The following is a 53866-nucleotide window of genomic DNA, read 5'->3' as shown; positions in this document are numbered from 1 at the left end:
ACGGCATGCCCATGCTGATGGACCACGGCTTCGACGCCACCACCAGCGCCCTGGGCGTGGGCCTGATCGGCCTGGTGGCCATTCCCAGCACCGTGGTGCTGGGCCGCCTGGCCGACCGGCTGCCGCGGCGCCGGCTGCTGGCGGCCATCTATGGCGTGCGCGGGCTGGGCTTTTTCGCGCTGCTGCTGGCGGGCAGCACGGTGCAGCTATACGGCACCTCGGCCGTGGGCGGCATCGTCTGGGCGGGCAGCATCGCACTGTCCTCGGCCATCCTGGCGGACGTGTTCGGCGTGCGCCTGGTGGGCGTGCTCTATGGCTGGTCCTACCTGGGGCACCAGGTGGGCGCGACGGCCAGCTCCTGGCTGGGGGGCTGGGGCTACGAGCGCCTGGGCACGCACTGGCTGGCCTTCGGCCTGGCCGGCGCCCTGCTGCTGGCTGCCGCGGGCGTGGTGCTGGCGCTGCCGGCCACTGGCGCCGAGGCGCGGCCCGCGCGCCAGCCCCTACCCGCCCGCTAGGCGCTGCCGGCGGCGGCGCCGCGCACGCGCGCGGGCGGAAAGTCGATGCAGAAGCGGCTGCCTTCGCCCAGGGTGCTGGCCACCTGCAGCTCGGCGCCGTGGCGCTGGGCCACGTGGCGAACGATGGCCAACCCCAGGCCCGTGCCGCCGCTGCCGCGCGAGCGGCCGGCGTCCACGCGGTAGAAGCGCTCGGTGATGCGCGGCAGGTGCTCGGGCGCGATGCCCGGGCCGCTGTCGCTGACGAAAAAGCGCAGCCCGCCATCGGCCAGCGGCTGCCAGCCGGCCTCGATGCGGCCGCCGGGCGGCGTGTAGCGCACGGCGTTGTGCAGCAGGTTGGCCAGGGCGCTGTGCAGCTCGGCGGCGCTGCCGGCAATCGCCGCTCCCGTGCCCGCGCCGTCCGGCGCGGCAATGGCAAGCACATGCCCCTGCCCCGGCGGGCACAGCAGGGCCGACAGCTGCTGCGCCTCGCCCTGGCAGCCCTGCAGCAGCGCGCCCGCGTCCACCCAGTCGCCCAGGCCGGGCGGCGGGCTGCCCTCCAGGCGCGACAGGGTGAGCAGGTCCTGCACCAGGCGCTGCATGCGCGCGCCCTGCTCGGCCATCAGGGCGAGGTAGCGCGCGCGCTCGGCCTCGGCCAGCGGCAGGTTCTGCAGCGTCTCGACGAAGCCCACCAGCACGGTCAGCGGCGTGCGGATTTCGTGCGAGACGTTGGCGACGAAGTCGCGCCGCATGGCCTCGGCCTGCTCCAGCTGCGTGATGTCGCGCGACAGCAGCAGGCGCCGGCCCTCGCCATAGGCATGCAGGTGCACGGACAGGCGCACCGGCCGCGCGGCCGTGCCCGCGCGGCCCGCCAGCAGCACGCCGGCGCCGGGCTCGCTGGCGGCCAGGCAGACGGCGAATTCGGGCTCGCGCACCAGGTTGGCGATGGGCTGCAGCCGGTCGCGCCCGGCGTCGATGCCGAAATGCTCCTGCGCGGTCTGGTTGCACCACTCGATGCGGTCCTGCGCGTCGAGCAGCGTCACCCCGTTGGGCGAGGCCTGCAGCGCCGCCAGGATGGCCGCCAGCCGCGCATCGGCCGCGCGCTCGCGCTGGCGGCCCCGGCGCAGCAGGCGCCGCGTGCGGTCGGCCGCCTCACCCCAGGGGCCCGCCAGGCGCGGCTGCTGGCCCTCGCCCGCGCGCAGCCAGGCCAGCAGGCGGGCCCCCTGCCAGCCGTCCCAGGCCAGCCACAGCCAGGGCGCGGCGCACAGCCCGGCCACGGCGCCCCAGGGGCCGGCCAGCCAGGCACCCGCCAGGCCGCCGGCGAGCTGGCTCAGGGCGAAAAGCGACAGGCGGGGCAGCATGGTGGAGGTGGAAAACGGGGTTTGCTATTCAAATGAGAGCGCCATGTCGACTCAAGTCTTGGTTTTCAAGAATGAATCATCTTCAAACCATTGCATGAACTGGACATCATGCTATGAATTTTCATTTTCCCCGACGGCAGCCGTCAGCCGGTACCCCGCGCCGCGCACGGTCTCGATCAGGCGGCCGGCCTCGCCCAGCGACTCGCGCAGGCGCTTGATGTGCACGTCCACCGTGCGCTCCTCGATATAGACGTGGTCGCCCCAGACCTTGTCGAGCAGCCGGGCGCGGCTGTGCACCCGCTCGGGGTGGCCCATCAGGTAGCGCAGCAGCCGGTACTCGGTCGGCCCGAGCTTCAGCTCGCGCCCCTGCCAGCTCACGCGGTGCGTGGCGCCGTGCAGCTCCAGCGCCCCGGCGGCCAGGCGCTCGCCGGCCTGCTCGGGGGCGCGCCGGCGCAGCACGGCGCGGATGCGCGCCAGCAGCTCCTGGGTGGAAAAGGGCTTGGTGATGTAGTCGTCGGCGCCGGCGTCCAGCCCCGCGACCTTGTCGGGCTCGTCGCCGCGCGCCGTGAGCAGCAGGATGGGCACGCCGCGCGTGCGCGCGTCGGCGCGCCAGCGGCGTGCCAGCTGCAGGCCGCTTTCGCCGGGCAGCATCCAGTCGAGCAGCACCACGTCGGGCAGGCGGGCATCGAGCTCGCGCTGGGCGGCGGCGCCGTCCTCAACCCAGACGGGCTCGAAGCCGTTGTGGCGCAGGTTGACGGCAATCAGTTCGGCGATCGGCGGCTCGTCCTCGACGATCAGCACGCGGGGCATGGGGCTCATGGGGCGGGGGCAGGTGAAGCGGCCGCGGCGCGGCTCAGGACAGGGCGGACTCGATCTCGTGCAGCGTCTGGTGGCGCACGTCGCGCCCCTCGACCAGGTAGATGATGAGTTCGGCCACGTTCTTGGAGTGGTCGCCGATGCGCTCGATGGCCTTGGCGAGAAACAGCAGGTCCAGGCTGGGCGAGATGGTGCGCGGGTCTTCCATCATGTAGGTGACGAGCTTGCGCACGAAGCCGTCGAACTCGCGGTCGATCAGGTCGTCCTCCTTCAGGATGGCGAGCGCGGCGCGCGTGTCCAGGCGCGCAAACGCGTCCAGCGCCTTCCTCAGCAGGCCCGAGGCCAGGTCGGCGGCCATGCGCAGGTCGCCCGTGGGCAGCTGGCGCGCGGCGCCGCTGTCGATGATGGAGCGGCTCATGCGCGCCATGCGCGTGGCCTCGTCGCCCATGCGCTCCAGGTTGGCCGTGGCCTTGGAAAACGCCAGCAGCAGCCGCAGGTCGCGCGCCGTGGGCTGGCGCCGCGCGATGGTGGTGGACAGGGCGTGGTCGATCTCCACCTCGAGGGTGTTGACGCGCTGCTCCAGCTCCTCGACCTGGGCGGCCGCCTCGGCGCTGAACTGCGCCAGCGCCGCGATCGCCAGGCGGATCTGCGACTCCACCAGGCCACCCAGCTCCATGACGCGCGCCGAGATGGCATTGAGTTCGCTGTCGAACTGCGTGGACAGGTGCTTGTCGCTCATCCGAACCTCCCGGTGATGTAGTCCTCGGTCTCGCGCCGCGCGGGCTTGATGAACATCTGCTCGGTGGCGCCGAACTCCACCAGCTCGCCCAGGTACATATAGGCCGTCCAGTCGCTGCAGCGCGCGGCCTGCTGCATGTTATGGGTGACGATGACCACCGTGTAGTCCTGCTTGAGCTCGGCGATCAGCTCCTCGATCTTGGCCGTGGAGATCGGGTCCAGCGCCGAGCAGGGCTCGTCCAGCAGCAGCACCTCGGGCAGCACGGCGATGCCCCGGGCGATGCACAGGCGCTGCTGCTGCCCGCCCGAGAGGCTGGCGCCGCTTTGCCTGAGCTTGTCCTTGACCTCGTCCCACAGGGCGGCCTTCCGGAGCGCCCACTCCACCCGGTCGTCCATGTCGGCGGCCGACAGGCGCTCGAACAGCTTCACGCCGAAGGCGATGTTGTCGTGGATGGACATCGGGAACGGCGTGGGCTTTTGGAACACCATGCCCACGCGCGCGCGCAGCAGCGCCACGTCCTCGCCGCTGTGCAGCACGTCCTGGCCGTCCAGCAGAATCCGGCCCTGGGCGCGCTGGTCGGGGTAGAGCTCGAACATGCGGTTGAAGGTGCGCAGCAGCGTGGACTTGCCGCAGCCCGAGGGGCCGATGAAGGCCGTGACCTGGTTGCGCGGAATGTCCAGGTCGATGCCCTTGAGGGCGTGGAAGCGCCCGTAGTGAAAGTGCAGGTCGCGCACCGCGATCTTCGGGGGCGCGGCCGGGACCTGTGGCTGTGGATGCGGCATGGCGGTCAGGCTGTGGATGAAGGGGTGGAACAGGAAAAGGCGCGGGCCGGCTACTACTTCTGCCGCGCCAGCACGCGCGCCAGGATATTGAGCGCCAGCACGGCCAGGGTGATCAGGAGCACCGCCGCCCAGGCCAGGCGCTGCCAGTTCTCATAAGGGCTCATGGCGAACTTGAAGATGGTCACCGGCAGGCTGGCCATGGGCCGCGACAGGTCGGCGTTCCAGAACTGGTTGTTGAGCGCGGTGAACAGGAGCGGCGCCGTCTCGCCGGCGATGCGGGCCACCGCCAGCAGCACGCCGGTGACCACACCCGCGCGCGCCGCGCGCAGCGCCACCATCAGGGTGACCTTCCACTGGGGCGTGCCCAGCGCATAGGCCGCCTCGCGCAGGCTGGCTGGCACCAGCAGCAGCATGTTTTCCGTCGTGCGGATGACGATGGGGATGACGATCAGCGCCAGCGCCAGCAGGCCGGCCCAGGCCGAGAAGCTCCTGAAACGCGCCACCACCACCGCATATACGAACAGGCCGATGACGATGCTGGGCGCCGACAGCAGGATGTCGCTGACGAAGCGCGTGCAGGCCGCCAGCCAGCCGCCGCGGTATTCGGCCAGGTAGATGCCGGCGAGCACCCCCACAGGCGTGCCTACGCAGGTGGCCAGCAGCACCATGACGAGCGAGCCGAAGAGCGCGTTGGCCAAGCCCCCCTCCTCGCCCGGCGGCGGCGTCATCTCGGTGAACACCGACAGGGTCAGGCCCGCCAGGCCCAGGCGCAGCACCTCCCACAGGATCCACAGCAGCCAGAACACGCCAAAGGCCATGGCCAGCAGCGACAGCGCGAGCGCGATGCGGTTGACGCGCCGCCGCGCCGCCCAGCGCTGGCGCCGCGCGCGCTCCAGGGCCACGGGGGTGGAAAAAAGCGGGGCCGTCATGCGCGCGTCCCCTCGTCCCGGCGCAGCCGCGCCAGCAACAGGCGCGACAGCGACAGCACCACGAAGGTGATGAAGAACAGCACCAGGCCCAGGTAGATGAGCGAGGCCTGGTGCAGGCCCTCGCCGGCCTCGGCAAACTCGTTGGCCAGGGCCGAGGTGATGCTGTTGGCGGCCTCGAACACCGAGGGCGACTGCAGCTGGTTCATGTTGCCGATGACGAAGGTGACCGCCATGGTCTCGCCCAGGGCGCGGCCCAGGCCGAGCATGACGCCGCCCAGCACGCCCGCGCGGGTGTGCGGCAGCACCACCTGCCAGACCACCTCCCAGGTGGTCGCGCCCAGGCCGTAGGCCGACTCCTTGAGCAGCGCCGGCGTGACCTCGAAGACGTCGCGCATGACCGAGGCGATGAAGGGTATGACCATGATGGCCAGCAGCAGCCCCGCCGGCAGGATGCCGATGCCCACGGGCGGGCCCGAGACCAGCGCGCCCAGCCAGGGCAGGCCCGCCAGCAGCGCCTGCAGGGGCTGCTGCACCCAGGTGGCCAAGAGCGGGCCGAAGACCATCAGCCCCCACATGCCATAGACGATGGAGGGCACGGCCGCCAGCAGCTCGATGGCCATGCCCAGCGGCCGGCGCAGCCAGGCGGGCGAGAGTTCGGTGAGGAACAGCGCAATGCCGAAACTCACCGGCACCGCCACCAGCAGGGCGATGGCCGACGTGGCCAGCGTGCCGTAGATCATGGCCAGGCCGCCGTAGCGGTCCTGCACCGGGTCCCAGGCACTGGTGGTCAGGAAGGCCAGGCCGTGCGCCTGGATGGACGGCCAGGCGCCCAGGACCAGCGAGGCCAGGATGCCCGCCAGCAGCGCCAGCGTGAGCAGCGCCGCGCCGCGCGCGGCGGCGGCGAACAGCCGGTCCGGCCAGGCCGGGCGCCGCCGCAGGCCGGGCGGCGGGGCCGCCGTGCGCGGCGGCGCGTCCGTGCGCAGCGCGGGGGTCGGCAGGGGCAGCGGGGTGGACACGTCGTGGACCTCGTCGGGGTGCGGGGGCAGCGCGAGCTTAGCGAAGTGCCAGCGGCTGGCCCGCCGTGTCGCGGATGCCGGACCAGGACTTGCGGATCACGTCCTTGACGCCCGCCGGCATGGGCACGTAGTCCAGGCTGGCCGCGGTCGCATCGCCCGACTGGTAGGCCCACTCGAAGAACCGCAGCGCCGTGGCTGCCTGCACCGGCCGGTCCTGCGCGCTTTGCATCAGGATGAAGGTGGCCGAGGTGATGGGCCAGGCGTCCTTGCCGCCCTGGTGGGTCAGGATCTGGTGGAAGCTGCGCTCCCAGTCGGCGCCGGCGGCCGCGGCCTTGAAGCTCTCGTCGCTGGGCGAGACGAAGTTGCCGCTGGCGTTTTGCAGCTGCACGTGGGCCAGGCGGTTCTGCTTGACGTAGGCGTACTCGACATAGCCGATGGAGTTGGGCAGGCGCGCGACGAAGGCCGCCACCCCCTCGTTGCCCTTGCCGCCCGCACCCAGCGGCCAGTTCACCGCCGTGCCCTCGCCCACCTGCGCCTTCCACTGGGCGTTGACCTTGCTCAGATAGTTGGTGAAGCCGAAGGTGGTGCCCGAGCCGTCGGCGCGGCGCACCGGGGCGATGGCCGCGTCCGGCAGGGCCAGGCCCGGGTTGAGGGCGCGGATGGCCTCGTCGTTCCAGCGGGTGATCCGGCCCAGGTAGATGTCGCCCAGCACCTGGCCGCTGAGCCTGAGCTGGCCCGGCTGCACGCCCTGGACGTTGACCACCGGCACGATGCCGCCGATCACCGTGGGGAACTGCACCAGGCCCTTTTTCTTCAGCTCCTCGTCGCTCAAGGGGGCGTCGGAGGCGCCGAAGTCCACCGTCCTGGCCTCGATCTGGCGCAGGCCCGCGCCCGAACCCACCGACTGGTAATTGATCTTCACGCCCGTGGCCTTGTGGTAATCGGCGGCCCAGCGGGCGTACAGCGGCGCCGGAAAGCTGGCGCCGGCGCCGGTGGCCTCCTGCTGGGCCTGCGCCGCCGGCAGCACCGAAAACGCCAGCACGCTTGGCAGCAGCACCCGAATCACGAACCTGTTCATGGAAAACCCTTGTGGTTGAGAAATGCGATGGCGCCAATGTAGGCAGTGGGTGTGACAGTTGCGTGACACATTGCCGGCCGCGCATCCTGGCGGCTGCTATGCTGCTGCGCTGCACCCGACACCCCGCAGTCCCTTTTCCCCCTTCATGCAAGAACCCGCCCTGCTCGCAGCCGTGGACCTGGGCTCCAACAGTTTCCGGCTCGAGATCGGCCGCCTCGAAGGCGGACGGATCCGCCGCGTCGAATACCTGCGCGAAACCGTGCGCCAGGGCGGGGATCTCGACGCCGACCACAACCTGACGCCCGCGGCCATCGAGCGCGGGCTGTGCTGCCTGCGCCGCTTTGCCCGCCGGCTGGCCGAGGTGGCGCCCGTGCGCGTGCGCGCCGTGGCCACGCAGACGCTGCGCGAGGCGGGCAACCGCGAGGAGTTCCTGCGCCGCGCCAGCGCCGTGCTGGGCGGCGTGCCGGTCGAGGCCATCGCCGGCGCCGAAGAGGCGCGCCTGACCTATCTGGGCGTGGCCCAGTTCCTGCCCGCGTCGCGCGAGCGGCGCCTGGTGGTGGACATCGGCGGGCGCTCGACCGAGCTGGTCGTGGGCCGGCGCATGCAACCGCTGGCGCTGGGCTCTTACGCCATGGGCAGCGTCTCCTGGAGCCTGAGCCATTTCCCCGACGGCGCGCTCACGCAGGCGCGCTTCGATGCCGTGCGCGCCGCGGCCGGCGCGCTGCTCGGGCCTGCCCTGACGCGCTACCGACGCACTGCCTGGGACAGCGCCCATGGCGCCTCGGGCACCCTGGGGGCGGTCGCCGCGGCGCTGGCCGCGGCCGGCGGCCCGCGGGGCGTGATCGCGCGCGCGGGCCTGCTGCGCCTCAGGGAGCAGCTGCTGCACGCCGGCCACGTGGACCGGCTGGAGCTGCCCAGCGTGCGCGCCGACCAGCGTGCCATCCTGGGCGGCGGCCTGGCCATCACCCTGACGCTGTTCGAGCTGCTGGACATCGAACGCCTACAGATCGCGCAGGGCGCGCTGCGCCAGGGGCTGCTGCACCAGCTGGCGCACACCCCCCACGGCGCAGCCCCGGCTGCGCCATCCGCATCGTCCGCTCCATGAGCAAGAGCCCCTGCCGGGCTCCGTCCGGCCCGCCACCTTCCAGCGCGCATACCGCTTCCATGCCTGCACTCTCCGACGCCCTGGCCTGCCTGCCCCGGGAAAACCACGCCACCATCCTGCAGCGCACCCTGCGCGAGCAGCAGACGCTGCTCGACAGCGCGGGCGTGGGCATCGTCTTCATCCGCCACCGGCGCGTGGTGCGCTGCAACCCGCGCTACGCCGAGATCTTCCGGCTGGCCTCGCCCGACGACGCCGTGGGCCGCAGCAGCGAGGCGCTGCACCCCAGCCGCGATGCCTTCCGCGAGCTCGGCCGCGCCGCCTTTCCGGTCATGGCGCGGGGCGAGACCTACCGTACCGAGCGCCAGATGCGCCGCGCCGACGGACAGCTGTTCTGGGCACACCTGACCGGGCGGCTGATCAACCCTGCCGACCCCTCCGAGGGCTCCATCTGGATCGTCGACGACATCGACGAGCAGCGCCGCGCCCAGGCCGAGCTGAGCGCGGCGGTCCGCGAGAAGCAGGCGCTGTTCGACAACGCCATGGTGGGCATCGTGGTGCTGCGCGAGCGCCACCTGGTGCGTTGCAACCGCCACTTCGAGCAGATCCTGGGCTACGGCCCGGGCGAGCTGCGGGGCATGTCGGCGCGCCAGTGGTACCCGAGCGAGGAGGCCTGGCGCGAGGCCGGCGAGGAGTGCTACCGGCGCATCAACCGCGGTGAGGACTACGAGGGCCAGCTCACCTTTCGCGCCAAGGACGGCCGGCTGGTGACCTGCGAGGTGCGCAGCCGGGCGCTCGACCCGCAGGACCCGGCGCAGGGCACGCTGTGGATCGCCATGGACGTGAGCGAGCGCCAGCGCATCCAGGCACAGCTGGCGCAGATGCACGGTGCGCTGGAGCAGCAGGTGCGCGAGCGCACGCGCGAGCTGCGCGAGACGGTGGAGCGCCTGCACCGCGAGATCGACGAGCGCCAGCGCGACCAGCAGCGCATCTACTGGATGGCGCACTACGACGCGCTCACCGGCCTGCCCAACCGCCTGATGCTGGCCGAGCGCGGCGCCGAGGCGGTGCGCCGCGCGCGGGAGGACGGCACGCCCCTGGCGGTGATGTTCCTCGACCTGGACAACTTCAAGCACGTCAACGACTCGCTCGGCCACCGCGTGGGCGACGCCCTGCTGGCCGAGATGGGCCGGCGCCTGCGCAGCGCCGTGCGCGAGCGCGACACCGTCGCGCGCCTGAGCGGCGACGAATTCGTGCTGGTGCTGCCCGGCGCCAACGCCCAGGGCGCGGCGCGCGTGGCCGCCAAGATGCAGGAGGCCGCGCGCCAGCCGGTGCAGGTGGAGCATCACGAGCTGAGCATGTCGCCCTCCATGGGCATCGCGCTGTACCCGGAGCACGGCACCGATTTCGAGACGCTGATCCAGGCGGCCGACATCGCCATGTACCGCGCCAAGGCCGAGGGGCGCAACGGCTACCGCTTTTTCTCGCCGCGCATGCAGGCCCAGTCGGCCCAGGCCCTGCAGCTGACCAACGCGCTGCGCCGCGCGCTCGAGCGCGGGCAGTTCTCGCTGCACTACCAGCCCCAGATCTCGCTGGCGACGGGCGCGGTCTGCGGCGTGGAGGCCCTGCTGCGCTGGCACCACCCGGAGCTGGGCCCCATCAGCCCGGGCGAGTTCATCCCGGTGGCCGAGGACAGCGGGCAGATCATCGCCATCGGCGAGTGGGTGCTGGACACGGCGCTCGCCCAGCTCAAGCGCTGGCAGGCGCAGGGGCTGCCCGAGCTGACCATGTCGGTCAACCTGTCGGCGGCGCAGTTCCGCCACCCGCAGCTGCCCGAGCTGATCGAGCAGCTCCTGGCGCAGCACGGGCTGCCCGGCGACCGGCTGGAGCTGGAGCTGACGGAGAACGTAGCCGTGGACGATCCGCAGACCGCCGCGCAGATCATGGGCAAGCTCAACGCCCAGGGCGTGCGGCTGGCCATCGACGACTTCGGCACGGGTTATTCATCGCTCAGCCAGCTCAAGCGCTTTCGCATCTACCGGCTCAAGATCGACCAGTCCTTCGTGCGCGACCTGCGCCACGACGGCAATGACCGGGCCATCGTCAGCGCCATCATCCGCATGGCCCAGACGCTGGGCATGCGCACCACGGCCGAGGGCGTGGAGACGGCCGAGCAGCTGGCGCTGCTGCGCGAGAACGGCTGCGACGAGGCGCAGGGCTACCACATCAGCCGGCCGGTGCCGGCCGAGGAGTTCGAGCGCTTCCTGCTGGCGCAGCCGCAACCGTAGCGCCGAGCGGGCGGACGCCGGACCGTGGCGCACGGCACTATCGTTTGAATAGCTGAAGCCCCTTGCCTGGCAAGGGTTTCAGCCGGAAAACATCAAGATTGCGGCGCTGCCTCCTGGCGCGCGAAAAAGGCCTGCACCAGCCGCACCCAGTAGGTCGAGCCGATGGGCAGCAGCGCGTCGTTGAAGTCGTAGTGGGGGTTGTGCAGCTCGCACGGCCCCATGCCTTCGTACTGCGCCTCGCGGTGCCCGCCCTCGCCGTTGCCCAGGAACAGGTAGCAGCCCGGCACCCGCTCCAGGTAGAAGGAGAAGTCCTCCGCCCCGCCATGCTGCGGCATGTTGCCATCGACCCGCTCGGCACCAAACGTCTCGCGCGCCACCTGCAGGGCGAAGTCGGTGGGCCCGTCCCAGTTGACCAGGGGCGGGTAGGCACGGTGGAAATGCAGCTCGCCCGTGCCGCCGTGCACCTGCGGCAGCAGCTCGGCCATGCGGCGCATGCGGCTCTCGATGTCGTCGAGCACGGCGGTGCTGTAGGTGCGCACGGTGCCGCGGATCACGGCCTCGCCGGGCAGTACGTTGTAGGCGTCGCCGGCATGGATCTGCGTCACGCTCAGCACCGCCACGTCGATCGGGTTCCGGTGGCGCGAGATCAGCGTCTGCAGCTGGCCGACCATCTGCGCGGCGATGACGATGGTGTCCACCGCCTTGTGCGGCTGGGCGGCGTGGCCGCCGGTGCCGCGAATGGTGATGTCGAAGCGGTTGCTCGACGCCATGGCCGGGCCCTTGCGAAAGCCGAAGTGGCCTTCGGGCAGGCCGGGCATGTTGTGCAGGCCGTAGATCTCGTCGCAGGGAAAGCGTTCGAGCAGGCCGTCCTCGATCATCGCTCGGGCACCGGCGTTGCCGCCCTCCTCCGCCGGCTGGAAGATGAAGTGCGCGCGGCCGGCAAAGTCGCGGTGCGCCGCCAGGTGCCGGGCCGCGCCCAGCAGGATGGCGGTGTGCCCATCATGCCCGCAGCCGTGCATGCGCCCGGGGTGGCGCGAGGCGTGGGCGAAGCGGTTGTGCTCGGGCATGGGCAGGGCGTCCATGTCGGCGCGCAGGGCGATGGTGGGCAGGGGCCCGCTGCCCGCACGCGTGCCGCGCAGCACGCCGACCACGCCCGTGCGGCCCAGGCCGCGGTGCACCTCGATGCCCCAGGCCTCAAGCCGCTCGGCGACCAGGTCGGCGGTGCGGTGCTCCTCGAAGGCCAGTTCCGGGTGGGCGTGGATGTCGCGGCGCAGCGCGGTGAATTGCTCGTGCGCGGCGGCGATGTCGGCGATCAGGGTCATGGCGTCGGGGTCGGAGTTTTCAGCGGGGCGTCTGGCTGCGCACGTAGGCGGCAATCTCGGCGGAGACATCGGCCAGCGTGTGCTGCAGGGCGTCGAAGTTGGCGCTGCGCTCGCGCGTGTCCTCGTGCATGTACAGGCCGCGGTGCAGCTCGACCTGCAGGCTGTGGCGGCGCTCGGCCGGCCGGCCCAGGCGGGCGATCAGCGCCACGCCCTTGAAGGGGTCGTTGAGGGCCACGCTCAGGCCACGCCGGCGAAAGGCATCGGCCACCAGCGCGGTGAACTCGGGCGCGGCGGTGCTGCCGTCGCGGTCGCCCAGCACCACGTCGGCCAGGGGGTGGTCGCTCCGGATCTGCAGGCCCTCGTACGAGTCGGCGGGCATGGAGTGCAGGTTCAGGTGCCAGACGGCGCCAAAGTCGCGGTGCGCGGCCTCGATCTGTTCGCGCAGCGCCGCGTGGTAAGGCCCGTGGTAGCGCTCGATGCGCGCGCGCACCTCGGCCACGCCGAGCTTGCGGGCGTAGATCGCGTCCTTGCCGTTCTTGCCGGCGTCGCGCCAGATCAGGCCGATGCCCAGGCGCGTCTTCTCGCTGGGCGTGAGCGCCCCGGGCCAGGCGCCGTCGAGCATGTCGGCGTCCATATCCTCGATCTCGCGGTTGGGGTCGATGTAGGAGCGTGGGAAGTTGGCCGCCAGCAGCGTGGCGCCAACCGATGGCAGGGCTTGCCAGAGCACGTGCACGTCGGTGTCCTCGCCGCGGCGCAGGCGCTCGAAAGGCAGCGCGTAGCCGAAGTCGTCGGGGTAGAGCGTGCCGCTGTGCGGCGAGTCGCACACCAGCGGGATGGCGTCGGCTTCGGGCCGCAGCAGCACATAGGGCTCGAAGGGCGTGGGAACGGCGGGCAGGACGGGAGCGGGCATGGCGTTCATGGGCTGGCGTTGGGGTCGTTCAGGTGGCAGGCGCTCAGGTGGCCGTCCGCCAGCGGGCGCAGCTCGGGCCGCTCGGCCTGGCAGCGCGCAGTGGCGTGCGGGCAGCGCGGGTGAAAGGCGCAGCCCGCGGGCGGGCGCAGGGGCGAAGGCAGCTCGCCCTGGATGGGCCGGTAGTCGCGCCGCACGGCGTCGAGCTGCGGCAGCTCGGCCAGGAGGGCCTGGGTGTAGGGGTGGGCGGGCCGGCTGAAGATGACCTCGGTGGGTGCGACCTCGACCACGCGGCCCAGATACATGATGACCACCCGGTCCGACACATGCCCCACCACGCCCAGGTTGTGGCTGATGAACAGATAGGTCAGCGCCAGCCGCTCGCGCAATTCGAGAAACAGGTTCAGCACCTGCGCCTGGATGGACACGTCCAGCGCCGCCACCGCCTCGTCGCAGACGATGAGCCGGGGCTTGAGGGCCAGGGCGCGCGCGATGCCGATGCGCTGGCGCTGCCCGCCCGAGAACTGGTGCGGGTAGCGCTGGGCGTACTGCGGGTCCAGCCCCACCTGGCGCATCAGGCCGGCCACGTAGTCGGCCTTGCCCGAGGCCGGCACCAGGCCGTGCACCACCGGCGCCTCGCCCACGATGTCCAGCACGCGCATGCGCGGATTCAGCGACGCCATGGGGTTCTGGAAGATCATCTGCACGCCAAGGCCATAGGCCCGGCGCTCGGCAGCGGCCAGGGCGGCCACGGGCCGCCCCTCGTACAGCACCTCGCCGGCCGACGGCGGGTTGATGCCAGCGATGACGCGCCCGAGGGTGGACTTGCCGCAACCGGACTCGCCCACCACGCCGATGACCTCGCCGGCGCGGACCTGCAGGTCCACGTCGGACACGGCGTGGACCACGCTGGGCTGGTTGCGCGCGCCCAGCAGGTTGGTCAGCCGGCCAGCCAGGTCCACGGGCTGAGTGAAGCGCTTGGAGATGCCGCGCAGCTCCAGCAGGGGCGGTCCGGCGCGCTCTGGCGCGCGGGGCGCGGCAGTGGCGGCGGTATCGGCAGGGGCGACGGGAGCCGGCAGGATGGCGGTGTCGGGCATAGGGTTCAGGCCTCCTGCGCCAGGGGGTGCCAGCAGCGCACGCTGCGCCCGGGGCCGACCTCGGTCGCCACGGGCGCGGCGCTGCAGGCTTCGCTGGCGCGGCTGCAGCGTGGGCGGAAGGCGCAGCCGGGCGGCAGCTGCAGCAGCGATGGCGTCATGCCGGGGATCTGGCGCAGCAGCTGGCCGTGCGTGGCGCGCGTCGGAATGGAGTCGATCAGCCCGCGCGTGTAGGGGTGGGCCGGGCGGCGCACCACGTCGGCCGTGGCACCGGTCTCTACGATGCGCCCGGCATACATGACGGCGATACGGTCGGCCAGGCCCGAGACCACGGCCAGGTCGTGCGTGATCCAGACCATGGCGGTGCCGGTCTCGTGGCAGAGCTTTTGCACCTCGTGCAGGATCTGCGCCTGGATGGTCACGTCCAGCGCCGTCGTGGGCTCGTCGGCAATGATCAGCTGCGGGCGGTTGAGCAGCGCAATGGCGATCGCCACCCGCTGGCGCATGCCACCCGAGAGCTGATGCGGGTAGGCGATCAGCCGCTCGGCCGGCGACGGGATGCCGACCCGGGCCAGGGCCTGCAGCGCCCGCTCGCGCGCGGCCGCGGCGCTGGTGCGCTCGTGCGCCTGGATGGCCTCGACCATCTGCGTGTCGATGCGCAGCACCGGGTTCAGGGTCATCATGGGGTCCTGGAAGATCATGGCGATCTCCCGGCCGCGCAGCCGCTGCAGCTCGCGCTCGGGCAGACCGATGAGCTCCTGCCCGCGCCAGCGCAGGCTGCCGGCGACGATGCGCCCGGGCTCGTCGATCAGGCCGATCACGGAGAACCCCGTGATGCTCTTGCCCGAGCCCGACTCGCCCACCAGGCCGAGGATCTCGCCGGCGCGCACCTGCAGGTCCACGCCGTCCACGGCCCGCACGACGCCGCCGTGGGTGAAGAAATGCGTCTTCAGGCCCTCGACCCGCAGCACCGCGTCGTCCTGCGCGGGCGCGGGCTGTGGCGCGAAGATGTGTTCCGGTTTGCCCATGTCGGTGTCAGCGCGCGTTGTGCGGGTTCAGGATGTCGCGCAGGTGGTCGCCCGCCAGGTTGATGCCGACGATGGTCAGCGCCAGCGCGATGCCGGGAAAGAACGAGATCCAGTAGTGCCCCGAGAGCATGAACTCGAAGCCGTTGGCGATCAGCATGCCCAGCGACGGCTCGGTCACCGGCACACCCACGCCCAGGAAGGACAGGGTCGATTCGAGCGCGATGGCGTGCGCCAGGTCGATGGTGGCGATCACGATGAGCGGCGGCAGGCAGTTGGGCAGCAGGTGCCGCCACAGGATGCGCCAGGAGCCCAGCTCCAGGCACTGCGCGGCCTCGACGTATTCCTTGCCGCGCTCGACCAGTGCCGCGCCCCGCGCGGCGCGCGCGAAATACGCCCACTGCACGATGACCAGGGCGATGATGACCTTGTCCACCCCCTTGCCCAGGATGGCCAGCAGGATCAGCGCCACCAGGATGGCCGGGAACGACAGCTGGATGTCGACGATGCGCATCAGCAGCGCGTCGAGCCAGCCACCGAAGTAGGCCGCGGCCAGACCCACCAGGCTGCCGATGGCCAGCGCCGCCAGCACCGACACGCCGCCCACCACCAGGCTGGTGCGCAGGCCGTAGAAGATGGCCGAGAGCAGGTCGCGCGCCTGCGCGTCCGTGCCCAGCCAGTAGGTCATGGTGCCGTCGGCATTCCTGCTTCCCGGCGGCAGCTTGGAGTCGAAGATGTCGAGCGCGCCGATGTCGTAGGGGTTCTGCGGGGCGATCCAGGGCGCGAGCACCGCCACGCCGATGGCCAGCAGCACCAGCAGCAGGCCCAGCACGGCCAGGCGGTTGGCCAGGAACTCGCGGCGCAGGCGCTGCCAGGGCGTCTCCGCCGGCGGCAGGGGCGGCGCGGCGTCGGCCGCCTGCACGGGAGCAATGGAAGGGTTCATGCCTTGGCGGTCTGCAGGCGCACGCGCGGGTCGAGCACCGAGTAGAGGATGTCGGTGACGAGGTTGAGCATCACCAGGAAGAACACGATCAGGATCAGGTAGGCCACGACCACGGGCCGGTCCAGCGTGACGATGGAGTCGAGCAGCAGCTTGCCCATGCCGGGCCAGGCGAAGATGGTTTCGGTGACCACGGCAAAGGCCATGACCTGGCCGAACTCCAGCCCGAACACGGTGACGATGGGGATCAGGATGTTCTTCAGCAGGTGCACGCGCAGGATGCGGCTCCAGGCCAGGCCCTTGGCGCGGGCGAACTTGATGTAGTCCATGGGCAGCGCCTCGCGCGTGGCGGCGCGCGTGACGCGGATGATGAGCGCGCCCTTGGCCAGGGCGATGGTGCAGGCGGGCAGCAGGATGCGCCGCCAGCCCTCCCAGGTCAGCAGGCTGGTGTCGACCGCACCCAGTGCCACCGGCGTGCCGCGCCCGCTTGCCGGCAGCCAGCCCAGGTACACGGCAAACACCATGATCAGCATCAGCCCGACCCAGAAGTTGGGCAGGGAAAAGCCCAGCACCGAGCCGGTCATGATGCCGCGTGCGCTCACGCTCTGGGGCTTGAGGCCGGCCCAGATGCCCAGCGGCACGCCGACCAGGGCGGCCAGCAGCATGGAGACGAGGGCCAGCTCCAGCGTGGCCGGCATGCGCTCGAGGATCAGGCCCATGGCCGACTGGCCGGTCAGAAAGCTCTTGCCAAAATCCAGCCGCACGGCGTGCGACATGAAGATGGCGTACTGCTCCAGCAGCGGCTTGTCCAGGCCGAAGCTGGCGCGGATGGCGTCGCGCTCCAGGTCGGTTGCCTCGGGGCTGGCCATCATGGAGACGGGGTCGCCGACCACATACAGCCCGACGAAGACCAGGCCGGACATCACGGCCATGACCAGCAGGGCCTGCAGCAGGCGGCGGATGATGAAAGCAGGCATGTCGTGGACCAAGCAGCCGCCCGCGGCGCGGGCCACGGGCGGTATCAGCGAAGAAGGGGCGGCTTACTTCGCGGGCGTGGCGTACTGGACCATGGTCTGCTGGTCGGCGCGGCCCTTGAAGGCAACGTCCTTTTTCATGGCCCAGACCGAGTGCTCGAAGTGGATGGGCAGCATGGCGAAGTCGGCCATGGCGATCTCGCTGGCCCGGGCAAGCGTTGCGGCGCGGGCGGCGTCGTCCATCTGGGTGGACGACTCGGCCACCAGCTTGTCCATCTCGGAGTTGGAGTAGCGGCTGCGGTTGGTCGTGCCCTGGCCCTTTTCCTTGTTGGGCGTGACGAGGAGCGAGTTGAGGGTGTTGGACATCTCGCCCGTGGCCGTGCCCCAGCCCGCCAGGTAGGCGCTGTAGGCGTAGGCATCGCGGTTCTTGAAGAACACGGCCGGCGCATTGGAGTCGATGGTGGTCTTGACGCCCACGCGCGTCCACATCGAGGCGAGCGTCTGCGCCACCTTGCTGTCATTGATGTAGCGGCCGTTGGGCGCGCCCAGCACCAGCGTGAAGCCGTCCGGGTAGCCGGCCTCCTTGAGCAGGGCCTTGGCCTTCTCCGGGTTGGCCTTGGGCGCGGCCGACAGCTGCTTGCTGGCGCCGAACATCGGATACGGCAGGAGCTGGCCGGCCGGCGTGCCCACGCCGCCCATGATGCGCGCCACCAGCGCGTCGCGGTCCACGGCCAGCGACAGCGCCTCGCGCACCTTGCGGTCCAGCAGCGGGTTCTTGCCGTTCGTGCCCTGGATGCCGGGCGTGGTCTCGCCGTTCTGGTCCAGCGCCACGTAGATGACGCGGTTGGAGGCCTTGGTCTCCACCGCCAGCTTGGGGTCCTTGCGCAGGCGCTCCAGGTCGTCGGTGGGCGGGTCCTCGATCAGGTCCACGTCGCCGGCGAGCAGCGCCGCCACGCGGGTGGCAGCGTTGCTGATAGGCCGGTAGGTGACCTTGTCCCAGGCCGGGGCCGTGCCCCAGTAGTGCGGGTTGCGCTCGAAGACGATCTCGCTGCCGCGCTTCCAGGAGACGAACTTGTACGGCCCCGCACCCACCAGACCGTCACCGGCGTTCAGCTCGGTCGTGGTCTTGCCCTCGGGCGCAGCGCCCGCGGCAGCCTTGGCCGACATGATGGGCAGGCCCACCATGTTGATGGCCAGCAGCGGGTACAGCTCGGAGGTGGTGATGCGCACCGTGCGCGGGTCCACGGCCTCCACCTTCTCGATCTTCTGCATGTACACCTTGAAGGACGACGGGCTGTTGGGCACCTTGGGCACCCGGTCCAGGGTGAACACCACGTCATTGGCGGTGACGGGCGAGCCGTCGGAGAACTTGGCATTGGGCCGCAGCTTGAAGGTCCAGACCTTGCCGTCGGCGCTCCAGGACTCGGCCAGGCAGGGCTTGATGACCAGGTCGGCGTCAGAGCAAACCAGGCCCTCGAACAGTGTCTGCGACAGCTGGATGTTGGGCGTGAGCGCGTGGTACTGCGGGTCCATCGAGGTGGGCTCGGTCTTGAGCGCCACCACCAGATCGCGGGCCGATGCGCTCGTGGTGGCGCATGCGGCGACCAGTGCCGCCGTGGTGAACAAGGCATTGCGCAGCGCCGGGCGGCCGCAGGTCTTGGGGGGCATGCAACATTCTCCAGATCGGGACTTGAAGGATGGAAGCTGCTGCGCAGGTGCCACTGCGCTCTTCCGTGAGAGGGTCGATCGAGCATATCGCCCCCTCCCGGGCCCAGAACCGGGGACTAACCCGCTGTGCGCAGCGCCGGAAAACCGGGCGGCAACGCGGGCGCAAAACAAAAAGGCGCTGCAACTTTCATAGCTGCAGCGCCTTTGTTCATCTGGGGTGGCTGATGGGGCTCGAACCCACGACAACAGGAATCACAATCCTGGACTCTACCAACTGAGCTACAGCCACCGTAGCCACGCATTATATCCTTGAAAAACCGCCTCTCGGGGATCGCGCGGGTTTTTGTTCTTCACCGCTTCATTGCTGCGCCCCGGCGGCCGGGTCCGCGGGCGCGGGTCGCTCGACCTTGATCTGCACCTTCAGGCGCTCCTTGAGCAGCTCGTAGTAGGCCAGCGCCTCGGCTGCCGACCAGGCCTGGGTGTACTGTTGCCGCTCCAGGCGCTGGCGGCTGGCGTCCAGGTCCTCGCGCGGCACGACGCGGTTGATCTTCAGCACTGCGTAGCCGGCGCTGCCCAGGTCCACGCCGCTCCAGGCGGGCGGCGTGTCCATGGCCGCGTGCAGCGCCGCGTCCACGATGGCGCGCGGCTGGCCCTGTGCCTGCTCACGCGAAACGATCAGGGGCTGGCCCAGGCCCGAGGCCGTGCCCGGCTCGGCCTTCCAGGCGGCCAGGCGCTTCTGGCCCTCCTGGCGCGCCAGCTCGGCCGATTGGTCGGCCAGGTAGAGGGTGCGGGCCCGGTCCTGCGCCTGCTCCAGCGGCAGCGTCATGGCCGGCTGGTAGGTGGTGATGCGCCCGGCGGCCAGCGCGCTGGGGCCGATCTCCACGGCCTCGGTGTTGCGCTTGCTCTGCAGCGACTCGGGCTGGAACAGCGCCTCCAGGAAACGCGCGCTGGCCAGAGCGCCCTGCGCACCCGGCAGGGGCTGGCGCGCCACCCCGGAGGCCGTGTGGACTTTGAGCTTGAACTTGTCGGCCACGGCCTGCAGCCCGTCGGACTGCTCATAGACCGCATTGGCGAAGGAGTCGGCCATTTCGGCGAACTTGCGCTGCGCCTGCTGCTGCTTCAGGTCGGCCTCCAGCGTGGCGCGCAGCTCCTCGAAGCTGGGCTGGCGCGGGGCCTTGATGTCGGTGAGCTCGATGATGTGGAAGCCGAAATCGGACTCCACCACGTCGCTGACTTCGCCCTTCTTCAGCGCGAACGTCGCGTCCTCGAAAGGCTTGACCATGGCGCCGCGGCCGAAGAAGCCCAGGTCGCCGCCCTGCGGGGCCGAGCCCGGGTCCTGCGAATGCTTCCTGGCCAGCTCGGCAAAGCTGCCCGGCGCCTGGCGCGCCTGCGCCAGCAGCTCCTGGGCGCGTGCCCGGGCCCGTTCGCGCTCGGCCGCCGGCGCGTCCTGGGCCACGGGGATCAGGATGTGGCTGGCGCGGCGCTCCTCGGAGCCGGCCAGGCGCGAGAGGTTCTCCTTGTAATAGGTGCGCAGGTCGTCCTCGCTCAGCGTGATGCCGACGCGCACGGCGTCGAGGTCCAGCACGACGTATTCGACCGTCGCCTGCTCGGGCTGGCGAAACAGCTCGGGGTGGGCCTGGTAATAAGCCTGCACGTCGGCGCCCGTCACCTTGACTTGGCCGGCGAAGTCCGCGCTCTTGAACAGCGCCACCTGGATCTCGCGGCGCTGCAGCAGCGCATCGAACGCCAGCGCCGCCTCGGCGGGGCTGGCCAGGGACGAGTCGGTGACGCCGCCCAGCACTTGGCCGATGGCCAGGTCGTTGCGCACGCGCGCCTCGAACCCTTCGGGCGTCAGGCCCTGCGCGCCTACCAGGGCGCGGTAGGCCTCGGTGTCCAGCGTGCCGTCGGCGCGCTTGAGCGCGGCGATCTGCGGGATACCCTGCAGCTCGCGCGCCAAGCGCGCGTCGCTGGTCATCAGGTGCATTTTCTGCGCCGCCGTCTGGAGCACGCGGTCGCGCACCAGCCGCTCGAGCGTCGCATAGCGCGCCTGCGGCGAGTCCAGCAGCCTGGCATCGATGCCGGGCGACTGCGCGCGAATGCGGTCGCTCTCCATGCGGTGCGCGTTGTCCCACTCGTCCTGGGTGATGTCCTTGCCATCGATGGTGGCCACGACCGGGCTGCCGCCGGAGAAATAGTTGCGGTCGATGCCCACGAGCACGAACGACGGAATGATCAGCAAGAACAGCAAGAGCATCACGATCTTGGAGTGCTTGCGGATGGATTCGAACATGGTCTTTCAGTCTTTCAGCAGCGGCGGCGACAAAAGAAAAGGCGAACTTGCGTTCGCCCTGGGGGAAATGGCGGTTTCAGACGCGCCCGGCCCATGGCCGCGCGGCTGGGATTCTAATGTTTCGCCCCGGCGCAATGGCCGTGCGACGCGGCTAAAGCCGTCCGCTCTCGACGGCGCACACCTCCAGGGCCAGGCGCTGCAGCAGCTCTGCCGTGCGCCGCACCAGGGGCGGGGCCTTCTTCGTGGCCGACTGCACCAGGCACAGGGTGCTGATGATCTGGGGCGAGTGGATGGGCACCTCGGCCAGGCTGGCGTCCAGCCCCTGGCCGCGCAGGGCGCTGTCGGTCAGCGCCGCGTAGCCGTAGCCGCCGCGCACCAGGTCCAGGATGGCCGGCACGCTGGAGACCTCCCAGACCACGTCGAGCTGCACCTGCGACAGCGTGGCCTGGGCCTCCATGAGTTTGCGAAAGATCTGCCCGCGCTGGGGCATGAGCAGCGGGAAGCGCCCCAGGTCGGCAAAGCGCACGCCGTCCATGCCGGCCAGCGCCGCGGCCGGCCCGATCAGGCACAGGCGCTCCTGCAGCACCGGGCGGATCTCGATGTCGGGGTCGGGCTCGGGGGTGTAGACCAGGCCCAGATCCATGCGCCCCGAACTGAGCCACTCGGAGATGTGCATGGAGAAACCCTCCACCATGGCCAGCCGCGCCCGGGGCATCTCGCGGTGAAAACCATCGACCAGGGGCTGGGTCAGGCGCCGCGCCAGGCTCGGCGGCAGGCCGACGGTCACCCGGCCCAGGGGCTCGCTGCGCTGGCCGTGCAGGGCCTGGCGGGCCTGGTCCACGCTCTGCACGATGGCGTGACCATGAGCCAGTAGCTGCCGGCCGGCCTCGGTCAGCGCCACGCCGCGGCCGGTGCGCGTAAACAAGGTCTCGCGCAGATCCACCTCCAGCGCGCGCACCTGCCGGCTGAGCACGGGCTGGGCCACGTCTAGCAGCAGGGCCGCCTTGCTGAAGCTGCCGGCCTCGGCCACATGGATGAAAGCCTGAAGGTGCTGGAAATTCATGGCCCGGCGCTCCTGTTCATGAGTTTTCAAAATAACGCTGTGCGCAGCTATGCAATTCAAGCATAGCTGCTAGCCCACCCAACCCCTGGCCCGGACGGCCGGTCTTTCCCACAATGCGGCCTCCCACCGGCACTGCGTGCCCTTGCAACCGTGGAGTGTCCATGCCGCAAACCGCCATTTCCTGCATGCTGCTTCGGGGCGGCACGTCCAAGGGCCCGTTCTTTCGGGCCGAGGACCTGCCCCGCGACGCCGCCACGCGCGACTGCGTTCTGCTGGCCGCCCTGGGCTCGCCCCATGCGCGTCAGATCGACGGCGTGGGCGGTGCGCACCCGCTGACCAGCAAGGTCGGCATCGTGGACCGCTCTGACCGACCGGGCGTGGACCTGGAGTTTCTCTTTGCCCAGCTGCAGCCCGAAAAATCCACGGTGGACACCACGCCCAACTGCGGCAACATGCTGGCCGCCGTCGTGCCCTTTGCGCTGGAGTCGGGCCTGGTGCGCGCGCAGGGCGAGACCAGCACCTTCCGGGTGCTCACGCTCAACACCGGCATGGCTGCCGACATCACCGTGCAGACGCCGGGCGGGCACGTGGAGTACGAGGGCACGGCCCGCATCGACGGCGTGCCGGGCACCGGCGCACCGGTGGACATCGCCTTTCTCGACACAGCCGGCTCGGTCTGCGCCTCGCTCCTGCCCACGGGGCGCGCCAGGGACACCGTCACCGTGCAGGCCGAAGGCCTGGCCAGTTTCAGCCTGGACGTGACCTGCATCGACAACGGTATGCCGCTGGTCCTCTTCAGGGCCAGCGACATGGGCGTGAGCGGGCTGGAGAGCGCGGCCGAGCTGAATGCCAACGCATCGCTCAAGCGCCGCATCGAAGCCCTGCGCCTGCAGGCGGCGCAGCTGATGGGACTGGGCGATGTCTCGGCCAAGAATTACCCCAAGATGACGCTGATCGCCCCGCCCCAGCACGGCGGCGCCATCACCACGCGCAGCTTCATCCCCCACGTGTGCCACGACGCCATCGGCGTGCTGGCGGCCGTCACCGTGGGCACCGCCCTGCGCCTGCCCGGCACGGTGTGCGAGGGCGTGGCCCGTCTGCCTGCGGATGCGGACAGCAGCAGCGCCAGCTGCACCCTGTCGGTCGAGCACCCGACGGGCGAATTCAGCGTCACTCTGCAGACCGACCCGGCCGACCCGGGCGTGGTCACCCGGGCCGCCCTGCTGCGCACGGCCCGGCTGCTGATGCGCGGCGAGGTGCTGGTGCCGGCCTCCGTCTGGGGCGGCGCCTGATTTTTCCGAAAGCGAGGACAAGGACACCCATGATCATCGACATCCACGGCCACTACACCACCGCCCCCGCCGCCCTGGGCGCCTGGCGCGACCGCCAGATCGCCGCACTGCAGGACGCGGGCCCGGCCCCCAGCGCCTCGGAGCTGCACATCAGCGACGACGACATCCGCGAGACCATTGAAAGCAACCAGCTCAGGCTGATGCGCGAGCGCGGCTCGGACCTGACCATCTTCAGCCCGCGTGCCTCCTTCATGGCGCACCACATCGGCGACTTCCAGACCTCCAGCGCCTGGGCAGCGATCTGCAACGAGCTGTGCTGGCGCGTCAGCCAGCTGTATCCCGACCATTTCATCCCGGCCGCCATGCTGCCGCAGTCCCCGGGCGTGGACCCCGCGACCTGCATTCCTGAGCTGGTCAAGTGCGTCGAGCAGTACGGCAACGTCGCCATCAACCTCAACCCCGACCCCTCGGGCGGGCACTGGACGTCGCCGCCGCTGACCGACCGCAGCTGGTACCCCATCTACGAAAAGATGGTGGAGTACGACATCCCGGCCATGGTGCACGTCTCCACCAGCTGCAACGCGTGCTTCCACACCACCGGGGCGCACTACCTGAACGCCGACACCACGGCCGTGATGCAGCTGATCCAGGGAGACCTATTCAAGGACTTTCCCACGCTCAAGCTCATCATTCCCCACGGCGGCGGCGCCGCGCCCTACCACTGGGGGCGCTTCCGCGGCCTGGCCCAGGAGATGAAGAAGCCGCTGCTGGACGAGCACCTGCTCAACAACATTTATTTCGACACCTGCGTCTACCACCAGCCGGGCATCGACCTGCTCACGCGCGTCATCCCGGTCAAGAACGTGCTGTTTGCCAGCGAGATGATCGGCGCGGTGCGCGGCATCGATCCGACCACCGGCCACTACTACGACGACACGCGCCGCTACATCGACTCGACTCCCTACCTGACCGACGAGGAGCGCCAGCAGATCTACGAGGGCAATGCCCGCCGCGTCTTCACGCGCCTGGACGCCGCCCTGAAGGCCCGGGGCCGCTGAGCCCCACGACAGCCAGAAGAAAGGACTGGGGATGTACGAACTCGGAGTCGTCTATCGCAACATCGAGCGCGCCGAGCGCGCCGCCGCCGACGGCCTGGCCGCGCTCGGCTCGGCCACGGTGCACGAGGCCATGGGCCGCGTGGGCCTGCTCAAGCCCTACATGCGGCCCATCTACCCGGGCCGGCAGGTCTCAGGCACGGCCGTCACGGTGCTGCTGCAGCCGGGCGACAACTGGATGATGCACGTGGTGGCCGAGCAGATCCGGCCCGGCGACGTGGTGGTGGCCGCAGTGACCAGCGAGTGCACGGATGGCTATTTCGGCGACCTGCTGGCCACCAGCTTTCAGGCGCGCGGCGCGCGTGCCCTCGTCATCGACGCCGGGGTGCGCGACGTGCGCACGCTGCAGGAGATGGACTTTCCGGTCTGGAGCCGCGCCGTGTCCTCGCGCGGCACCATCAAGGCCACGCTGGGCTCGGTCAACATCCCGGTGGTCTGCGCCGGCATGTGGGTCAGCCCGGGTGACGTGATCGTCGCCGACGACGACGGCGTGGTCTGCGTGCCGCGCGCGCGGGCCGTGGCCACGTTTGAGGCGGCGCAAAAGCGCGAGAGCTTCGAGGGCGAGAAGCGTGCCCGACTTGCCTCGGGCGTGCTGGGCCTGGACATGTACCAGATGCGCGAGCCGCTGGCCCGGGCCGGCCTGCGCTACATCGACTGAAGACGCGCCATGGCCATCCCGTCATCCGCACACGAGTGGCACATCGGCCTGGTCGGCTACGGCGAGGTGGGCCGCATCCTGGCCGAGGACCTGCGCGCCCAGGGCCTGGCCGTCTCGGCCCACGACGTCAAGCTGGCGGACGCGACCCTGGCCACGCCCCTGCACTCCCATGCCGCAGAGCACGGCGTGCAGTTGCTCGCAAGCCATGCCGCCCTCGCTGCCGCCTCGGACCTGGTCATCAGCGCCGTCACCGCCAGCCAGACCCTGGCCGTGGCCCAGGCCTGCGCGCCGCACATGCGCGCCCAGGCCTTCTACCTGGACTTCAACTCCGCCTCGCCCGGTGCCAAGCAGGCTGCGGCCCTGCTCATCGACGCAGCGGGTGCGCGCTATGTCGAGGGCGCCGTCATGACCAGCGTGCCGCCCTACCGCAGCCGGGTGCCGCTGCTGCTGGGCGGCGCCTTCGCCGCCGCGCTGGCCCAGCCCCTCGGCGCGCTGGGGTTTGCTCCGCGGGTGGCCAGCGAGCGCCTGGGCGTGGCCTCGGCCACCAAGATGTGCCGCAGCGTCATGATCAAGGGCCTGGAGGCCATGGTCATCGAGAGCTTCACCGCCGCGCGCCACTACGGCGTCGAGGACGCCGTAATCGCCTCGCTGCAGGAGACCTTTCCCGGCATCGACTGGGAGCGCCAGGGCAGCTACTTCTTCCAGCGCGTGATCGAGCACGGCCGCCGGCGCAGCGAGGAGATGCAGGAGTCGGCCAACACCGTGCGCGAGGCCGGCCTGCCGGCGTTCTCCGCCCAGGGCACGGCCGAGCGCCAGGCCTGGATGGCCGACCTGGCGGACGGCGGCACGTTCGGCGCGCGCGACGCGGCCGGCTTTGCCCGCAGCAACGACTGGCGCAGCGAGGCCGACCGGCTGCTGCAATCCCTCAACGCACGAGATCGAGCATGACCCCCTTCGAGAAAACCCCCGGCTGGCTGGACTGGCACCCGCGGCCCAGCAAGCCGCGCTTCCGCGTGCCCGAGGGTGCCGTAGACGCGCACTGCCACGTCTTCGGCCCGGGCGCCGAGTTCCCCTTCGCTCCCGAGCGCAAGTACACGCCCTGCGACGCGGGCAAGGAGCAGCTGTTCGCCCTGCGCGACCGCCTGGGCTTTGCCCGCAACGTCATCGTGCAGGCCACCTGCCACGGCGCCGACAACCGCGCCCTGGTCGATGCCTGCCAGGCCAGCGGCGGGCGGGCGCGCGGCGTTGCCACCGTGCGGCGCAGCATCACCGACGAGGAGCTGCAGCAGCTGCACGCCGCCGGCGTGCGCGGCGTGCGCTTCAACTTCGTCAAGCGCCTGGTGGACTTCACGCCCAAGGACGAGCTGATGGAGATCGCCGCGCGCGTGGCCACCCTGGGCTGGCACGTGGTGATCTATTTCGAGGCCGCCGACCTACCCGAGCTGTGGGACTTCTTCACCGCCCTGCCCACGACCGTGGTGGTGGACCACATGGGCCGTCCTGACGTCAGCCAGCCGGTCGATGGCCCCGAGTTCTCGCTGTTCCTGCAATTCATGCGCCAGCATCCCAACGTGTGGAGCAAGGTGTCCTGCCCGGAGCGCCTGAGCTTGTCGGGCCCGCCCGCGCTGCATGGCGAACAGCATGCCTACCGCGACGTGGTGCCGTTCGCGCGCCGCGTGATCGACGAGTTCCCCGACCGCGTGCTCTGGGGCACGGACTGGCCCCACCCCAACCTCAAGGGCCACATGCCCGACGACGGCCTGCTGGTGGACTTCATCCCCCACATCGCGCCCACGCCCGAGCTGCAGCACCGGCTGCTGGTGGCCAACCCCATGCGCCTGTACTGGCCCGAAGAGGCCTGAGCGCCCGAGCGCGGCGGCCCCCGCCCCGCGCCCCTCAGGAGACCCGCAAGGAAAGAGAGAGAGAACCATGGCACTGGACAAACCCTATCTGGACATCCCCGGCACGACCATCTTCGATGCCGATCAAAGCCGCAAGGGCTACTGGCTCAACCAGTTCTGCATGAGCCTGATGCAAGCCGAGAACCGCGCCCGCTTCAAGCAGGACGAGCGCGCCTACCTCGACGAATGGCCCATGACCGAGGAGCAGAAGCAGGCCGTGCTGGCGCGCGATCTGAACTGGTGCATGCGCACCGGCGGCAACATCTACTTCCTGGCCAAGATCGGCGCCACCGACGGGCTGTCGTTCCAGCAGATGGCCGGCTCCATGACCGGCATGAGCGAGCAGCAGTACCGCGACATGATGGTCGGCGGCGGGCGCAGGGCCGACGGCAACCGCTTCCTGGGCGAAGGCGGCGACGCCCAGGGCCCCATGGCGCGCTCGGACGCCTGGAACGCCTGGGAGGAGCAGGCGCAGCAGCAGCTGGCCGAGGCCGTCGAGCACGCGCACAGTGAGGCACAGGCCGGCGCCACCGGCCAGGCCCGCATCACCGCCTCGGTGTTCTCCTCGCACGTGCCGGCCATCGGCGCGGCCATCGACCATGGCAAGACCACCGAGCCCTACTGGGCGCCCATGTTCCAGGGCTTCGAATACAGCAAGGAGTGGATGCGCGAGAACCTGCCGGACGTGGTCTTCCTGGTCTACAACGACCACGCGACCAACTTCGACCTGAGCGTCATCCCCACCTTCGCCATCGGCACGGCCGCCGAGTTCGAGCCCGCCGACGAGGGCTACGGCCCGCGCCCCGTGCCCAAGGTCAAGGGCCACCCGCGGCTGGCCGCGCACATCGCACAGTCGGTCATCCAGCAGGACTTCGACCTGACCATCGTCAACGAGCTGAAGGTGGACCACGGCCTGACCGTGCCCATGAACCTGATGTTCGGCTCGCCCGCCGAGTGGCCCTGCCTGGTCATCCCCTTCCACGTCAACGTGGTGCAGTACCCCGTGCCCTCGGGCGCGCGCTGCTTTGCGCTCGGCCAGGCCATCCGCCGCGCCATCGAGAGCTACGACGAGCCGCTCAAGGTGCAGATCTGGGGCACGGGCGGCATGAGCCACCAGCTGCAGGGCCCGCGCGCCGGCCTGATCAACGCCGAGTGGGACAACCGCTTCCTGGATCGCCTGATCGCCGACCCGAAGGAGCTGTCCGCCATGCCGCACATCGAGTACGTGCGCGAGGCCGGCAGCGAGGGCATCGAGCTGGTCATGTGGCTGATCGCGCGCGGCGCCATGGCCGACGTGGCGGGCGGGCCGGCCCCTCGCGTGGCGCACCGCTTCTTCCACGTCCCCGCATCCAACACGGCCGTTGGCCACCTGATCCTGGAGAACCCGCAGACATGACGCAAACCATCAAAGTCGCGCTGGCCGGCGCCGGTGCCTTCGGCATCAAGCACCTGGACGGCATCCGCAACATCGACGGGGTCGAGGTCGTCTCGCTCGTGGGCCGGCGCCTGGAGCCCACCCGGGAGGTGGCCAGCAAATACGGCATCGCCCACGTCACGACCGACCTGGCCGAGAGCCTGGCGCTGCCCGAGGTGGACGCCGTCATCCTGTGCACGCCCACGCAGATGCACGCCGCCCAGGCCATGCAGTGCCTGCGCGCGGGCAAGCACGTGCAGGTGGAGATTCCGCTGGCCGACAACCTGCGCGATGCCCAGGCCGTGGTGCAGCTGCAGCGCGAGACCGGCCTGGTGGCCATGTGCGGCCACACGCGGCGCTTCAACCCCAGCCACCAGTGGGTGCACCGCCGGATCGCCGCCGGCGAACTGCACCTGCAGCAGATGGACGTGCAGACGTATTTCTTTCGCCGCACCAACACCAACGCGCTCGGCCAGCCGCGCAGCTGGACCGACCACCTGCTGTGGCACCACGCCGCGCACACGGTGGACCTGTTCGCCTACCAGGCAGGCAGCCCCATCGTGCAGGCCAACGCCATCCAGGGCCCCATCCACCCGGAGCTGGGCATCGCCATGGACATGAGCATCCAGCTCAAGGCAGCCAATGGCGCCCTGTGCACGCTGTCCCTGTCCTTCAACAACGACGGCCCGCTGGGCACGTTCTTCCGCTACATCGGCGACACCGGCACCTACATCGCGCGCTACGACGACCTGGTCAATGGCCGCGAGGAAAAGATCGATGTCTCGCAGGTCGACGTGTCCATGAACGGCATCGAGCTGCAGGACCGCGAGTTCTTCGCCGCCATCCGCGAAGGGCGCGAGCCCAATGCCAGCGTCGCCCAGGTCCTGCCCTGCTACCAGGTGCTGCACGATCTGGAGCAGCAGCTGCAGTGAGACGGCGCGCCGCCGGCTCCGAACGATCCCATCCACCCGCCCTACCGAAAGACCCCACCATGAAACTGCGTGACTTCGCTTGCGGCCTGATGGCCGCGCTGGTGCTGCCGCTGGCAGCGCAGGCCCAGGAAGTGACCTTGAAGGTCGCCCACTTCCTGCCCCCGGTCTCGCCGGCCCACACCAAGTTCATCTCGCCCTGGTGCGACAAGATCGCCGAGCAGTCGCAGGGCCGCATGAAGTGCCAGATCTACCCGGCCATGAGCCTGGGCGGCACTCCGCCGCACCTGCTCACCCAGGCGCGCGACGGCGTGGCCGACATTGTCTGGACGCTGCCCGGCTACACGCCCGGGCGCTTCCCGACGTCCGAGGTCTTCGAGCTGCCCTTCATCACCACCACGCACGAGGCCTCCTCGCGCGCCATCTGGGACTTCGTGCAGGCGCATTCCATGAAGGAGTTTGCCGGCCTCAAGCCCATCGCCGTCTGGGTCAACGGCCCCAACGTGCTGCACTTCCGTGACAAGGAGGTCAAGACGCTGGCCGACCTGAAGGGCCTGAAGGTGCGCGCGCCCTCGCGCCTGGGCAACAAGCTGCTGACCTCGCTGGGCGCCACGCCAGTGGGCATGCCCGTGCCGCAGATGGCCGAGAGCCTGTCCAAGGGAGTGATCGAAGGCGCGCTGGTCCCCTGGGAGGTGGTGCCCGCCACCAAGACCCATGAGCTCACGCGCTACCACCTGCAGGCGGGCGAGCAGCACACGCTGACCACCGCCACCATGGTGTTTGTGATGAACCAGAAGAAGTACGACAGCCTGCCGACGGACCTCAAGAAGGTCATCGACAACAACAGCGGCCGCGAGACCTCGGCCTGGGTGTCCGCCCAGTTCAGGGAGGCCGACGCCGCCGGCCGCGAAGCCGCCCTGGCCCGTGGCAACACGGTCAACACCCTGTCCCCGGCCGAGGTGGCCAAGTGGCAGGCCGCGTCCCAGCCGGTCGCCGCCGAGTGGGTCAAGGAGGTCTCGGCCAAGGGCGTCGATGGGCAGAAGCTGCTCGACGACGCGCGCGCCCTGGTGGAGAAATACTCCAAATAAGACCGGCTGCTGCCCGCCCGCACCCATCACGGTGCGGCCGGGCAGCCACCCATGCACGAGCCACAGGAGCCGCCGCCGATGACGCAGGCACAGAACGAAGAACGACAACCCCCGGCCCCCGCCCGGGGACCGGTGGGCAGGGCCATCGAATGGAGCTGCGCCGCCATGGCAGTGCTCGCCGGGGTGATGTTCTGCATCGAATCCCTCATGTCGGTGGCCAGCGTGCTCGGCCGCGCCCTCTTCGGCACCCCCGTGCCGGGCGACTATGAGCTGGTGCAGGTGCTCTCGGCCATGGGGGTCGCCATGTGCCTGCCCTACTGCCAGCTCAAGAAGGGCCACGTGTTCGTGGACTTCTTCACGCTCTGGGCCTCGGCGGGCCTCAAGCGCGTGCTCGATGCCGTGGCGGCACTGCTGCTGGCGGGCACCGCCTTCCTGCTGGCCTGGCGCGTCTGGGACGGCATGCTGGAGGCGCGCGAATTCGGCGAGACCTCCATGGTGATCTCCATTCCCGTCTGGTGGGGCTACGTCCCGGTGGTGCCGGCCCTGGTGCTGCTGGGCATCACGGCGCTGCACACCATGCGCCTGCACTGGCACGAAGGGAGCGCGCCATGAGCAGCAGCATGATCGGCCTGACCATGGGCGTGGTGATGATGGGCATGCTGGCCCTGCGCGTGCAGATCGGCATCGCCATGTTCCTCACCGGGGCCATCGGCTATGTCTGGGTCTCGGGCCTGGACCCCCTGCTGGCTTACCTGAAGAACGCGCCCTACGGGCGCTTCTCCCTCTATGACCTGTCGGTGGTGCCGCTGTTCCTGCTGATGGGGCAGTTCGCCACCCAGGGCGGGCTGTCGCGCGCGCTGTTCAACGCGGGCAACTCCTTCATCGGGCACTGGCGGGGCGGCATGGCCATGGCCGGCGTGGCCGCGTGCGCGGGTTTCGGCGCCATCTGCGGCTCGTCGCTGGCCACGGCAGCCACCATGTCGCACGTGGTGCTGCCCGAACTGGAGCGCCACCAGTACAAGCCGGGCCTGGCCACCGGCTCGCTCGCGGCCGGGGGCACGCTGGGCATCCTGATACCGCCCTCGGTGCCGCTGGTGATCTACGCCATCCTGGCCGAACAGAACATCGCCAAGCTGTTCCTGGCCGCCTTCCTGCCGGGCATCCTGGCGGCGGTGGGCTACATGGTGGTGATCGGCGTGGTCTGCCGCCTGGACCCGCTGGCCGGCGGCCCCGGCTCGCCGCGCCACAGCTGGGCCGAGCGCCTGCGCACGGTGCTGGAGACCTGGCCGGTGCTGCTCATCTTCCTGGTGGTGATCGGCGGCATCTATGGCGGCCTGTTCACCCCGACCGAAGCCGCCGCCGTGGGCGTGCTGGCCACGGGAATCGCCGCCTGGCGCTCGGGCGGGCTCAAGGGCGAGGGCTTTCTGCAGTGCCTCTACGGCACGACGGTGGGCACGGGGATGATGTTCCTGATCCTGCTGGGCGCGGACATGCTCAACTCCTTCATGTCGCTGTCGCAGCTGCCGGCCGAAGCCGCCACCTGGGTGCAGAGCATGGGCTTTGCGCCGTTCACCGTGCTGCTGGCGATCATCGTCATCTACCTGCTGCTGGGCTGCGTGATGGACAGCCTGTCCATGATCCTGCTGACCGTGCCCATCTTCCTGCCCATCGTGCTGGGGCTCGACTACTGGGGCCTGGGCGTCGAGGAGAAGGCCATCTGGTTCGGCATGGTGGCCCTGGTGGTCATGGAGGTCGGACTGATCACCCCGCCCGTGGGGATGAACGTCTACATCATCCACGGCGTGGCCAAGAACGTGCCCATGGCCACCATCTTCCGCGGCGTGCTGCCCTTCCTGGTCTCGGACATCGTGCGCATCGGCCTGCTGGTGCTGTTTCCGAGCATCTCGCTGGTGGCGCTGTGGATATTCGCCTAGCCGGCGGCCCGATCAAACCCAGGTTGCTATTCATTAAGTAGCTTAATGTCGTTGACTGTCAACGGTTTCAGGCCGATTTGACCCAAATTCCGGCCCGGGTCACGGAGCAGCGCCCGCCCCGTCCCGCGGCTGCTCCAGGCGTTGCCGGAAGGCCCGTGGCGACACCCCCGTGGCACTTGCGAAGACGCGGCTGAAGTGCGCGGGGTCGGCAAAGCCCAGGTCATAGGCGATGGTGGCAACGCGCAGGTCGGTATAGGCCAGGCGCCGGCGCGCCTCGCGCACCAGCCGGGCGCTGATGCGCTGCGAGGCCGGCATACCATAGGCCGCACGCACCACGCGGCTGAGGTGGGTGGGCGAGATCGACAGCGCCCGCGCGTAGTCGGCCACGCCCCAGTGCGCCAGGAAGCGCTCCTCCAGCAGCGCCTCGAAGCGTTGCAGCAGCCCTGCCCCGTCGCGCTGGGCTGCCCCCCCCGCGCCCTGGCTTGCCAACTGCCGCGCGCACAGCCCCAGCAGCGTCGCGCACAGCCCGCGCAGCACCAGTGCGCGCGCCCCGCCCAGGCCATTGAACTCGCTCCAGATGCCCTGCGCGATGGCCGCCATGTCGGGGTGCGCCGCGCACACCTCGGGCTGCGCCAGCAGGTGGCGCACGTCGCCCGCGCCGGCCAGGATCAGGTCGAGGATCTCGTCGGCCAGCGTCACCACGAAGCCCTCGGTGCCCGGGGCGAAGCGAAAGGCATGCGCGGCCCCGGGGGGCACGTTGATCACGGCGTCGTCGCCGAACGGCACGTGGCGCCCCTCCAGCTGCGCCATGCCGCTGCCGCGCAGCACCAGCACCACCTGGTGCAGGCGGCCGTGGCGATGCGGCGCCAGCTCCCAGTCGTGCAGCGACGAGCGCACCGCGATGGTCTCGCAGTGCACCACGTCGGGCAGATGGGTGGATTCGCCAAAAAGCCCTTGGACGAGCAGGATGCCGGGGGCGGAGTGCATGTTCGAATCGTACAAGTGTTTGACGGATTGCGGCATGGCCGCAGACCCCGCGGCCTCCTATCCTCGGGCCCGTTCAATACCGGAGACGACATCCCCATGAAAACCAGCGTCTGCATCATCGGCGGCGGCCCCTCGGGCCTGCTGCTGTCCCAGCTTCTGCACCTGAAAGGCATAGACAACGTGGTGCTGGAGCGCCAGAGTCGCGAGTACGTGCTCAGCCGCATCCGCGCCGGCGTGCTCGAACACGGCTTTGCCGAGCTCATGCGCGAGGCGCGCTGCGGCGAACGCATGGACCGCGAGGGCGAGATCCACGACGGCTTCATCATCGCCCACGCAGGCCGGCAGCACCGGGTCGATTTGCACAAGTACAGCGGCGGCAGCTCGGTGCTGGTCTATGGCCAGACCGAGATCACGCGCGACCTCTACGAGGCGCGCGACCGGATGGGCGGCACCGTCATCCACAACGTCGAGGACGTGCAGCTGCACGACCTCACCTCGCCCGCCCCGCATGTGACCTACCGCCAGGGCGACGACATCGTGCGCATCGACTGCGACTTCGTCATCGGCGCCGACGGCTTTCACGGCGTGAGCCGCAAATCCATTCCGCGCGACGTGCTCAAGGAGTACGAGAAGGTCTATCCCTTCGGCTGGCTGGGCGTGCTCTCGCGCACCAAGCCGGTCTCGCCCGAGCTGATCTACGCGCGCCACGAGCGCGGCTTTGCCCTGTGCTCGCTGCGCTCGCAGGTGCTCAGCCGCTACTACATCCAGGTGCCGCTGACCGATGCGGTGGAGGACTGGTCGGACGAGCAGTTCTGGGACGAGCTCAAGCGCCGCCTGCCCGCCGAGGTGGCCGAGCGCCTGGTCACCGGGCCGTCGATCGAAAAATCCATCGCCCCGCTGCGCTCCTTCGTGGCCGAGCCCATGCGCTACGGCAACCTGTTCCTGGCCGGCGACGCCGCGCACATCGTGCCGCCCACCGGCGCGCGCGGCCTCAACAGCGCCGCCTCGGACATCCACTACCTCTACCACGCCCTGGTGGCGCACTACCAGCAGGGCGACGATTCGGGCCTGGAGAACTACTCCGCCAAGGCCCTGGCGCGCGTCTGGAAGGCGCAGCGCTTCTCCTGGTGGATGACCAACATGCTGCACACCTACCCCGACAGCCTGGCCTACGACCAGAAGCTGCAGACGACGGAGCTCGAATACCTGTTCTCCTCGGACAACGCCCTGGGCTGCCTGGCGGAGAACTACGTCGGCCTGCCGTTCTGAAGAGCGGGGCACGCCAAAAAAAAGGACCTGGATCGCTCCAGGTCCTTTTTTCTTCCAGGGGGAATCTTCCAGGGGAAGGGTGGTGGGTGCTGACGGTCTCGAACCGCCGACCTACTCCGTGTAAAGGAGCCGCTCTACCAACTGAGCTAAGCACCCCCTCGAATCGATCTTCCTGTCTGCCGCCCGGCTCAGTTCAGGGCGTCCTTCAGGGCCTTGCCGGGGCGAAACTTGGGCACCTTGGCGGCCTTGATCTTGATGGTGTCGCCGGTGCGCGGGTTGCGGCCCGTGCGGGCTGCGCGCCGGCCGACGCTGAAGGTGCCGAAGCCCACCAGAGACACCGTGCCCCCCTTCTTGAGCGTCTTCTTGACAGCGTCGATGGTCGATTCCAGGGCGCGCGTGGCGGCGGCCTTGGAGATGTCGGCGTTGTTGGCGATGTGCTCAATCAGTTCGGTCTTATTCACAACGGGGCCTCTCGCGGAAACGGTGGTTGGCGTGCACATCGCCGCTGGCGTGCGCCCCGGGCGGGAGCGCGCCCTGGCGCTGGCGCAGCGGCGAATTCTAGCCGCAACTGCAGGGCGCGCCGGGCTGGAGGGGCCCCTGGGCCGATCCCCGATTGACAGGCCCCTAGCGCGTCACGCGCGCGCGGATCTCGGGCAGGGCCTTTTGCAGGTAATACACCATGGACCAGACGGTCAGCACCGCCGCCAGCCAGATCAGCCAGGTGCCCCACACCCCCGTGTCGATGCGCCCGAACAGGCGCCCGTCGTAGAGCAGGAAGGGGATGGCCACCATCTGCACCGTGGTCTTGAGCTTACCCAGCATGTGCACGGCCACGCTCTTGGCCGCGCCGATCTGCGCCATCCACTCGCGCAGCGCGCTGATGGCGATCTCGCGGCCGATGATGATGAGGGCGACGAACACGTCGGCGCGCTGCAGGTGCACCAGCACCAGGAGCGAGGCGCAGACCAGGAACTTGTCGGCCACCGGGTCGAGGAAGGCGCCGAAGGCCGAGGTCTGGTTGAGCTTGCGCGCCAGGAAGCCGTCGAGCCAGTCGGTGGCGGCGAACACCATGAACATCACCGTGGCGACCAGGTTGCGCGTCTCGGGGGCCAGCGGCGCGTAGAACACCCCCACGATCAGCGGTATCGCGACGATGCGCGTCCAGGTCATGACGGTGGGGATGGTGAAAAACATGGGGCGCGATTGTGGCATGGGGCTTTCGGCGCTTTTTCAGCGCAGCGCGCGGTAGATTTCCTCGGCCAGGGTCTGCGAGATGCCCTCGACAGTCATCAGGTCCTGCACGCTCGCGTCCTGCACGCCGCGCACGCCGCCAAAGCGCTGCAGCAGCCGTGCGCGGCGCTTGGGGCCCACGCCCGGGATGTCCTCCAGGCGGCTGGCCACGCGCACGCGGGCGCGCGCCGCGCGCATGCCGGTGATGGCGAAGCGGTGCGCCTCGTCGCGGATCTGCGCGACCAGCATCAGCGCCGCCGAGTCGCGCCCGAGGAAGATCTTGGGCCGGCCGTCGGCAAAGACCAGCTCTTCGAGGCCCACCTTGCGCCCCTCGCCCTTCTCCACGCCGACGATGCGCGCGATGTCCAGCCCCAGTTCGGCAAAGACCTCGCGCGCCATGCCGACTTGGCCCTTGCCGCCATCGACCAGCACCACGTCGGGCAAGCGGGCGCGGTGGTTGGGCGGCTCGGCGCCGCCGGCCTCGCGCTGCGCCTCGGCCACGGGCGTGTAGCGGCGCGTGAGCACCTGGCGCATGGCGGCGTAGTCGTCGCCCGGGGTGATGCCCTCGATCTTGAAGCGGCGGTATTCGCCGTTTTGCATTCGGTGGTGGTGAAAGACCACGCACGAGGCCTGCGTGGCCTCGCCCGCCGTGTGCGAGATGTCGAAGCACTCGATGGTGATCTGCTCGAGGTTCTCGGTGTCCAGGTCCAGCACCTCGGCCAGCGCGCGGGTGCGCGCCTGCTGCGAGCCCTCCTCGGCCAGCAGGCGCGCCAGCTGCAGCTCGGCGTTCTGCTGCGCCATGTCCAGCCAGGCGCGGCGCTGCTCGCGCGGCTGGTGCACGGCAGTCACGCGCACGCCGCTTTGCTGCGACAGCGCGGCCATCAGTTCGGGGTTGACGGGCTCGCTGACGATCAGCGTGGGCGGCACCGGCACGCCCAGGTAGTGCTGGGCGATGAAGGCCTCCAGCACCTGCGCGGCCACGTTGGGCTCGGCGCCGGCGGCGGCCTCGTCTTCGGCGTGCCAGATGCCGGTCGCGTCCTCCACGTGCACCGGGAAGTGGGCGCGGTCGCCCAGGTGCCGCCCGCCGCGCACCATGGCCAGGTTGACGCAGGCGCGCCCGCCCTGCACGCGCACGGCCAGGATGTCCACGTCCTTGTCGCTCACCGTCTCGATGGCCTGCTGGTGCAGCACGCGCGACAGCGCCGTGATCTGGTTGCGCACCTCGGCCGCCTGCTCGAACTCGAGCTGCTCGGCGTGCGCCAGCATGCGCTGCTCCAGCACCTGCAAAAGCTCCTGCGTCTCGCCGCGCAGCAGCGCCTCGGCGCTGGCCACGTCGCCAGCGTAGGCCTCGGGCGAGATCAGCGCCACGCACGGCGCCGTGCAGCGCTTGATCTGGTAGAGCAGGCAGGGCCGGGTGCGGTTGGCGAAGACCGTGTCCTCGCAGGTGCGCAGGCGAAAGACTTTTTGCAGCAGCTGGATGGTCTCCTTGACCGCCCAGGCGCCCGGGTAGGGGCCGAAGTAGCGGTGGCGCTTGTCGGTGCTGCCGCGGTAGTAGGCGATACGCGGAAAGCGCTGGCCGGGCGCGTCGCCCGTGCCGTCCCGGGCCGCCACCCCGGTGATTTTCAGGTAGGGGTAGCTCTTGTCGTCGCGAAACAGGATGTTGTATTTGGGGTTCAGCGACTTGATGAGGTTATTTTCCAGCAGCAGCGCCTCGGCCTCGGAGCGCACCACCGTGGTCTGCAGCTGCACGATCTTGCCCACCATGTGGCCGATGCGCGTGCCGCCGTGCTGCTTGGTGAAGTAGCTGGAGACGCGCTTTTTCAGGTTGCGCGCCTTGCCCACGTACAGGAGCGTGCCCTGCGCGTCGAAGTAGCGGTAGACGCCCGGCAGGGGCGGCAGCGCCGCCACCTGGGCCAGCAGTTCGTCGGGGTGCGTTGCGGACATGGCGCTATTGTGGCGCCAGCCGCCGCCACTCAAGATCGATAGCTGCAGGCCCTTGTCTGGCAAGGGCAAAAGGCCTTTTTCACTCCCATGGCTTTGCCTGCCATGCGCCCGGCCGCCGCGGCCCCTGGCGCGGCGTCACTGCACGACGCCCCGCTCGCGCAGCAGTGCGATCTGCCCGGGGGTCAGGCCCGCCTCGGCCAGCACGGCGTCGGTGTCCTCGCCCAGGCGCGGGGCGCTCGTGCGGATGCGCCCGGGCGTGGCCGACAGCTTCGGCACGATGCCCGGCACCAGCAGTTCGTGGCCGTCCCGCGTGCGCTGGGCGAGCAGCATGTCGCGCGCGCGGTAGTGCGGGTCTTCGGCGATGTCGCGCGCGGTATAGACCTTGCCCGCCGGTACGCGCGCCGCGGCCAGCGCCTCGACCACCTCGGCCACCCGGCGCGCCCCGGTCCACTGCGCGATGGCGGCGTCGATCTCGGCCACGCGCGCCACGCGGCCAGCGTTGCCCGCCAGCTGCGGGTCGGCGGCCAGGTCGGCCCGGCCGATGGTCGTCATCAGTCGCTTGAAGATGCTGTCGCCGTTGCCGGCAACCAGCACCCAGCCGTCCTGGCAGGGGTAGGCATTGCTCGGCGCGATGCCCGGCAGGGCGCTGCCGGCCGGCTCGCGCACGGCGCCAAAGGCGCTGTATTCGGGGATCAGGCTCTCCATGCAGTTGAAGACTGCCTCGTGCAGGGCCACGTCGATGACCTGCCCCGGCCCGCCATGCGCCTTGCGGTGGTAGAGCGCCAGCAGCACGCCGATGGCCCCATGCAGCGCCGCCAGCGTGTCGCCGATGGACACGCCCACGCGCACCGGCACGCGCCCGGGCTCGGCCGTCAGGTGGCGCAGGCCGCCCATGGCCTCGCCCACCACGCCAAAGCCCGGCAGGTCGCGGTAGGGCCCGGTCTGCCCGTAGCCCGAAATGCGCAGGATGATCAGGCCGGGGTTGAGGGCGTGCAGCTGCTCGGGCGCCATGTCCCAGCCCTCCAGCGTGCCGGGGCGGAAGTTCTCGATCAGCACGTCGGCCTCGGCGATCAGGCGCCGGGCGATGTCCTGCCCCTCGACGCAGCGCAAGTCCAGCGCCAGCGACTGCTTGTTGCGCGACTGCACCTGCCACCACACCGAGGTGCCATCCTGCAGCAGGCGCCACTTGCGTAGCGGGTCGCCCTCGCCCGGGGCCTCGATCTTGAGGATGTCGGCACCGAAGTCGCCCAGCGTCTTGCCGCAGAACGGGCCGGCGATGAGCTGGCCCATCTCCACCACGCGCACGCCCGCCAGGGCCTGGGGCGCGGCGGGGCTGGCGAAAGGTTGCTGCGTCAGTGCCTGCTCGGTCATCGAAAGCCTTTCATCACGGATGGGGGCGCTGGCCCGTGGGGTCGGCGGCGCCCGGGGTTGCAGAAAGACGCAGCGCCCTCGCCGGGCCCTTGCGGCATCGGCCCGCTGGCCGTCGTGCGCGCGGCATCTTGCCACGCCCGTGCGCTGCCGATAATCGCCCGCCATGGCCAGCCCCGCCCCCGTCCCCGCCCCCTCCCCGTCGCATCCGCTGCCCGGGCTGCGCTGGGACATCTTCTGCCAGGTCATCGACAACTTTGGCGACATCGGCGTGTGCTGGCGCCTGGCGGCCGAACTGGCAGCGCGCGGCCAGCAGGTGCGGCTGTGGACGGACGACGCCAGCGCCCTGGCCTGGATGGCGCCCGGCGGCGCCGCCGGCGTGCGCGTGCTGCCCTGGCCCACGGCCGGGGCGCCGGCGGACGGGCCGGGCGACGTAGTCGTGGAGGCTTTCGGCTGCGAGATTCCCGCGCCGTTTGTCGCCGCCATCGCGCAGGCCGCGCGCGAGCGAGCACGCGCGCCGCTGTGGCTCAACCTGGAGTACCTGTCGGCCGAAGGCTATGTCGAGCGCTGCCACGGCCTGCCCTCGCCGCTGGCCAGCGGCCCGGCGGCCGGGTTGACGCGCTGGTTCTTCTACCCCGGCTTCACGCCGCGCACGGGCGGCCTGCTGCGCGAGCGCGACCTGCCCGCGCGCCAGGCGGCGTTCGACCGCGCTGCCTGGCGCCGGCAGCACGGCGTCGCCCGGGACGCCCTGGCCGTCAGCCTGTTTTGCTACGAGCCACCGGCGCTGCCCGACCTCCTTGCGCAATTACAGGCACAGCCGGCGGCGCACCTGCTCGTCACGCCCGGCCGCGCGGCGGCGGCGCTGGCCGCTGCCTTGCTCCTCCTCCCCCGCAGGGGAGAGGGAGCGGGTCGCGCTTCATCAGCGGTTGCGCCGGCGCAGGTTTTGAGTGAAACATGCGCCCAGACGGCGTCAAATAATGGCCTTCAGCTATCAATTTCATACCTACCGCCCTGCGCCCAGCGCGGATTCGACGAGCTGCTGTGGGCCTGCGACCTGAACTTCGTGCGCGGCGAGGATTCGCTGGTGCGCGCGCTGTGGGCGGGCCGGCCCTTTGTCTGGCAGATCTACCCGCAGCACGACGACGCGCACCACGCCAAGCTGCACGCCTTCCTCGACTGGCTGGGGGCGCCCGCCTCGCTGCGGCAGTGGCACCTGGGCTGGAACGGCCTGCCCGGCGCGGCGCAGCCGCTGCCGCCGCTGGGGGCCGGACTGCTGCGGGAATGGGCCGCATGCTGCACGGCGGCGCGCGCACGTCTGCTGGATGAGCCCGATTTGTTGACCCAGCTACTGGGGTTTGCCCGGCAAAAAAGCTAAAATCGCCGGCTTTGCGCCATACCGGCCCCGCACTTTGTTGCTTCCGCGTATCTCCAGGCGCTTTTTGCCGCCTGCCCCGTGCTGCAGCGGCCCACCTCTTCACCTTCAGGCAAGCCATGAAACTCGCTCAAGAAATCCGCGCCGGCAACGTCATCATGCAGGGCAAGGACCCCATGATCGTCCTGCGTACCGAATACGCCCGCGGCGGCCGCGGCGCCGCCACCGTGCGCATGAAACTCAAGGGCCTGCTCAACAGCATGGGCACCGAAGTCGTCTTCAAGGCCGACGACAAGATCGACAACGTCGTGCTGGACAAGAAGGAGTGCACCTACTCCTACTTCGCCGACCCGATGTACGTCTGGATGGACACCGAATACAACCAGTACGAGGTCGAGGCCGGCAACATGGGCGACGCCATCAGCTTCCTGGAAGACGGCATGACCGCCGAAGTGGTGTTCTACGACGGCAAGGCGATCTCCGTCGAGCTGCCCACCAGCGTCGAGCGCGAGATCACCTGGACCGAGCCGGCCGTCAAGGGCGACACCTCGGGCAAGGTCCTGAAGCCCGCCAAGATCGCCACCGGCTTCGAGGTACCGGTGCCGCTGTTCGTCTCGCAGGGCGACAAGATCGAGATCGACACCCGCACGGGCGAATACCGCAAGCGCGTCTGAGCGTCGGCGCCACCGGCAAAGAAGGCTTCCCTTGGGAAGCCTTTTTTTCGCCTGCCCCGGCCCGCTGGTTTTCACTCCTTCCCCCTCTGGGGGAAGGTGGGGATGGGGGCCGGCTGGCGGTGGGCCCCGTGGCCAGGTATCCAACCGTCGCTGACCCCCGCCCCTGCCCTCCCCCAGAGGGGAGGGAGAAAGAGATCCTCAGATCGGCACGCCCACCAGGTCGTGCCCCTGCGTGCCCACGATGCGCGCGCGCACGAACTCGCCGCTCTTGTAGGTCTTGCTGGCTTTTTCCACCGGCTGCAGATGCACCACGCCGTCGATCTCGGGTGCATCGGCATAGCTGCGGCCCACGCCACCCTTCTTGCCCAGGCTCACTGCCTTGTCCACCAGCACCTGCATGGTCGAGCCCACGCGTTGCTGCAGACGCGTGGTGGAGACCTCCTCGGCCACGGCCATGAAGCGCGCGCGGCGCTCCTCGCGCAGCTCGATCGGCAGCATGCCGGGCAGCGCGTTGGCCGTGGCGCCCGGCACGTCGCTGTAGGCAAAGCAGCCGGCGCGGTCGATTTGCGCCTCGCGCACGAAATCCAGCAGGTGCTGGAATTCTTCCTCCGTCTCGCCGGGGAAGCCGGCGATGAAGGTGCTGCGGATGACCAGCTCGGGGCATTGCTCGCGCCAGCGCTGGATGCGCTCCAGGTTCTTCTCGCCACTGGCCGGGCGCTTCATCCGCTTCAAGACATCCGGGTGGCTGTGCTGCAGCGGCACGTCCAGGTAGGGCAGCACCAGGCCCTCCCTCATCAGCGGCAGGATGTCGTCCACGCTCGGGTAGGGATAGACGTAGTGCAGCCGCACCCAGGCGCCATGGGGCTTTGCCAGCTCGCCCAGCGCCTGCACCAGCTCCAGCAGGCGCGTGCGCACCGGCTTGCCGTCCCAGAAACCCGTGCGGTATTTGACGTCCACGCCGTAGGCCGAGGTGTCCTGACTGACCACCAGCAGCTCTTTCACGCCGCCGGCGAACAGCGCGTTCGCCTCCTTCAGCACGTCGCCGATGGGCCGCGAGACCAGGTCGCCGCGCATGGACGGGATGATGCAGAAGGTACAGCGGTGGTTGCAGCCCTCGCTGATCTTCAGGTAGGCGTAGTGGCGCGGGGTGAGCTTGATGCCGGCCTCGCCGAAAGCGCCCGGCACCAGGTCCAGGAAGGGGTCGTGGGGCTTGGGCAGATTGCGGTGCACCGCGTCCATCACCTCCTGCGCAGCGTGCGGGCCGGTGACGGCCAGCACGCTCGGGTGCACGTCCTGGATCAGCGTGCCGCCCTCCTTGCCGGCCTTGGCGCCCAGGCAGCCGGTGACGATGACGCGGCCGTTGTCGGCCAGGGCCTCGCCAATGGTGTCCAGGCTCTCACGCACGGCGTCGTCGATGAAGCCGCAGGTGTTGACGATGACCAGGTCCGCGCCCTCGAAGGTCTTGGAGGTCTGGTAGCCCTCGGCCGAGAGCTGGGTCAGGATGAGTTCGGAGTCGGTGAGGTTTTTCGGGCAGCCCAGGCTGACGAAGCCGATCTTGGGCGCCTGCGCGGGGGCAGTAGGAGGGTTCAGGGTGGGGGTGGGGGCGTGTGCGTCGCTCATCCCCGCATTTTCCCAGAGCGCGGAAACTGGGGTCTTTGCCCGTCAGCGCTTCTTGATGCCGAACGCGCCGAGCATCTGCTCGGTCTGGCGCTGCATCTGCTCGTTCATCTGCGCGAACGCCTTTTGCGACTGCTCGGCGTAGCTGCCCATCCAGGACTGCATGGCGGGGTTGTGCAGCTGCATGAGCTGCGCCCACTTCTCGGGCGACAGCCCCTGCGTCTGCCCGGCCAGACGGGCCTGGAACTCGGTGAACATCTGCACGCTTTTCTCCAGCTGCGCGCCCATGAAGCCCTGCATGGCGTGGCCGTAGAAGCGGATGATGTTGGCCAGCGCCGCCTCGCTGAACATGGGCGCGCCGCCGGCCTCCTCCTCCAGGATGATCTGCAGCAGGATGCTGCGCGTGAGGTCGTCGCCCGTCTTGGCGTCGCGCACGGTGACGGGCTCGCCCTCGATGACCAGCTGCTTGACCTCGGGCAGCGTGATGTAGGTCGAGGTCGAGGTGTCGTACAGGCGCCGGTTGGGGTATTTCTTGATGACGCGCTGGCGCGGGGCCTCGTCAGGGCTCTGGTCTTGCTCGGGGGTCTGGTTGTCGCTCACCGGGGTTCCTCTGGTTGCAGTGCAGCAGATTCTAGGCAGCCCGCGCCGCGCCGGGCGAAGCGAAAACCCGCACCCGCGCCCCGGCCGCCAAAGAAAGGCCGGGCGGCCTTTCCTACAATCGCGCCCCATGCTGCACGCCCTCGCCATCTGCCTTGGCGCCAGCGCGGGCGCCCTGGGGCGCTGGCGGCTGGCCCTGTGGCTGAACAGCCCGGGGGCGCTGCTGCCCTGGGGCACGCTGGCCGCCAACCTGGGCGGTGGCTACCTGATCGGCGTGATCCTGGCCCTGCTGCAAGCCCAGCCCCAGCTCGACCCGTTGTGGCGGGCACTGCTGGTGACGGGCTTCCTGGGCGCGCTGACCACGTTCTCCACCTTCTCCGCCGAAGTCCTCGGCCTGCTGCTGCAGGGCCGGGTGGGCACGGCGCTGTTGCTGGCGCTCCTGCACCTGGCCGGCTCGCTGCTGCTGGCCTGGGCCGGGCTGGCCAGCGGTGCGGCGCTGTGGGGCGGCCCGCTTCTTGCTACCGAATAAATAGCTTAAAGTCATTTTCCAGCAAGGACGAAACGACAAAAACACCGAAACCCTGACCATGGACGCCACCACCAAACTGCGCGACAGCCGCCTGGCCGATGCCTGGGCCGAGCTGCACAACTACGCCGTCTCGGGCAACCCGCTGCACGCCGACGCCTACCGTCTGGCCTTTGCCGATCCCGAATTCATGCTGCGCCGCGAGACCCGCGGCATCCGCTTCCAGCTGGAGCTGCTCAAGCCCGACCTGGGGCAGACCGCCCAGGGCATCGAGAGCACCGTCGTGGTCTATGGCAGCGCGCGCTTTCTGGCGCCCGAGGTGGCCGAGCAGCAGCTGCAGGACGCCCGCACCAGCGGCGACGCCGAGCGCATCGCCCTGGCCGAGCGCGCCCTGGGCAACGCCCGCTACTACGACGCGGCGCGCCAGTTCGCGCGCCTGGTGGCCGAGTACAGCGAGGCCCGCCCGCCGGCCGAGCGGCTGTACGTGTGCACCGGGGGCGGCCCCGGCATCATGGAGGGCGCCAACCGCGGCGCCTGGGAGGCGGGAGCGCCCAACGTGGGTCTGAACATCACGCTGCCGCACGAGCAGAGCGGCAACCGCTACATCACGCCGGCGCTGTCGTTCAAGTTCCACTACTTCGCCATGCGCAAGATGCACTTCATGATGCGGGCCAAGGCGCTGGTGGTGTTCCCAGGCGGCTTTGGCACGCTCGACGAACTGTTCGAGGTGCTGACCCTGGTGCAGACGGGCAAGGCGCGGCCCGTGCCCATCGTGCTCTTTGGCAGCCGCTTCTGGCGCTCGGTCATCAACTTCGACGTGCTGCTCGAGCACGGCACCATCTCGCCGGCCGACCTGTCGCTGTTCCACATCACCGACGAGCCGGCCGAGGCCTGGGAGCTGATCCGCGCCTTCTACCAGCTGTAGCCGTCAGGCGCGCCGCCTCATGCGTCCTCGGCCTCCGTCTCGGCCTCGGCGGCGTCGATCCCGGCCTCCAGCAGCGCGGAGGCCAGCACCTGCCCGGCCGCCGGCTCGGCCGGCGCGGGCAGCTCCTGCACGTCGCGCAGCTTGCGCTGGATGGCGCGCGTCCTCACGCCCACCTGCTCGAACCGCTTGGCCGCCGCATCGATGGACTTGCGCGTGGCCTCGACCACCTCGCCGAACTTGGCAAATTCCGTCTTGACCTGACCCAGCACTCCCCAGACCTCGGAGGAGCGCTTCTCGATGGCCAGCGTCTTGAAGCCCATCTGCAGGCTGTTGAGCATGGCCGCCAGGTTGGCCGGGCCGGTGATCACGACGCGGCAATCGTTCTGCACCGCCTCGACCAGGCCGGGGCGGCGCATGACCTCGGCAAACAGGCCCTCGGAGGGCAGATACAGCACGGCAAAGTCGGTGGTGTGCGGCGGCGAGACGTATTTGGCGGAGATTTTCTTCGCCTCCACGCGGATGGACATCTCGAACGCACTGCCGGCCGACTGCATCAGCGCCTTGTCGGCCGCGTCGTGCGCGTCCTGCAGGCGCTGGTAGTGCTCGACCGGGTATTTGGAGTCGATGGGCAGCCACACCGGGTGCTCGTCGTTCCTGCCCGGCAGGCGGATGGCGAACTCAACCAGATCCTCGCTGCCGGGCATGGTCTTGACGTTTTTCGCGTATTGCTCGGGGGTCAGCACGTTGTCGATGATCAGGCCCAGCTGCATCTCGCCCCAGGTGCCACGCGTCTTGACGTTGGTCATGACGCGCTTCAGGTCGCCCACGCTGCCGGCCAGGGTCTGCATCTCACCCAGGCCCTTGTGCACCTGCTCCAGGCGGTCGCTCACCAGTTTGAAGGATTCGCCCAGGCGCTGCTCCAGCGTGGCGTGCAGCTTCTCGTCGACGGTGCGGCGCATCTCCTCGAGCTTGGCGGCGTTGTCGCTCTGGATGGCCGCCAGGCGCTCGTTGAGCGCCGTGCGCAGCGCCTCGGCGCCCTGCTGGCTGCTGGCCGACAGCTCGACCAGCTGGCGCGTGTTGCCCGCCAGCTGCTCCTTGAGGGCCAGCGCCATGGCGGCCAGCTGCGTGTGGATGTCGCCCTTGAGCGAGTCGAAGGTGCCCTGCGTGGCCAGACCCAGGGCGTCGAAGCGCTCCTGGATGCGCTGGCCGAACAGCTGCGTGCTCTCGGCGATGGCCTCGCGCGAGCGGTGGCTGCCGTCGTTCAGGCTCTGCGCGGTCTGGGCCAGTTCGGTGCGAAAGGCCGCCAGCGCCTCGGTCAGTTCGCGACGCGCGGCCGCGGCGTCGGCGCGCCCCTGGGCCAGGCGTTCGTCCAGCAGCGCCTGCGTGGCTTGGGTGAAGCCGCGCAGCTGCTGGTCCATGCCGGCCAAGGCGCCATCGTTGCGCGCCACCGCCAGCTGGGTGGCCTGCACCGCTGTCTCCAGCGCCTTGAGCTGCTGCAGCCACTCGGGCGGCAGCTGCGCGGGCTGCCGGCGCAGCACCAGCACCAGCAGCAGGCCGATGGCCAGCAGCAGCAAGGCGGGTACAAGAAAGGTTTCCATAGGTGGGTTGTACTATTTTTTCAATAGCACTAAGCCCTTGCCGGTACTGGGTTTGAGCGGGTTTTCATGAAATTTCAGCGCTGCGGCGTGTTTACCGGCGTGAGCGCGCCGCGCCCATCGAAGAAGGCGAGCAGATTGTCCGCCGCCAGGTTTGCCATGGCCAGCCGCGTGGACACGGTGGCGCTGGCGATGTGCGGGGTCAGCACGACGTTGGGCACTTGCAGCAGGCCCGGGTGCACGGCCGGCTCGCCCTCGAACACGTCCAGCCCGGCCGCGGCGATGCGCCGGTCCTTGAGGGCCTGCGCCAGCGCCGCGTCATCGACGATGCCGCCGCGCGCGATGTTGACGAGCGTGGCCGTGGGCTTCATGCGCGAGAGTTCGGCCGCGCCGATGGCGTGGTGCGAGTCGGCCGAGTACGGCAGCACCAGCATCAGGTGGTCGGCCTCGGCCAGCAGGGTGTCCTTGTCCACGTAGGTGGCGCGGCATTCGGCCTCCAGCTCGGGCGCGAGGCGCGAGCGGTTGTGGTAGAGCACGCGCATGCCAAAGCCCAGCGCCCCGCGCCGCGCAATCGCCTGGCCGATGCGGCCCATGCCCAGGATGGCCAGGGTGCTGCCATGCACCTCGGCGCCGGCGAACATGTCGTAGCTCCAGTTCTTCCACAGGCCGGCGCGCAGGTAGTGCTCGGCTTCCGCCATGCGCCGGGCGGTGGCCATCAGCAGGGCGAAACCGAAGTCGGCCGTGGTCTCGGTCAGCACGTCGGGGGTATTGGTGCCGGTGACGCCTGCCGCCGTCATGGCCGGTACGTCGAAGTTGTTATAGCCCACCGCCATGTTGGCGACGATCTTCAGGCGCGGGCAGGCCGCCAGCAGCGCGGCGTCGATGCGCTGGCTGCCGGTGGTGAGCACGCCGTCCTTGTCGGCCAGCTGGACGGCCAGCTCTCCGGGCGTCCAGTGCACGTCGGCGTCGTTGGCCTGCACGTCGAAGTGGCGCGCCAGGCGCTCGACCACTTCAGGAAAGATCTTGCGGGCGATCAGGATGCGGGGCTTGGTATCGGTCATGTCAGCGCAGCCAGATGAAGGTGATGATGACGAACAGGGGCATCAGGATGCCCACCGACCACAGCATGTAGCCGAAGAAGCTGGGCATGGGCACGCCGCGGTCCTCGGCAATGGCCTTGACCATCAGGTTGGGCGCGTTACCGATGTAGGTGTTGGCGCCCATGAAGACCGAACCGGCCGAGATGGCTGCCAGCGTGGCCGCATGCGTGGTCATCAGGGTCAGCGCGTCGCCGCCGGCGGTGTTGAAGAACACCAGGTAGGTCGGCGCATTGTCCAGGAAGGACGACAGCAGGCCCGAGGCCCAGAAGTACATGGCCGGGTCGGGCGAGCCGTCGGGGCGCGTCACGGCCGAGACGATGGCACCGAACGGCCCGTGGACCCCGGCTTTGAGCATGGCAATCACCGGGATGATGGTCAGGAAGATGCCGGCAAAGAGCTTGGCCACCTCCTGCATCGGGCCCCAGCTGAACTGGTTGTCTTCGTGCACCTGCCCGGGGGTGAGCGCCAGCGACACCAGGGTGACCAGGATGAGGCCGGCATCGCGCACCAGGCCCGGCAGGCCGATCACGGTGCCCATGACCTCCCACTGCACCTGGCTCTTCCAGATGCCACTCATCAGGACCAGGCCGACGACCACCGCCAGCAGCAGGAAGTTGACCTTGCCGTCGAAGCCGAACGTTTCGCGCGCCGTGTCCGGCGTGGGGTCGGCGGCAAGACGCTCGTCGGCCCGGCGCCAGAACCAGGCGTCGAGCCCGAAGAACAGCACCAGCAGCACGATGACGATGAACAGGGTCTCGGGCCAGATGTGCTGGAAGGTCCAGAAGAAGTCCACGCCCTTGAGAAAACCCAGGAACAGCGGCGGGTCGCCCAGCGGCGTGAGCGAGCCGCCGGCGTTGGAGACGACGAAGATGAAGAACACCACCACGTGGGTGATGTGCTTTCGGCCGTCGTTGGCGCGGATCAGCGGGCGGATCAGCAGCATGGACGCGCCGGTCGTTCCCATGAAGCTGGCCAGCACCGCGCCGATGGCTAGCAGGCCGGTGTTCAGCAGCGCACTGCCGTGCAGGTTGCCGCGGATGTAGATGCCCCCGGCCACGGTGAACAGGGCCGTCAGCAGGATCACGAAGGGCAGGTATTCGGCCACCAGCGCATGCACGAAGCCCGCAGCCGCCAGGCCCGGGCCGAAGACGGCGGCAAAGGGCAGCAGGAAGGCCAGCGCCCAGGCGGCCGTCACCTTGCCGAAATGGTGGTGCCAGAAATGCGGCGCCACCAGCGGCAGCAGCGCGATCGACAGCAGGACCCCGGCAAAGGGCACGCCCCAGAGCACGGACAGACGGCTGCCGTCGATATCGGCCGCCATGGCCAGCGCGGGCGCCAGGGAAAACGCGGCCAATGCCAGTGCACGCATGAGCTTCATTGTTGTGTACCTCTCCTTGGATTCTCTGGGCTGCGGGCAGCCGCCGGGCCGCCCCTCTTCTTTCTGGGCGGCAGGGGCCGCCGCCTCACTCGGGTGCGGGAATGTCGAACACCTGGCGCAGGTAGGCCAAGTATTTTTCGTCGTCGCACATGCTCTTGCCCGGCGCGTCCGAGAGCTTGGCCACGGGCTGGCCGTTGCAGCGCGTCATCTTGATGACGATCTGCAGCGGCTCGTAGCCCAGGTCGTTGGTCAGGTTGGTGCCGATGCCAAAGGCCAGCTGGCAGCGCCCATGGAACTGGCGGTGCAGCTCGACGATGCGCGGCACCGTCAGGCCGTCGCTGAAGATCAGCGTCTTGGTGTGCGGGTCCACCCGGTTGTCCTTGTAGTGCTGCAGCATGCGTTCGCCCCAGGCGAAGGGGTCGCCCGAGTCATGGCGGGCCCCGTCGAAGAGCTTGCAGAAGTACAGGTCGAAGTCGCGCAGGAAGGCATTCATGCCATACACATCCGACAGCGCGATCCCCAGGTCGCCCCGGTACTCCTTGGCCCACATCTCGAAGCCGAAGACCTGCGTGTCGCGCAGGCGCGGGCCCAGCGCCTGGCAGGCCTGCAGGTATTCGTGCGCCATGGTGCCCAGCGGCGTCAGGCCCAGCTTCATGGCGTAGAGCACGTTGCTGGTGCCGGCAAATTGCGCCGGGGAGCGGCCGTGCTGCTCGTCCGTGCCCAGGCGCGCGACCAGCACGCGCAGCACCTCTTCGTGCCAGGCGCGCGAGAAGCGCCGGCGCGTGCCGTAGTCGGCGATCTTCAGGCTCTCCAGGCCGCTTTCCTGCAGCTGCGCGATCTTGGCGTCCAGGCGCCTGCGGCCTTCGGGAAAGTCCGGCGCCCTGCGCGTGTTGCGGAAATACACCTCGTTGACGATGGCCAGCACCGGAATCTCGAACAGGATGGTGTGCAGCCACGGCCCGGTGATGGTGATGTCGATCTCGCCCGTGGGCAGGGGCGTGACGCGGATGTATTTTTCGTTGAGCCGGAACAGCCCGAGAAAATCGACGAAGTCGCTCTTGATGAAGCGCAGCGAGCGCAGGTAGGCCAGCTCCGCGTCCTGAAAGCGCAGGCCGCACAGCGAGCGAATCTCCTCGCGGATCTCGGCCACGTAGGGCGCCAGCTGCACGCCGGGGTTGCGGCACTTGAAGCGGTACTCGACCTGCGCCCCCGGAAACTGATGCAGCACCACCTGCATCATGGTGAACTTGTACAGGTCGGTGTCGAGCAGGCTGGTGATGATCATGGGCAGGCCGGCGGCGCTCGGAAAGCGCCCGGGTAGGGGAGACAGCGCCCGAAGGCACTGCGATGGCGGCAGGCAGCGCCGGCAATTGTTGCACCCGCGCGGGAGCGGCGGCCCCGCGCTTGTCCCAATACCGACACGATCAGCGCGGCATGGCCAGCCGCGCCAGCGCCTGGCGCAACTCCTGCGTCAGGGGCCGGGGGCGCCGGTCCTCGCGGCCGACGTACACGTGGACGAAATGACCGGCCGCCGCGCTCATCGCCTCGCCCTCGGCGAACAGCCCGACCTCGTAGCGCACGCTGCTCGTCCCCAGGTGCGCAACGCGCAACCCGGCCTGCACGTTCTGCGGAAAAGCCAGGGGCGCGAAATAGTTGCACTGCGTCTCTATCACCAGGCCGATGGTCTGGCCCTGGTGGATGTCCAGCGCGCCCTGCTCTATCAGGTAGCCGTTCACCGCCGTGTCGAACCACGAGTAATAGACCACGTTGTTGACATGCCCGTAAAGATCGTTGTCGCCCCACCTCGTGCCTATGGATCGGAAGACGGCATAGGCGCTGCGGGGCTCGGGGGCCGGGCGCGGACGGGCGGGGGCGGAAGGGTGCTGCGCGGTCATGGGCCAGGGATTGTGCCAGCGCCCGCGCGAGCGACGGCGGCATGGCGGCTGCAGCTCTCAGCCGACGAAATCGTAGCAAATTGCTGCAGTGCAGCAAAAAGGGCTTGTAATTGGTGGGCAACGCCCTAAAATCCGATTCATGCTGCACTGCAACATGACTTCCCGGTCGCCAGCGCAGCCCACCCAGCCCGCCCGCAAGGGCTTGAATTCAGGAGTGATGATATGACGCTGACCCAGGAACAACTGATCGCCTCGCACAAGGCCAACCTCGAAACCCTCTTCGGCCTGACCAACAAGACCTTCGAAGGCGTGGAAAAGCTGGTCGAACTGAACGTGGCCGCCTCGCGTGCCGCCCTGAACGAGGCCGCCAGCCACACCCAGGCCATTCTGGGCGCCAAGGACGTGCAGCAGCTGCTGGCCCTGCAGGCCAGCCAGTTCCAGCCCCTGGCCGAGAAGGCCGCCGCCTACAGCCGCCACCTGTACGACATCGCCTCGGGCACCAGCGCCGAGTTCGGCAAGGCCTTCGAAGCCCAGGCCGCCGAAGTGCAGCGCAACTTCGGCAACCTGCTGGACGCTGCCGTGAAGAACGCCCCCGCAGGCACCGAGACCTCGGTCGCCGTGCTCAAGAGCGCCGTCTCCGCCGCCAACAACGCCTTCGAATCCGTGCAGAAGGCCGTCAAGCAGGCCAGCAACGTGGCCGAAGCCAACTTCAACGCCATGGCCAGCAACGCTTCGCGTCCCACCGCCACGGCTGCCGCCGCTGCTGCAACCGCTACCGCAGCGCAAGGCAAGCGTTGATTACGGGTTTACCCTATAATTGACCCATTGCTCGGGTGCAGTCCGAAAAACGGCGCCCGCCAACCGGTTGTCTCCTTGGATCCTCTCGAAACCTCCGTTTCCGGGATCCTTTCAAACCCAGTCCCAGACTGGGTTTTTTTTCGTCCGCCGCCTGCAAGACCCCATGATTTCTAGCGTCTTCAGGAACGATTCTCGTTTGCTTTATCATCTGTTCCATCCTCATTTCCCGAAAGCACCGTCCTCCATGCCCATCCGCTTCAAGTCTCTGCTGATCACCTGCACGCTGGCTGCTGCCGGCCTGGCCCATGCGCAGGAGGAGCCGGTGCTCAACCTCTATTCGGCACGCCACTACGCCACTGACGAGGCGCTCTACACCGGCTTCACCAAGCTCACGGGCATCAAGATCAACCGGGTGGACTCGGATGACGCGGGCATCATGGCGCGCCTGAAGGCCGAAGGAGCGTCCTCGCCAGCCGACGTGATCCTGCTGGTGGACGCGGCGCGTTTTTATCGCGGCGAGGTCGATGGCCTGTTCCAGCCCGTCCATTCCAAGCTGCTGGAGGATGTGATCCCGGCCAACCTGCGCGCCAAACCGGCGGCGGACGGCGGCACGGCCTGGTTCGGCCTGTCCACACGAGCCCGGGTCATCGTCTACAACAAGGCCCGCGTCAAGCCCGAGGACGTGGACACCTATGAAAAGCTGGCCGACCCGCGCAACAAGGACAAGGTCTGCATCCGCTCGGGCTCGCACCCTTACAACCTGAGCCTGTTCGGCGCCGTGATGGAGCACATGGGCGAGGAGCGGACCCAGGCTTGGCTCAAGGGCATCGTTGACAACATGGCGCGCTGGCCCAAGGGCGGCGACACCGACCAGATCAAGGCCGTGGCCACGGGCGAGTGCGAGATCGCCGTCACTAACAGCTACTACCTGGCGCGCATCATGCGTTCGGACAAATCCGACGACAAGAACATCATGCAGAAAGTGGGCGTGGTCTTCCCGAACCAGAACTCCTGGGGCACGCACCTGAACATCGCTGGCGGCGGCGTGGCGCGCCACGCCAAGCACAAGGAAAACGCCATCAAGTTCCTGGAGTACCTGGCCAGCCCCGAGGCGCAGAACTATTTCGCCAACGCCAACAACGAGTGGCCGGCCGCGAAGAACGTGGAGTTCGACAACCCGGCGCTCAAGGCCATGACCGGCGGCAAACCTTTCAAGAGCGAGACCATCCCGATCGGCGCCGTCGGGGCCAACCAGGTCAAGGTGCAGCAGATGCTCGACCGGGTGGGCTTTCGCTGATCCGGGACTGGGGTCCAGGCCCCGGTGCTCTCCACCCTCCTCTCCTGCCCGGCACTGCCGGGCTTTTTTATGCCTGTGGCGTGCGACGTGTCAGTGATAATTGACGTTTACGTCAACGCAAACCTCTCAGGAGACAGTTCATGGACATCAAGGGCAAGGTATTCATCGTGACCGGCGGCGCCTCGGGCCTGGGCGAGGGCACGGCGCGCATGCTGGCCGAGGCTGGCGGCACGGTCGTCATCGCCGACATGCAGCAGGACCGGGGGGAAACGGTGGCCGGCGAGATCAAAGGCACCTTCGTGCGCTGCGATGTGTCCAGCGAAACCGACGCCCAGGCGGTGGTGGACAAGGCCGTGTCGCTGGGCAAGCTGATGGGGCTGGTCAACTGCGCCGGCATCGCTCCGGCGGAGAAGACCGTGGGCAAGAACGGCGCCCATGCGCTGGCCACCTTCAGCAAGACCGTCATGGTCAACCTGGTCGGCAGCTTCAACATGATCCGCCTGGCCGCCGAGGCCATGAGCAAGAACGAGCCCGAGACGACGGGCGAGCGCGGCGTACTCATTTCGACGGCCAGCGTGGCCGCCTATGACGGGCAGATCGGCCAGGCCGCCTATGCCGCATCCAAGGGCGGCGTGGTCGGCATGACGCTGCCCATCGCCCGCGACCTGGCCAGGAACGGCATCCGCAACATGACCATTGCCCCGGGCATCTTCGGCACGCCCATGCTGTTCGGCATGCCGCAGGAGGTGCAGGATGCGCTGGCCGCCGGCGTGCCCTTCCCCAGCCGCCTGGGCAAGCCCGAGGACTATGCCCGCCTGGTGCGCCACATCTTCGAGAACGACATGCTCAACGGCGAAGTCATTCGCCTCGATGGCGCCATCCGCCTGGCACCCAAGTAAGCGCCGCTTCCAAAACCAGAGCACCAAACCCTTGCTGCGCAAGCACGCAAGGGCTTTTTTTGGAGTTTTGAGCACAGAAAACAAAACCGGGTTGCCTCTGGTGAGACAACCCGGTTCATCATTCTGGCGGAGTGGACGGGACTCGAACCCGCGACCCCCGGCGTGACAGGCCGGTATTC

49 protein-coding genes, 2 tRNA genes and 1 pseudogene are annotated in these 53866 nt (G+C 69.4%); 22 read left to right on the top strand and 30 right to left on the bottom strand.

Going from position 1 to position 53866, the window contains the following annotated elements; genetic code table 11:
• A partial coding sequence (locus tag RT051_RS04650; protein ID WP_313072621.1) for an MFS transporter occupies nt 1–515 on the top strand: 515 nt, incomplete at its 5' end.
• Here the strand turns inward: RT051_RS04650 and phoR are convergent.
• The 7 genes from phoR to pstS form a co-directional block, all read right to left on the bottom strand.
• Complete coding sequence (phoR, locus tag RT051_RS04645; protein ID WP_313072616.1) at nt 512–1852, bottom strand: phosphate regulon sensor histidine kinase PhoR; 1341 nt, start codon at nt 1850–1852, stop codon at nt 512–514. The genes RT051_RS04650 and phoR overlap by 4 nt on opposite strands.
• Nucleotides 1853–1963: 111 nt before the next feature.
• Nucleotides 1964–2671 carry a phosphate regulon transcriptional regulator PhoB gene (gene phoB / locus RT051_RS04640; RefSeq protein WP_313072612.1) on the bottom strand — a complete coding sequence of 236 codons (708 nt, stop codon included), beginning with the start codon at nt 2669–2671 and terminating at the stop codon, nt 1964–1966.
• Nucleotides 2672–2705: 34 nt separating this feature from the next.
• Nucleotides 2706–3407, bottom strand: coding sequence for a phosphate signaling complex protein PhoU (gene phoU / locus RT051_RS04635; protein ID WP_313072609.1), 702 nt, complete (start codon nt 3405–3407; stop codon nt 2706–2708).
• Complete coding sequence (pstB, locus tag RT051_RS04630) at nt 3404–4189, bottom strand: phosphate ABC transporter ATP-binding protein PstB (protein WP_313072605.1); 786 nt, start codon at nt 4187–4189, stop codon at nt 3404–3406. Before pstB ends, phoU begins: the two co-directional genes overlap by 4 nt.
• A gap of 53 nt (nt 4190–4242) precedes the next feature.
• A complete protein-coding gene (gene pstA / locus RT051_RS04625) occupies nt 4243–5118 on the bottom strand; it encodes a phosphate ABC transporter permease PstA (RefSeq protein WP_313072602.1) in 876 nt (291 codons plus the stop codon).
• Nucleotides 5115–6134: a phosphate ABC transporter permease subunit PstC gene (pstC, locus tag RT051_RS04620; protein ID WP_409520541.1), complete on the bottom strand. Its 1020-nt coding sequence runs from the start codon at nt 6132–6134 to the stop codon at nt 5115–5117. Before pstC ends, pstA begins: the two co-directional genes overlap by 4 nt.
• A gap of 37 nt (nt 6135–6171) precedes the next feature.
• Nucleotides 6172–7212: a phosphate ABC transporter substrate-binding protein PstS gene (gene pstS, locus RT051_RS04615; RefSeq protein ID WP_313072598.1), complete on the bottom strand. Its 1041-nt coding sequence runs from the start codon at nt 7210–7212 to the stop codon at nt 6172–6174.
• 145 nt (nt 7213–7357) lie between these two features.
• Here pstS and RT051_RS04610 point away from each other — a divergent pair, with 145 nt between their 5' ends.
• Nucleotides 7358–8317 (top strand): hypothetical protein, encoded by a 960-nt coding sequence (locus tag RT051_RS04610; RefSeq protein ID WP_313072593.1) that lies wholly within the window; start codon nt 7358–7360, stop codon nt 8315–8317.
• Between the two features lie 59 nt (nt 8318–8376).
• Nucleotides 8377–10602, top strand: a complete 2226-nt coding sequence (locus RT051_RS04605) for an EAL domain-containing protein (RefSeq protein WP_313072590.1) — start codon at nt 8377–8379, stop codon at nt 10600–10602.
• Between the two features lie 92 nt (nt 10603–10694).
• Here RT051_RS04605 and RT051_RS04600 read toward each other — a convergent pair whose 3' ends face one another.
• The 10 genes from RT051_RS04600 to RT051_RS04555 all read right to left on the bottom strand — a co-directional run bounded on the left by RT051_RS04600 (nt 10695) and on the right by RT051_RS04555 (nt 21885).
• Entirely contained in the window at nt 10695–11924 is a 1230-nt protein-coding gene (locus RT051_RS04600; protein WP_313072586.1) for a M20 aminoacylase family protein, read from the bottom strand.
• Nucleotides 11925–11943: 19 nt separating this feature from the next.
• Nucleotides 11944–12843 (bottom strand): N-formylglutamate amidohydrolase, encoded by a 900-nt coding sequence (locus RT051_RS04595; protein ID WP_409520540.1) that lies wholly within the window; start codon nt 12841–12843, stop codon nt 11944–11946.
• Nucleotides 12840–13928, bottom strand: a complete 1089-nt coding sequence (locus RT051_RS04590) for an oligopeptide/dipeptide ABC transporter ATP-binding protein (protein ID WP_313072583.1) — start codon at nt 13926–13928, stop codon at nt 12840–12842. The genes RT051_RS04595 and RT051_RS04590 overlap by 4 nt, the downstream gene beginning before the upstream one ends.
• 5 nt (nt 13929–13933) lie before the next feature.
• A complete protein-coding gene (locus tag RT051_RS04585; protein ID WP_313072579.1) occupies nt 13934–14953 on the bottom strand; it encodes an ABC transporter ATP-binding protein in 1020 nt (339 codons plus the stop codon).
• Between the two features lie 7 nt (nt 14954–14960).
• Entirely contained in the window at nt 14961–15893 is a 933-nt protein-coding gene (locus RT051_RS04580; protein WP_313072574.1) for an ABC transporter permease, read from the bottom strand.
• Nucleotides 15890–16867, bottom strand: a complete 978-nt coding sequence (locus RT051_RS04575) for an ABC transporter permease (RefSeq protein ID WP_313072570.1) — start codon at nt 16865–16867, stop codon at nt 15890–15892. The genes RT051_RS04580 and RT051_RS04575 overlap by 4 nt, the downstream gene beginning before the upstream one ends.
• Before the next feature lie 63 nt (nt 16868–16930).
• Nucleotides 16931–18532, bottom strand: a complete 1602-nt coding sequence (locus RT051_RS04570; protein ID WP_409520539.1) for an ABC transporter substrate-binding protein — start codon at nt 18530–18532, stop codon at nt 16931–16933.
• 213 nt (nt 18533–18745) lie between these two features.
• Nucleotides 18746–18821, bottom strand: a tRNA-His gene (locus RT051_RS04565).
• Between the two features lie 69 nt (nt 18822–18890).
• Nucleotides 18891–20822, bottom strand: a complete 1932-nt coding sequence (locus tag RT051_RS04560; RefSeq protein ID WP_313072565.1) for a SurA N-terminal domain-containing protein — start codon at nt 20820–20822, stop codon at nt 18891–18893.
• 151 nt (nt 20823–20973) lie between these two features.
• A complete protein-coding gene (locus RT051_RS04555) occupies nt 20974–21885 on the bottom strand; it encodes a LysR family transcriptional regulator (RefSeq protein ID WP_313072559.1) in 912 nt (303 codons plus the stop codon).
• A gap of 161 nt (nt 21886–22046) precedes the next feature.
• On the opposite strand from RT051_RS04555, the gene RT051_RS04550 reads away from it, so the two are divergent.
• The 11 genes and pseudogenes from RT051_RS04550 (at nt 22047) to RT051_RS04500 (ending at nt 32216) form a co-directional block, all read left to right on the top strand.
• Nucleotides 22047–23177 carry a 4-oxalomesaconate tautomerase gene (locus RT051_RS04550; RefSeq protein WP_313072555.1) on the top strand — a complete coding sequence of 377 codons (1131 nt, stop codon included), beginning with the start codon at nt 22047–22049 and terminating at the stop codon, nt 23175–23177.
• A 29-nt stretch (nt 23178–23206) separates the two neighbouring features.
• On the top strand, nt 23207–24235 hold the full coding sequence (locus RT051_RS04545) for an amidohydrolase family protein (RefSeq protein ID WP_313072550.1): 1029 nt from the start codon (nt 23207–23209) through the stop codon (nt 24233–24235).
• 31 nt (nt 24236–24266) lie between these two features.
• Nucleotides 24267–24950 (top strand): 4-carboxy-4-hydroxy-2-oxoadipate aldolase/oxaloacetate decarboxylase, encoded by a 684-nt coding sequence (ligK, locus tag RT051_RS04540; protein WP_313072546.1) that lies wholly within the window; start codon nt 24267–24269, stop codon nt 24948–24950.
• A 9-nt stretch (nt 24951–24959) separates the two neighbouring features.
• Nucleotides 24960–25898 (top strand): DUF1932 domain-containing protein, encoded by a 939-nt coding sequence (locus tag RT051_RS04535; RefSeq protein ID WP_313072543.1) that lies wholly within the window; start codon nt 24960–24962, stop codon nt 25896–25898.
• Nucleotides 25895–26812, top strand: coding sequence for an amidohydrolase family protein (locus RT051_RS04530; protein WP_313072539.1), 918 nt, complete (start codon nt 25895–25897; stop codon nt 26810–26812). The genes RT051_RS04535 and RT051_RS04530 overlap by 4 nt, the downstream gene beginning before the upstream one ends.
• Nucleotides 26813–26879: 67 nt before the next feature.
• Nucleotides 26880–27248: pseudogene (gene ligA / locus RT051_RS04525) on the top strand (protocatechuate 4,5-dioxygenase subunit alpha); the annotation flags it as partial.
• 84 nt (nt 27249–27332) lie between these two features.
• Nucleotides 27333–28247 (top strand): class III extradiol dioxygenase subunit beta, encoded by a 915-nt coding sequence (locus RT051_RS04520; RefSeq protein ID WP_313072625.1) that lies wholly within the window; start codon nt 27333–27335, stop codon nt 28245–28247.
• Nucleotides 28244–29197 carry a Gfo/Idh/MocA family oxidoreductase gene (locus RT051_RS04515; RefSeq protein WP_313072537.1) on the top strand — a complete coding sequence of 318 codons (954 nt, stop codon included), beginning with the start codon at nt 28244–28246 and terminating at the stop codon, nt 29195–29197. Before RT051_RS04520 ends, RT051_RS04515 begins: the two co-directional genes overlap by 4 nt.
• A 59-nt stretch (nt 29198–29256) precedes the next feature.
• Entirely contained in the window at nt 29257–30282 is a 1026-nt protein-coding gene (locus RT051_RS04510; RefSeq protein WP_313072531.1) for a TRAP transporter substrate-binding protein, read from the top strand.
• Between the two features lie 165 nt (nt 30283–30447).
• Entirely contained in the window at nt 30448–30894 is a 447-nt protein-coding gene (locus RT051_RS04505; RefSeq protein ID WP_313072527.1) for a TRAP transporter small permease, read from the top strand.
• A complete protein-coding gene (locus tag RT051_RS04500) occupies nt 30891–32216 on the top strand; it encodes a TRAP transporter large permease (RefSeq protein ID WP_313072522.1) in 1326 nt (441 codons plus the stop codon). Before RT051_RS04505 ends, RT051_RS04500 begins: the two co-directional genes overlap by 4 nt.
• A gap of 99 nt (nt 32217–32315) precedes the next feature.
• Here RT051_RS04500 and RT051_RS04495 read toward each other — a convergent pair whose 3' ends face one another.
• Nucleotides 32316–33203 carry a helix-turn-helix domain-containing protein gene (locus RT051_RS04495; RefSeq protein WP_313072518.1) on the bottom strand — a complete coding sequence of 296 codons (888 nt, stop codon included), beginning with the start codon at nt 33201–33203 and terminating at the stop codon, nt 32316–32318.
• A 96-nt stretch (nt 33204–33299) separates the two neighbouring features.
• Here RT051_RS04495 and pobA point away from each other — a divergent pair, with 96 nt between their 5' ends.
• Entirely contained in the window at nt 33300–34472 is a 1173-nt protein-coding gene (pobA, locus tag RT051_RS04490; RefSeq protein ID WP_313072514.1) for a 4-hydroxybenzoate 3-monooxygenase, read from the top strand.
• Nucleotides 34473–34552: 80 nt separating this feature from the next.
• Here the strand turns inward: pobA and RT051_RS04485 are convergent.
• From RT051_RS04485 to RT051_RS04465, 5 genes are all read right to left on the bottom strand, one after another.
• A tRNA-Val gene (locus tag RT051_RS04485) sits at nt 34553–34628 on the bottom strand.
• 32 nt (nt 34629–34660) lie between these two features.
• On the bottom strand, nt 34661–34933 hold the full coding sequence (locus tag RT051_RS04480) for an HU family DNA-binding protein (RefSeq protein WP_313072510.1): 273 nt from the start codon (nt 34931–34933) through the stop codon (nt 34661–34663).
• 163 nt (nt 34934–35096) lie between these two features.
• Entirely contained in the window at nt 35097–35666 is a 570-nt protein-coding gene (pgsA, locus tag RT051_RS04475) for a CDP-diacylglycerol--glycerol-3-phosphate 3-phosphatidyltransferase (protein ID WP_313072506.1), read from the bottom strand.
• Nucleotides 35667–35702: 36 nt separating this feature from the next.
• The gene (gene uvrC / locus RT051_RS04470) at nt 35703–37646 is read right to left on the bottom strand and encodes an excinuclease ABC subunit UvrC (RefSeq protein WP_313072503.1); all 1944 of its coding nucleotides are present in this window, start codon (nt 37644–37646) and stop codon (nt 35703–35705) included.
• A 135-nt stretch (nt 37647–37781) separates the two neighbouring features.
• Nucleotides 37782–39017 carry a CoA transferase gene (locus RT051_RS04465; RefSeq protein ID WP_313072500.1) on the bottom strand — a complete coding sequence of 412 codons (1236 nt, stop codon included), beginning with the start codon at nt 39015–39017 and terminating at the stop codon, nt 37782–37784.
• Nucleotides 39018–39180: 163 nt separating this feature from the next.
• Here RT051_RS04465 and earP point away from each other — a divergent pair, with 163 nt between their 5' ends.
• Both earP and efp read left to right on the top strand, forming a co-directional pair.
• Nucleotides 39181–40389: an elongation factor P maturation arginine rhamnosyltransferase EarP gene (gene earP / locus RT051_RS04460; RefSeq protein WP_313072497.1), complete on the top strand. Its 1209-nt coding sequence runs from the start codon at nt 39181–39183 to the stop codon at nt 40387–40389.
• Between the two features lie 116 nt (nt 40390–40505).
• Nucleotides 40506–41060, top strand: a complete 555-nt coding sequence (efp, locus tag RT051_RS04455) for an elongation factor P (protein WP_209422127.1) — start codon at nt 40506–40508, stop codon at nt 41058–41060.
• A 198-nt stretch (nt 41061–41258) separates the two neighbouring features.
• Here efp and rimO read toward each other — a convergent pair whose 3' ends face one another.
• Both rimO and phaR read right to left on the bottom strand, forming a co-directional pair.
• The gene (gene rimO, locus RT051_RS04450) at nt 41259–42680 is read right to left on the bottom strand and encodes a 30S ribosomal protein S12 methylthiotransferase RimO (RefSeq protein ID WP_313072487.1); all 1422 of its coding nucleotides are present in this window, start codon (nt 42678–42680) and stop codon (nt 41259–41261) included.
• 42 nt (nt 42681–42722) lie between these two features.
• Nucleotides 42723–43277, bottom strand: a complete 555-nt coding sequence (gene phaR, locus RT051_RS04445) for a polyhydroxyalkanoate synthesis repressor PhaR (protein WP_313072483.1) — start codon at nt 43275–43277, stop codon at nt 42723–42725.
• A 127-nt stretch (nt 43278–43404) separates the two neighbouring features.
• On the opposite strand from phaR, the gene crcB reads away from it, so the two are divergent.
• Both crcB and RT051_RS04435 read left to right on the top strand, forming a co-directional pair.
• Nucleotides 43405–43803 (top strand): fluoride efflux transporter CrcB, encoded by a 399-nt coding sequence (gene crcB / locus RT051_RS04440; protein WP_313072481.1) that lies wholly within the window; start codon nt 43405–43407, stop codon nt 43801–43803.
• 58 nt (nt 43804–43861) lie between these two features.
• Complete coding sequence (locus RT051_RS04435; protein ID WP_313072479.1) at nt 43862–44725, top strand: TIGR00730 family Rossman fold protein; 864 nt, start codon at nt 43862–43864, stop codon at nt 44723–44725.
• Between the two features lie 17 nt (nt 44726–44742).
• On the opposite strand, the gene rmuC is transcribed toward RT051_RS04435, so the two are convergent.
• The 5 genes from rmuC to RT051_RS04410 form a co-directional block, all read right to left on the bottom strand.
• Nucleotides 44743–46323, bottom strand: a complete 1581-nt coding sequence (rmuC, locus tag RT051_RS04430) for a DNA recombination protein RmuC (RefSeq protein ID WP_313072475.1) — start codon at nt 46321–46323, stop codon at nt 44743–44745.
• A 74-nt stretch (nt 46324–46397) separates the two neighbouring features.
• Nucleotides 46398–47381, bottom strand: a complete 984-nt coding sequence (locus RT051_RS04425; protein WP_313072471.1) for a D-glycerate dehydrogenase — start codon at nt 47379–47381, stop codon at nt 46398–46400.
• Between the two features lies 1 nt (nt 47382).
• A complete protein-coding gene (locus RT051_RS04420) occupies nt 47383–48798 on the bottom strand; it encodes a sodium:proton antiporter (RefSeq protein WP_313072467.1) in 1416 nt (471 codons plus the stop codon).
• Between the two features lie 85 nt (nt 48799–48883).
• Complete coding sequence (gene pncB / locus RT051_RS04415) at nt 48884–50083, bottom strand: nicotinate phosphoribosyltransferase (RefSeq protein ID WP_313072463.1); 1200 nt, start codon at nt 50081–50083, stop codon at nt 48884–48886.
• A 139-nt stretch (nt 50084–50222) separates the two neighbouring features.
• Entirely contained in the window at nt 50223–50693 is a 471-nt protein-coding gene (locus RT051_RS04410) for a thioesterase family protein (protein ID WP_313072459.1), read from the bottom strand.
• 222 nt (nt 50694–50915) lie between these two features.
• On the opposite strand from RT051_RS04410, the gene RT051_RS04405 reads away from it, so the two are divergent.
• The 3 genes from RT051_RS04405 to RT051_RS04395 all read left to right on the top strand — a co-directional run bounded on the left by RT051_RS04405 (nt 50916) and on the right by RT051_RS04395 (nt 53687).
• Nucleotides 50916–51491, top strand: coding sequence for a phasin family protein (locus RT051_RS04405; protein WP_313072457.1), 576 nt, complete (start codon nt 50916–50918; stop codon nt 51489–51491).
• Between the two features lie 244 nt (nt 51492–51735).
• A complete protein-coding gene (locus tag RT051_RS04400; RefSeq protein WP_313072453.1) occupies nt 51736–52788 on the top strand; it encodes an extracellular solute-binding protein in 1053 nt (350 codons plus the stop codon).
• 140 nt (nt 52789–52928) lie between these two features.
• A complete protein-coding gene (locus RT051_RS04395) occupies nt 52929–53687 on the top strand; it encodes a 3-hydroxyacyl-CoA dehydrogenase (RefSeq protein WP_313072448.1) in 759 nt (252 codons plus the stop codon).
• The last annotated feature ends 179 nt before the right edge of the window (nt 53688–53866 follow it).

Source organism: Melaminivora sp., assembly GCF_032059615.1.
Lineage (GTDB): Bacteria > Pseudomonadota > Gammaproteobacteria > Burkholderiales > Burkholderiaceae_C > Melaminivora.
This window is presented reverse-complemented; position numbering and strand designations above follow the sequence as displayed.

Excerpts from the sequence above, each read along its gene's own strand:
- RT051_RS04410 (WP_313072459.1), bottom strand. The coding sequence starts at position 50,693 with ATGACCGCGCAGCACCCTTCCGCCCCCGCCCGTCCGCGCCCGGCCCCC.
- pobA (WP_313072514.1), top strand. The coding sequence starts at position 33,300 with ATGAAAACCAGCGTCTGCATCATCGGCGGCGGCCCCTCGGGCCTGCTG.
- RT051_RS04425 (WP_313072471.1), bottom strand. The coding sequence starts at position 47,381 with ATGACCGATACCAAGCCCCGCATCCTGATCGCCCGCAAGATCTTTCCT.
- RT051_RS04545 (WP_313072550.1), top strand. The coding sequence starts at position 23,207 with ATGATCATCGACATCCACGGCCACTACACCACCGCCCCCGCCGCCCTG.
- RT051_RS04420 (WP_313072467.1), bottom strand. The coding sequence starts at position 48,798 with ATGAAGCTCATGCGTGCACTGGCATTGGCCGCGTTTTCCCTGGCGCCC.
- efp (WP_209422127.1), top strand. The coding sequence starts at position 40,506 with ATGAAACTCGCTCAAGAAATCCGCGCCGGCAACGTCATCATGCAGGGC.
- pncB (WP_313072463.1), bottom strand. The coding sequence starts at position 50,083 with ATGATCATCACCAGCCTGCTCGACACCGACCTGTACAAGTTCACCATG.
- RT051_RS04395 (WP_313072448.1), top strand. The coding sequence starts at position 52,929 with ATGGACATCAAGGGCAAGGTATTCATCGTGACCGGCGGCGCCTCGGGC.
- RT051_RS04535 (WP_313072543.1), top strand. The coding sequence starts at position 24,960 with ATGGCCATCCCGTCATCCGCACACGAGTGGCACATCGGCCTGGTCGGC.
- RT051_RS04505 (WP_313072527.1), top strand. The coding sequence starts at position 30,448 with ATGGCAGTGCTCGCCGGGGTGATGTTCTGCATCGAATCCCTCATGTCG.
- RT051_RS04435 (WP_313072479.1), top strand. The coding sequence starts at position 43,862 with ATGGACGCCACCACCAAACTGCGCGACAGCCGCCTGGCCGATGCCTGG.
- RT051_RS04400 (WP_313072453.1), top strand. The coding sequence starts at position 51,736 with ATGCCCATCCGCTTCAAGTCTCTGCTGATCACCTGCACGCTGGCTGCT.
- RT051_RS04465 (WP_313072500.1), bottom strand. The coding sequence starts at position 39,017 with ATGACCGAGCAGGCACTGACGCAGCAACCTTTCGCCAGCCCCGCCGCG.
- pgsA (WP_313072506.1), bottom strand. The coding sequence starts at position 35,666 with ATGTTTTTCACCATCCCCACCGTCATGACCTGGACGCGCATCGTCGCG.
- RT051_RS04530 (WP_313072539.1), top strand. The coding sequence starts at position 25,895 with ATGACCCCCTTCGAGAAAACCCCCGGCTGGCTGGACTGGCACCCGCGG.
- RT051_RS04555 (WP_313072559.1), bottom strand. The coding sequence starts at position 21,885 with ATGAATTTCCAGCACCTTCAGGCTTTCATCCATGTGGCCGAGGCCGGC.
- phoB (WP_313072612.1), bottom strand. The coding sequence starts at position 2,671 with ATGAGCCCCATGCCCCGCGTGCTGATCGTCGAGGACGAGCCGCCGATC.
- RT051_RS04600 (WP_313072586.1), bottom strand. The coding sequence starts at position 11,924 with ATGACCCTGATCGCCGACATCGCCGCCGCGCACGAGCAATTCACCGCG.
- ligK (WP_313072546.1), top strand. The coding sequence starts at position 24,267 with ATGTACGAACTCGGAGTCGTCTATCGCAACATCGAGCGCGCCGAGCGC.
- phoR (WP_313072616.1), bottom strand. The coding sequence starts at position 1,852 with ATGCTGCCCCGCCTGTCGCTTTTCGCCCTGAGCCAGCTCGCCGGCGGC.
- rmuC (WP_313072475.1), bottom strand. The coding sequence starts at position 46,323 with ATGGAAACCTTTCTTGTACCCGCCTTGCTGCTGCTGGCCATCGGCCTG.
- RT051_RS04575 (WP_313072570.1), bottom strand. The coding sequence starts at position 16,867 with ATGCCTGCTTTCATCATCCGCCGCCTGCTGCAGGCCCTGCTGGTCATG.
- RT051_RS04560 (WP_313072565.1), bottom strand. The coding sequence starts at position 20,822 with ATGTTCGAATCCATCCGCAAGCACTCCAAGATCGTGATGCTCTTGCTG.
- RT051_RS04510 (WP_313072531.1), top strand. The coding sequence starts at position 29,257 with ATGAAACTGCGTGACTTCGCTTGCGGCCTGATGGCCGCGCTGGTGCTG.
- RT051_RS04405 (WP_313072457.1), top strand. The coding sequence starts at position 50,916 with ATGACGCTGACCCAGGAACAACTGATCGCCTCGCACAAGGCCAACCTC.
- RT051_RS04610 (WP_313072593.1), top strand. The coding sequence starts at position 7,358 with ATGCAAGAACCCGCCCTGCTCGCAGCCGTGGACCTGGGCTCCAACAGT.
- RT051_RS04500 (WP_313072522.1), top strand. The coding sequence starts at position 30,891 with ATGAGCAGCAGCATGATCGGCCTGACCATGGGCGTGGTGATGATGGGC.
- uvrC (WP_313072503.1), bottom strand. The coding sequence starts at position 37,646 with ATGTCCGCAACGCACCCCGACGAACTGCTGGCCCAGGTGGCGGCGCTG.
- RT051_RS04605 (WP_313072590.1), top strand. The coding sequence starts at position 8,377 with ATGCCTGCACTCTCCGACGCCCTGGCCTGCCTGCCCCGGGAAAACCAC.
- RT051_RS04585 (WP_313072579.1), bottom strand. The coding sequence starts at position 14,953 with ATGGGCAAACCGGAACACATCTTCGCGCCACAGCCCGCGCCCGCGCAG.
- RT051_RS04495 (WP_313072518.1), bottom strand. The coding sequence starts at position 33,203 with ATGCACTCCGCCCCCGGCATCCTGCTCGTCCAAGGGCTTTTTGGCGAA.
- pstB (WP_313072605.1), bottom strand. The coding sequence starts at position 4,189 with ATGCCGCATCCACAGCCACAGGTCCCGGCCGCGCCCCCGAAGATCGCG.
- RT051_RS04580 (WP_313072574.1), bottom strand. The coding sequence starts at position 15,893 with ATGAACCCTTCCATTGCTCCCGTGCAGGCGGCCGACGCCGCGCCGCCC.
- RT051_RS04590 (WP_313072583.1), bottom strand. The coding sequence starts at position 13,928 with ATGCCCGACACCGCCATCCTGCCGGCTCCCGTCGCCCCTGCCGATACC.
- RT051_RS04595 (WP_409520540.1), bottom strand. The coding sequence starts at position 12,843 with ATGAACGCCATGCCCGCTCCCGTCCTGCCCGCCGTTCCCACGCCCTTC.
- pstS (WP_313072598.1), bottom strand. The coding sequence starts at position 7,212 with ATGAACAGGTTCGTGATTCGGGTGCTGCTGCCAAGCGTGCTGGCGTTT.
- rimO (WP_313072487.1), bottom strand. The coding sequence starts at position 42,680 with ATGAGCGACGCACACGCCCCCACCCCCACCCTGAACCCTCCTACTGCC.
- crcB (WP_313072481.1), top strand. The coding sequence starts at position 43,405 with ATGCTGCACGCCCTCGCCATCTGCCTTGGCGCCAGCGCGGGCGCCCTG.
- RT051_RS04570 (WP_409520539.1), bottom strand. The coding sequence starts at position 18,532 with ATGCCCCCCAAGACCTGCGGCCGCCCGGCGCTGCGCAATGCCTTGTTC.
- phoU (WP_313072609.1), bottom strand. The coding sequence starts at position 3,407 with ATGAGCGACAAGCACCTGTCCACGCAGTTCGACAGCGAACTCAATGCC.
- RT051_RS04550 (WP_313072555.1), top strand. The coding sequence starts at position 22,047 with ATGCCGCAAACCGCCATTTCCTGCATGCTGCTTCGGGGCGGCACGTCC.
- RT051_RS04515 (WP_313072537.1), top strand. The coding sequence starts at position 28,244 with ATGACGCAAACCATCAAAGTCGCGCTGGCCGGCGCCGGTGCCTTCGGC.
- pstA (WP_313072602.1), bottom strand. The coding sequence starts at position 5,118 with ATGACGGCCCCGCTTTTTTCCACCCCCGTGGCCCTGGAGCGCGCGCGG.
- earP (WP_313072497.1), top strand. The coding sequence starts at position 39,181 with ATGGCCAGCCCCGCCCCCGTCCCCGCCCCCTCCCCGTCGCATCCGCTG.